The organism is Ruegeria lacuscaerulensis (assembly GCF_013034745.1).
GTDB lineage: Bacteria > Pseudomonadota > Alphaproteobacteria > Rhodobacterales > Rhodobacteraceae > Ruegeria > Ruegeria lacuscaerulensis_B.
Genome location: NZ_WQGP01000004.1, coordinates 112,625 through 167,825 on the forward strand (window position 1 = coordinate 112,625; position 55,201 = coordinate 167,825).

60 protein-coding genes (2 of these 60 cut by a window edge) are annotated in these 55,201 nt (G+C 60.0%); 34 read left to right on the plus strand and 26 right to left on the minus strand.

Annotation, left to right across the window (positions count from 1 at the left end):
• The 4 genes in view from GOV79_RS09055 to GOV79_RS09070 are tightly spaced (at most 25 nt apart) and all read left to right on the plus strand, a layout consistent with a single transcriptional unit that may run on beyond the window.
• Positions 1–917 carry the 3' portion of an NAD(P)/FAD-dependent oxidoreductase gene (locus GOV79_RS09055; protein ID WP_170789539.1) on the plus strand. Its footprint begins 295 nt before the window's first position, so the window shows 917 of its 1,212 coding nt (coding positions 296–1,212); its start codon lies beyond the left edge, outside the window; its stop codon occupies positions 915–917.
• A complete protein-coding gene (rsmD, locus tag GOV79_RS09060) occupies positions 914–1,474 on the plus strand; it encodes a 16S rRNA (guanine(966)-N(2))-methyltransferase RsmD (RefSeq protein WP_170789540.1) in 561 nt (186 codons plus the stop codon). Before GOV79_RS09055 ends, rsmD begins: the two co-directional genes overlap by 4 nt.
• A complete protein-coding gene (locus GOV79_RS09065; protein WP_170789541.1) occupies positions 1,467–2,102 on the plus strand; it encodes an HAD family hydrolase in 636 nt (211 codons plus the stop codon). The genes rsmD and GOV79_RS09065 overlap by 8 nt, the downstream gene beginning before the upstream one ends.
• 25 nt (positions 2,103–2,127) lie before the next feature.
• Positions 2,128–2,313: a hypothetical protein gene (locus GOV79_RS09070; protein WP_170772864.1), complete on the plus strand. Its 186-nt coding sequence runs from the start codon at positions 2,128–2,130 to the stop codon at positions 2,311–2,313.
• Here GOV79_RS09070 and map read toward each other — a convergent pair.
• Positions 2,301–3,113 (minus strand): type I methionyl aminopeptidase, encoded by an 813-nt coding sequence (gene map, locus GOV79_RS09075; protein ID WP_170789542.1) that lies wholly within the window; start codon positions 3,111–3,113, stop codon positions 2,301–2,303. The genes GOV79_RS09070 and map overlap by 13 nt on opposite strands.
• Before the next feature lie 247 nt (positions 3,114–3,360).
• Here map and GOV79_RS09080 point away from each other — a divergent pair, with 247 nt between their 5' ends.
• Positions 3,361–3,723 carry a hypothetical protein gene (locus GOV79_RS09080; protein WP_170789543.1) on the plus strand — a complete coding sequence of 121 codons (363 nt, stop codon included), beginning with the start codon at positions 3,361–3,363 and terminating at the stop codon, positions 3,721–3,723.
• Here the strand turns inward: GOV79_RS09080 and sfsA are convergent.
• On the minus strand, positions 3,720–4,430 hold the full coding sequence (gene sfsA / locus GOV79_RS09085) for a DNA/RNA nuclease SfsA (protein ID WP_170789544.1): 711 nt from the start codon (positions 4,428–4,430) through the stop codon (positions 3,720–3,722). The genes GOV79_RS09080 and sfsA overlap by 4 nt on opposite strands.
• 51 nt (positions 4,431–4,481) lie before the next feature.
• Here sfsA and GOV79_RS09090 point away from each other — a divergent pair, with 51 nt between their 5' ends.
• From GOV79_RS09090 to GOV79_RS09105, 4 genes are read left to right on the plus strand one after another with little or no spacing between them, the layout of a single operon-like run.
• Positions 4,482–5,204, plus strand: coding sequence for a competence/damage-inducible protein A (locus tag GOV79_RS09090; protein WP_170789545.1), 723 nt, complete (start codon positions 4,482–4,484; stop codon positions 5,202–5,204).
• Positions 5,201–5,908 (plus strand): GNAT family N-acetyltransferase, encoded by a 708-nt coding sequence (locus GOV79_RS09095; protein ID WP_170789546.1) that lies wholly within the window; start codon positions 5,201–5,203, stop codon positions 5,906–5,908. Before GOV79_RS09090 ends, GOV79_RS09095 begins: the two co-directional genes overlap by 4 nt.
• A gap of 15 nt (positions 5,909–5,923) precedes the next feature.
• Positions 5,924–6,496 carry a peroxidase-related enzyme gene (locus GOV79_RS09100; RefSeq protein ID WP_170789547.1) on the plus strand — a complete coding sequence of 191 codons (573 nt, stop codon included), beginning with the start codon at positions 5,924–5,926 and terminating at the stop codon, positions 6,494–6,496.
• On the plus strand, positions 6,493–7,395 hold the full coding sequence (locus tag GOV79_RS09105) for an OmpA family protein (RefSeq protein WP_170789548.1): 903 nt from the start codon (positions 6,493–6,495) through the stop codon (positions 7,393–7,395). Before GOV79_RS09100 ends, GOV79_RS09105 begins: the two co-directional genes overlap by 4 nt.
• Before the next feature lie 5 nt (positions 7,396–7,400).
• On the opposite strand, the gene GOV79_RS09110 is transcribed toward GOV79_RS09105, so the two are convergent.
• Positions 7,401–8,363, minus strand: coding sequence for a sodium-dependent bicarbonate transport family permease (locus GOV79_RS09110; protein WP_170789549.1), 963 nt, complete (start codon positions 8,361–8,363; stop codon positions 7,401–7,403).
• Between the two features lie 98 nt (positions 8,364–8,461).
• Here GOV79_RS09110 and GOV79_RS09115 point away from each other — a divergent pair, with 98 nt between their 5' ends.
• Positions 8,462–9,379 carry a hydrogen peroxide-inducible genes activator gene (locus tag GOV79_RS09115; protein WP_170789550.1) on the plus strand — a complete coding sequence of 306 codons (918 nt, stop codon included), beginning with the start codon at positions 8,462–8,464 and terminating at the stop codon, positions 9,377–9,379.
• A gap of 52 nt (positions 9,380–9,431) precedes the next feature.
• On the opposite strand, the gene GOV79_RS09120 is transcribed toward GOV79_RS09115, so the two are convergent.
• The gene (locus GOV79_RS09120; protein ID WP_170772843.1) at positions 9,432–10,337 is read right to left on the minus strand and encodes a LysR family transcriptional regulator; all 906 of its coding nucleotides are present in this window, start codon (positions 10,335–10,337) and stop codon (positions 9,432–9,434) included.
• Between the two features lie 283 nt (positions 10,338–10,620).
• Entirely contained in the window at positions 10,621–12,648 is a 2,028-nt protein-coding gene (locus GOV79_RS09125; protein ID WP_170789551.1) for an NADPH-dependent 2,4-dienoyl-CoA reductase, read from the minus strand.
• Between the two features lie 138 nt (positions 12,649–12,786).
• On the opposite strand from GOV79_RS09125, the gene GOV79_RS09130 reads away from it, so the two are divergent.
• From GOV79_RS09130 to GOV79_RS09140, 3 genes are all read left to right on the plus strand, one after another.
• A complete protein-coding gene (locus GOV79_RS09130; RefSeq protein ID WP_170789552.1) occupies positions 12,787–13,272 on the plus strand; it encodes an RNA pyrophosphohydrolase in 486 nt (161 codons plus the stop codon).
• 80 nt (positions 13,273–13,352) lie between these two features.
• Positions 13,353–14,726 carry a radical SAM protein gene (locus tag GOV79_RS09135; RefSeq protein ID WP_170789553.1) on the plus strand — a complete coding sequence of 458 codons (1,374 nt, stop codon included), beginning with the start codon at positions 13,353–13,355 and terminating at the stop codon, positions 14,724–14,726.
• On the plus strand, positions 14,723–15,562 hold the full coding sequence (locus GOV79_RS09140) for a DUF547 domain-containing protein (RefSeq protein ID WP_170789554.1): 840 nt from the start codon (positions 14,723–14,725) through the stop codon (positions 15,560–15,562). Before GOV79_RS09135 ends, GOV79_RS09140 begins: the two co-directional genes overlap by 4 nt.
• Positions 15,563–15,610: 48 nt before the next feature.
• Here the strand turns inward: GOV79_RS09140 and GOV79_RS09145 are convergent, their stop codons facing one another.
• Positions 15,611–16,600, minus strand: a complete 990-nt coding sequence (locus GOV79_RS09145) for an adenosine kinase (protein ID WP_170789555.1) — start codon at positions 16,598–16,600, stop codon at positions 15,611–15,613.
• Positions 16,597–17,241, minus strand: a complete 645-nt coding sequence (nth, locus tag GOV79_RS09150; RefSeq protein ID WP_170772829.1) for an endonuclease III — start codon at positions 17,239–17,241, stop codon at positions 16,597–16,599. Before nth ends, GOV79_RS09145 begins: the two co-directional genes overlap by 4 nt.
• A gap of 116 nt (positions 17,242–17,357) precedes the next feature.
• Here nth and GOV79_RS09155 point away from each other — a divergent pair, with 116 nt between their 5' ends.
• Positions 17,358–18,200: a bifunctional helix-turn-helix domain-containing protein/methylated-DNA--[protein]-cysteine S-methyltransferase gene (locus GOV79_RS09155; protein ID WP_170789556.1), complete on the plus strand. Its 843-nt coding sequence runs from the start codon at positions 17,358–17,360 to the stop codon at positions 18,198–18,200.
• Between the two features lie 163 nt (positions 18,201–18,363).
• Positions 18,364–19,014, plus strand: coding sequence for a peroxiredoxin (locus tag GOV79_RS09160; protein WP_170355987.1), 651 nt, complete (start codon positions 18,364–18,366; stop codon positions 19,012–19,014).
• 38 nt (positions 19,015–19,052) lie between these two features.
• On the opposite strand, the gene GOV79_RS09165 is transcribed toward GOV79_RS09160, so the two are convergent.
• The 3 genes from GOV79_RS09165 to GOV79_RS09175 all read right to left on the minus strand — a co-directional run bounded on the left by GOV79_RS09165 (position 19,053) and on the right by GOV79_RS09175 (position 21,152).
• Positions 19,053–19,775 (minus strand): glycosyltransferase family 25 protein, encoded by a 723-nt coding sequence (locus GOV79_RS09165; RefSeq protein WP_170789557.1) that lies wholly within the window; start codon positions 19,773–19,775, stop codon positions 19,053–19,055.
• A gap of 69 nt (positions 19,776–19,844) precedes the next feature.
• Entirely contained in the window at positions 19,845–20,534 is a 690-nt protein-coding gene (locus GOV79_RS09170; RefSeq protein ID WP_170789558.1) for an outer membrane protein, read from the minus strand.
• A 132-nt stretch (positions 20,535–20,666) separates the two neighbouring features.
• Positions 20,667–21,152, minus strand: coding sequence for a PACE efflux transporter (locus tag GOV79_RS09175; RefSeq protein ID WP_170789559.1), 486 nt, complete (start codon positions 21,150–21,152; stop codon positions 20,667–20,669).
• A 243-nt stretch (positions 21,153–21,395) separates the two neighbouring features.
• Here GOV79_RS09175 and GOV79_RS09180 point away from each other — a divergent pair, with 243 nt between their 5' ends.
• Together GOV79_RS09180 and GOV79_RS09185 are read left to right on the plus strand one after the other, a co-directional pair.
• Entirely contained in the window at positions 21,396–22,031 is a 636-nt protein-coding gene (locus tag GOV79_RS09180) for a DUF1326 domain-containing protein (protein WP_170789560.1), read from the plus strand.
• A gap of 57 nt (positions 22,032–22,088) precedes the next feature.
• A complete protein-coding gene (locus GOV79_RS09185; RefSeq protein ID WP_170789561.1) occupies positions 22,089–22,610 on the plus strand; it encodes a GNAT family N-acetyltransferase in 522 nt (173 codons plus the stop codon).
• A 63-nt stretch (positions 22,611–22,673) separates the two neighbouring features.
• Here GOV79_RS09185 and pnp read toward each other — a convergent pair whose 3' ends face one another.
• A complete protein-coding gene (pnp, locus tag GOV79_RS09190) occupies positions 22,674–24,821 on the minus strand; it encodes a polyribonucleotide nucleotidyltransferase (RefSeq protein ID WP_170785135.1) in 2,148 nt (715 codons plus the stop codon).
• A gap of 347 nt (positions 24,822–25,168) precedes the next feature.
• Here pnp and GOV79_RS09195 point away from each other — a divergent pair, with 347 nt between their 5' ends.
• Complete coding sequence (locus GOV79_RS09195) at positions 25,169–26,881, plus strand: adenylate/guanylate cyclase domain-containing protein (RefSeq protein ID WP_170789562.1); 1,713 nt, start codon at positions 25,169–25,171, stop codon at positions 26,879–26,881.
• Positions 26,882–26,950: 69 nt separating this feature from the next.
• Here the strand turns inward: GOV79_RS09195 and GOV79_RS09200 are convergent, their stop codons facing one another.
• Positions 26,951–27,721, minus strand: a complete 771-nt coding sequence (locus GOV79_RS09200) for a nuclear transport factor 2 family protein (protein WP_170789563.1) — start codon at positions 27,719–27,721, stop codon at positions 26,951–26,953.
• 180 nt (positions 27,722–27,901) lie between these two features.
• Between GOV79_RS09200 and GOV79_RS09205 the strand changes: the two genes are divergently transcribed.
• Complete coding sequence (locus GOV79_RS09205; RefSeq protein WP_170772810.1) at positions 27,902–28,279, plus strand: winged helix-turn-helix transcriptional regulator; 378 nt, start codon at positions 27,902–27,904, stop codon at positions 28,277–28,279.
• 82 nt (positions 28,280–28,361) lie between these two features.
• On the opposite strand, the gene rpsO is transcribed toward GOV79_RS09205, so the two are convergent.
• The 6 genes from rpsO to rbfA all read right to left on the minus strand — a co-directional run bounded on the left by rpsO (position 28,362) and on the right by rbfA (position 32,491).
• Positions 28,362–28,631: a 30S ribosomal protein S15 gene (gene rpsO / locus GOV79_RS09210; protein ID WP_039528663.1), complete on the minus strand. Its 270-nt coding sequence runs from the start codon at positions 28,629–28,631 to the stop codon at positions 28,362–28,364.
• Positions 28,632–28,777: 146 nt separating this feature from the next.
• Positions 28,778–29,776, minus strand: coding sequence for a calcium-binding protein (locus GOV79_RS09215; RefSeq protein ID WP_170789564.1), 999 nt, complete (start codon positions 29,774–29,776; stop codon positions 28,778–28,780).
• Positions 29,777–29,871: 95 nt separating this feature from the next.
• A complete protein-coding gene (locus GOV79_RS09220; protein WP_170789565.1) occupies positions 29,872–30,375 on the minus strand; it encodes a DUF1643 domain-containing protein in 504 nt (167 codons plus the stop codon).
• Positions 30,376–30,395: 20 nt separating this feature from the next.
• Complete coding sequence (gene truB / locus GOV79_RS09225) at positions 30,396–31,301, minus strand: tRNA pseudouridine(55) synthase TruB (RefSeq protein ID WP_170772804.1); 906 nt, start codon at positions 31,299–31,301, stop codon at positions 30,396–30,398.
• Between the two features lie 54 nt (positions 31,302–31,355).
• On the minus strand, positions 31,356–32,099 hold the full coding sequence (locus GOV79_RS09230) for a phosphodiester glycosidase family protein (RefSeq protein ID WP_170785123.1): 744 nt from the start codon (positions 32,097–32,099) through the stop codon (positions 31,356–31,358).
• Complete coding sequence (gene rbfA, locus GOV79_RS09235) at positions 32,096–32,491, minus strand: 30S ribosome-binding factor RbfA (protein WP_170379347.1); 396 nt, start codon at positions 32,489–32,491, stop codon at positions 32,096–32,098. The genes GOV79_RS09230 and rbfA overlap by 4 nt, the downstream gene beginning before the upstream one ends.
• Positions 32,492–32,581: 90 nt before the next feature.
• Between rbfA and dapB the strand changes: the two genes are divergently transcribed.
• Together dapB and GOV79_RS09245 are read left to right on the plus strand one after the other, a co-directional pair.
• Positions 32,582–33,391, plus strand: a complete 810-nt coding sequence (gene dapB, locus GOV79_RS09240) for a 4-hydroxy-tetrahydrodipicolinate reductase (protein ID WP_170772800.1) — start codon at positions 32,582–32,584, stop codon at positions 33,389–33,391.
• 38 nt (positions 33,392–33,429) lie between these two features.
• Positions 33,430–34,113, plus strand: a complete 684-nt coding sequence (locus tag GOV79_RS09245; protein ID WP_170789566.1) for a DUF2306 domain-containing protein — start codon at positions 33,430–33,432, stop codon at positions 34,111–34,113.
• On the opposite strand, the gene GOV79_RS09250 is transcribed toward GOV79_RS09245, so the two are convergent.
• The 3 genes from GOV79_RS09250 to tmpA are packed head-to-tail and all read right to left on the minus strand — an operon-like array spanning position 34,100 to position 36,488.
• Positions 34,100–34,768, minus strand: a complete 669-nt coding sequence (locus GOV79_RS09250; RefSeq protein WP_170789567.1) for an ureidoglycolate lyase — start codon at positions 34,766–34,768, stop codon at positions 34,100–34,102. The genes GOV79_RS09245 and GOV79_RS09250 overlap by 14 nt on opposite strands.
• On the minus strand, positions 34,765–35,355 hold the full coding sequence (gene tmpB / locus GOV79_RS09255) for a (R)-1-hydroxy-2-trimethylaminoethylphosphonate oxygenase (RefSeq protein WP_170772794.1): 591 nt from the start codon (positions 35,353–35,355) through the stop codon (positions 34,765–34,767). Before tmpB ends, GOV79_RS09250 begins: the two co-directional genes overlap by 4 nt.
• A complete protein-coding gene (gene tmpA / locus GOV79_RS09260) occupies positions 35,352–36,488 on the minus strand; it encodes a 2-trimethylaminoethylphosphonate dioxygenase (RefSeq protein WP_170789568.1) in 1,137 nt (378 codons plus the stop codon). Before tmpA ends, tmpB begins: the two co-directional genes overlap by 4 nt.
• A 99-nt stretch (positions 36,489–36,587) precedes the next feature.
• Here tmpA and GOV79_RS09265 point away from each other — a divergent pair, with 99 nt between their 5' ends.
• Positions 36,588–37,442: a LysR substrate-binding domain-containing protein gene (locus tag GOV79_RS09265; protein ID WP_170789569.1), complete on the plus strand. Its 855-nt coding sequence runs from the start codon at positions 36,588–36,590 to the stop codon at positions 37,440–37,442.
• Between the two features lie 4 nt (positions 37,443–37,446).
• Here the strand turns inward: GOV79_RS09265 and GOV79_RS09270 are convergent, their stop codons facing one another.
• A complete protein-coding gene (locus tag GOV79_RS09270) occupies positions 37,447–37,629 on the minus strand; it encodes a DUF1674 domain-containing protein (protein ID WP_170789570.1) in 183 nt (60 codons plus the stop codon).
• Between the two features lie 89 nt (positions 37,630–37,718).
• On the opposite strand from GOV79_RS09270, the gene GOV79_RS09275 reads away from it, so the two are divergent.
• The 7 genes from GOV79_RS09275 to GOV79_RS09305 all read left to right on the plus strand — a co-directional run bounded on the left by GOV79_RS09275 (position 37,719) and on the right by GOV79_RS09305 (position 46,179).
• Positions 37,719–38,975 (plus strand): RsmB/NOP family class I SAM-dependent RNA methyltransferase, encoded by a 1,257-nt coding sequence (locus GOV79_RS09275; RefSeq protein ID WP_170789571.1) that lies wholly within the window; start codon positions 37,719–37,721, stop codon positions 38,973–38,975.
• Between the two features lie 90 nt (positions 38,976–39,065).
• Positions 39,066–40,805 (plus strand): heparinase II/III family protein, encoded by a 1,740-nt coding sequence (locus tag GOV79_RS09280; RefSeq protein ID WP_170789572.1) that lies wholly within the window; start codon positions 39,066–39,068, stop codon positions 40,803–40,805.
• Between the two features lie 22 nt (positions 40,806–40,827).
• A complete protein-coding gene (purH, locus tag GOV79_RS09285) occupies positions 40,828–42,417 on the plus strand; it encodes a bifunctional phosphoribosylaminoimidazolecarboxamide formyltransferase/IMP cyclohydrolase (RefSeq protein ID WP_170789573.1) in 1,590 nt (529 codons plus the stop codon).
• Positions 42,417–42,887, plus strand: coding sequence for a signal peptidase II (gene lspA, locus GOV79_RS09290; RefSeq protein ID WP_170785103.1), 471 nt, complete (start codon positions 42,417–42,419; stop codon positions 42,885–42,887). Before purH ends, lspA begins: the two co-directional genes overlap by 1 nt.
• A gap of 50 nt (positions 42,888–42,937) precedes the next feature.
• Positions 42,938–43,456, plus strand: a complete 519-nt coding sequence (locus GOV79_RS09295) for a DUF3035 domain-containing protein (RefSeq protein ID WP_170789574.1) — start codon at positions 42,938–42,940, stop codon at positions 43,454–43,456.
• 81 nt (positions 43,457–43,537) lie between these two features.
• On the plus strand, positions 43,538–44,878 hold the full coding sequence (locus tag GOV79_RS09300) for a M16 family metallopeptidase (protein WP_170789575.1): 1,341 nt from the start codon (positions 43,538–43,540) through the stop codon (positions 44,876–44,878).
• Positions 44,875–46,179 (plus strand): M16 family metallopeptidase, encoded by a 1,305-nt coding sequence (locus GOV79_RS09305; protein WP_170772782.1) that lies wholly within the window; start codon positions 44,875–44,877, stop codon positions 46,177–46,179. The genes GOV79_RS09300 and GOV79_RS09305 overlap by 4 nt, the downstream gene beginning before the upstream one ends.
• A gap of 3 nt (positions 46,180–46,182) precedes the next feature.
• Here the strand turns inward: GOV79_RS09305 and GOV79_RS09310 are convergent, their stop codons facing one another.
• From GOV79_RS09310 to deoC, 4 genes are all read right to left on the minus strand, one after another.
• Entirely contained in the window at positions 46,183–46,914 is a 732-nt protein-coding gene (locus GOV79_RS09310) for a cyclic nucleotide-binding domain-containing protein (RefSeq protein ID WP_170789576.1), read from the minus strand.
• 172 nt (positions 46,915–47,086) lie between these two features.
• Positions 47,087–47,302: a hypothetical protein gene (locus GOV79_RS09315; RefSeq protein WP_170789577.1), complete on the minus strand. Its 216-nt coding sequence runs from the start codon at positions 47,300–47,302 to the stop codon at positions 47,087–47,089.
• Positions 47,303–47,343: 41 nt separating this feature from the next.
• Positions 47,344–49,677 carry an aldehyde dehydrogenase family protein gene (locus tag GOV79_RS09320; RefSeq protein ID WP_170789578.1) on the minus strand — a complete coding sequence of 778 codons (2,334 nt, stop codon included), beginning with the start codon at positions 49,675–49,677 and terminating at the stop codon, positions 47,344–47,346.
• Between the two features lie 11 nt (positions 49,678–49,688).
• The gene (deoC, locus tag GOV79_RS09325; protein ID WP_170772776.1) at positions 49,689–50,678 is read right to left on the minus strand and encodes a deoxyribose-phosphate aldolase; all 990 of its coding nucleotides are present in this window, start codon (positions 50,676–50,678) and stop codon (positions 49,689–49,691) included.
• A gap of 200 nt (positions 50,679–50,878) precedes the next feature.
• Here deoC and GOV79_RS09330 point away from each other — a divergent pair, with 200 nt between their 5' ends.
• From GOV79_RS09330 to mutL, 5 genes are all read left to right on the plus strand, one after another.
• Positions 50,879–51,832: a metal ABC transporter solute-binding protein, Zn/Mn family gene (locus GOV79_RS09330; protein WP_170789579.1), complete on the plus strand. Its 954-nt coding sequence runs from the start codon at positions 50,879–50,881 to the stop codon at positions 51,830–51,832.
• 1 nt (position 51,833) lies between these two features.
• The gene (locus GOV79_RS09335) at positions 51,834–52,640 is read left to right on the plus strand and encodes a metal ABC transporter ATP-binding protein (RefSeq protein ID WP_237215813.1); all 807 of its coding nucleotides are present in this window, start codon (positions 51,834–51,836) and stop codon (positions 52,638–52,640) included.
• 3 nt (positions 52,641–52,643) lie between these two features.
• A complete protein-coding gene (locus tag GOV79_RS09340) occupies positions 52,644–53,849 on the plus strand; it encodes a metal ABC transporter permease (RefSeq protein ID WP_170789580.1) in 1,206 nt (401 codons plus the stop codon).
• Complete coding sequence (locus GOV79_RS09345; RefSeq protein ID WP_170785089.1) at positions 53,846–54,775, plus strand: metal ABC transporter permease; 930 nt, start codon at positions 53,846–53,848, stop codon at positions 54,773–54,775. The genes GOV79_RS09340 and GOV79_RS09345 overlap by 4 nt, the downstream gene beginning before the upstream one ends.
• A gap of 254 nt (positions 54,776–55,029) precedes the next feature.
• Positions 55,030–55,201, plus strand: partial view of a DNA mismatch repair endonuclease MutL gene (gene mutL / locus GOV79_RS09350; protein WP_170789581.1) — the 5' portion only. It continues 1,688 nt past the right edge of the window; only the first 172 of its 1,860 coding nucleotides appear in the window; the start codon lies at positions 55,030–55,032; the stop codon falls past the right edge of the window.

The window sequence follows — 55,201 nt, forward strand, 5'->3', positions numbered from 1 at the left end:
ATGACGAACTGGCCCTGACCACCGGGTCTGACCCCCGCCGCTTGCCTGCCTCGATTGGTGGCGATCTGGCAGGCGTGCATGTGGTGCGGGATTTGGCCCATATCGACGAGATGGAGCCGCGCGTGACCGACGGCGCCCGCGCGCTGATCGTGGGCGGTGGCTATATCGGGCTCGAGGCGGCTGCGGTTTGCGCCAAGCGCGGCGTCAATGTGACCTTGGTCGAGATGGCAGACCGAATCCTGCAACGGGTCGCTGCACCTGAGACCAGCGATTACTTCCGCGCGCTGCATTCCGGATACGGTGCCGATATCCGTGAAGGCGTCGGGCTGGACCGTCTGCTGGGCGAGGATGGCAAGGTGGTGGGCGCGGTTCTGACCGATGGCACCGAGATTGCCGTTGATTTCGTTGTGGTTGGTGTGGGTATCGCGCCCGCGACCCAACTGGCAGAGATGGCGGGGCTGGAGTTGGAGAACGGTATCAAGACCGACGCCCATGGCCGCACATCCAATCCGTCGATTTGGGCGGCAGGCGATTGTGCGTCTTTCCCGCATGGCGAAGGGCGCATTCGTTTGGAAAGCGTGCCCAACGCCATTGATCAGGCCGAGATCGTGGCCCAGAACATGCTGGGCGCGGCCAAGGATTACACTGCTACACCGTGGTTCTGGTCCGACCAGTATGACGTCAAGCTGCAGATCGCGGGTCTGAACACGGGCTATGACCGCGTCGTGACCCGGCAAGGTGAGGGCGCAACCGTGTCCTTCTGGTACTACAAAGGCGATCAACTGATTGCGGTGGACGCGATGAACGACCCTCGTGCTTATATGGTCGGCAAACGCCTGATCGACGCAGGAAAAACCGCCGATCCCGCCGTTGTGGCTGACCCGAATGCGGACCTGAAACCGCTGCTCAAAGCGTGAGGATTATCGCCGGAGATTTCCGAGGCCGAGCCCTGGCCTCGGTCGGCAAAGGCGACATGGGCGCGCATCTGCGGCCTACCACGGACCGGGTGCGCGAAAGCCTGTTCAACGTCCTCAGCCATCAGATTGATTTTGACGGGCTGCGTGTGCTGGACGTGTTTGCAGGCACTGGTGCGCTGGGGCTTGAGGCACTGTCGCGTGGTGCTTCCCATGTGACCTTCGTAGATGACGGGCGCGTGGCGCAGGGTCTGATCCGAAAGAATATCGACCTGACCCGCAGTGCAGACCGCACCCAGCTGATCCGACGCGACGCGACCCGGCTGGGTGAAAACACCGACGCGCCTTATGATTTGCTCTTCCTCGACCCGCCCTATGGCAAGTCGATGGGCCAGAAGGCCATCGCGGCTCTGACCCAAGGGTGGTTCGCGGACGACGCGCTGATTGTGTGGGAGGAGAACGCGCCGATGCAACCGCCCGAGGGGTTCATCCTGCAAGACGCCCGCAAATACGGCGACACGCATATCACTCTGATGTGGAAGGACCGCGCCGATGCATGATCTGGTCATCTTCGATTGTGACGGCGTTCTGGTGGACAGCGAAAGGCTGACCAATCAGGTTCTGGTCGACAACCTTGCACGTTACGATTTGCATGTGTCGCTGTCGGAATGCATGTCTCTGTTCGTAGGCGGCACCATGAGCGGCGTCCACCAACAGGCGCGCAACCTTGGGGCAGACCTGCCCGACGACTGGGTGGAGCAAATCTATACCGAGGTTTACGCCGCCTTGCGCGCCGGAACGCCTCTGGTGCCCGGTGTTCGGAACGTGTTGCAGCGGCTGGAGACCGCCAGTGTTCCCTATTGCGTGGCCTCGAATGGCCGCCCAGAGAAAATGCAGATCACGCTGGGCCAGAACGGGCTTTGGGATCGATTCAAGGACGTCATGTTCTCGGCCCAGGTAATGGGGACCGCCAAGCCGGACCCGACCCTGTTTCTGACCGCAGCGCGGCATTTCGGTGCTGTCCGCCCGGTTGTCATCGAAGACAGCGAAAATGGCGTCACTGCTGCGATCCGGGCCGAGATGCGCTGTCTGGCTTATGCCACCCATGATGACGGCGCGGGATTGTCCGCTTTGGGCGCCGAGGTGTTCACGCAGATGTCACAACTACCCGAGCTTTTGGGACTCTGATCGCCAAACATGCTAGGCTTGCCGCATGGATCGCGCATTACTCCCATTGTTCTGGGCACCCAAGCAGGATGCTGCCACAGACTCAGCCACCGGCCCCGAGCGTAAACCGCTGCGCGCGCCGGTTTTCATCCATGACGCCGTCATCCCGTGGCGGGACGAGACCCTGTTGCTGAAGCTTCTACGCGATCAGGCCAAAGATCAGGACGAATAGGTCGGGTGGAACATATCACCCGGCGACAGGGTGAAAATCTCAACCCCGTTTGCCGTCACGCCAACCGTATGTTCGAACTGCGCCGACAGAGACTTGTCGCGGGTCACAGCGGTCCAGTCATCGGCCAGCGTCTTGGTCTCGGGGCGGCCCAGATTGACCATGGGTTCGATGGTGAAGAACATGCCCTCTTCCAGCACAGCGCCGGTGCCGGGGCGACCGTAATGCAGCACGTTGGGCGGCGCGTGGAACACACGTCCCAGACCGTGACCGCAGAAATCGCGTACAACGCTCATACGGTGCGCTTCGACATAGGCCTGAATAGCGTGGCCGATATCACCGAAAGTGTTGCCGGGTTTAACCATCTCGATCCCCTTGAACAGGGCATCATGGGTCACTTGGATCAGACGCTCAGCCTTGCGGGGCAGCTTTCCGGCCACATACATGCGCGAGGTGTCACCGAACCAGCCATCCACGATGACCGTGACGTCGATATTCAGGATATCGCCCTCTTTCAACCGCTTGTCACCGGGAATGCCGTGGCAGACCACGTGATTGACGCTGATACAGCTGGCGTGCTGATAGCCCTTGTAGCCGATGGTTGCCGAGGTCGCGCCCGCGTCTTCGACCATCTGAGTGATCAGCCCGTCAATCGCGCCTGTGGTTTGGCCGGGAAAGACATGCGGAGCGATGTCATCCAATATCCGCGCAGCCAAGGCCCCTGCCGCGTGCATCCCGGCAAAGTCACCCTGTTCGTAAATGCGGATACCGTCCTTGGTCAGACGGCCACGATGTTCTTTCATCGGTGCGAGGCTCCAAATGTTTCGCGCAGCGCTCCTTTTACGCTGCTTGTGCAGAAAGTACCAGAGGGCGTCCGGTTGCGGCGGGATCGATGGTTCAGATGAGGCGCAAAGCCTGGAAATTCAACCTTCAGTATGGGTTATGATCTTAAATCATGGCGTGTCAAAAGTAAATTTGCGCGTGATCTTGTGATCTGCGCAAGTGCAGAAAGCCGGTACAGACATGTGTGGCTCGGAAAGGATGGTGAATATGAAAAAGGGTCTGATCCTTGCAGTTTTGACCCTTGTGGGATGTCGGGAAGAGGTTCAGATGCTGTCCGCGACCGATGTGGCCGCCCTTTTGGCGCAGGATCGGAGGATCACGTTCGAACGGTTTCACATCTCGGGCTCGGCGCGAATTGGCCGCGATGGCCAGTTCGCGGTGCTGGTGCCTCGGCTAGGGCAAGACACCGGCGCGTGGTGGCTGGAAGGCGATGCAATATGCAGTCAATGGGCCGCGTTCCGGCAGGGGGCAAAGCTGTGCGCGACGGTGGGCCGGACAGAAAGCGGTGGTTATCAGGCGTTCAGCCCCGACACGGGGTCTTATCTGGGCGACTTCCAAATTCTTGACTAAGGGCGACCGTCGACGTGCCAGATCTTGTCGGTGTCGACCCAGACCCCTTCGGGCGTGATCGTGGTACCGCAGATCAGCCGCTCGACCCCTTGTGCGGCCTCGAACGCGGCTGCATAGGCGGGGTCGATATCGGCAGCCAGAGCAAAGCGGTCGCAGTCGGTGCGTTGCACCAGATACAGCATGATCGCCCGGTGGCCTCGCGCTGCCGTTGCAGCCAGCTCTCCCAGATGTTTGGTGCCGCGCGCGGTCACGCTGTCGGGAAATTCGGCCAGACCGGGTTGGCGGGACAGGGTGACACTTTTGACCTCGACATAGGCATCGGGCAGGCCGGGTTGGGTCAGAAGAAAGTCGATGCGGCTGTTTTCGCCGTATTTGACCTCGGGCCGGATGGTTTCATAAGCGGCCAGCGCCGGGATTTCACGCCCTAGTAACGCCGCGCGCAGGGCCTTGTTTGGTAGCGATGTGTCTACCCCGGTAAAATGCCCATTTTCGTGGTCGACCAGCCGCCAGCCATATTTCAGCTTTTTCTTGGGGTCGTCATTGGGCTCCAACCAGATTTTCTGGCCCGGCTCGGCCAGACCCATCATCGATCCGGGATTGGCGCAATGGGCGGTTACTTCACGCCCGTCCTCCAGCGTGCAATCGGCCAGAAAGCGTTTGTAGCGGCGGATCAGGCGGGCGGGGACAAGAAGGGTTTCAAATCGCATGGCCTAGGGCCTATACCTGCCCCAACGGTCGATCAAGAGGGGGTATGCGCCATGGCCAATCCAACCGCTGCAATGCTGGTGATCGGAGATGAAATCCTGTCGGGCCGCACGCGCGATGCCAATATGCACTATCTAGCGGGCGAACTGACCAAACAGGGCATCGACCTGAAAGAGGTGCGTATCGTCAGCGATGACGCCCCGGCGATCGAATCCGCCGTCAAGGCGCTGTCTGACGCGCATGACCATGTGTTCACCAGCGGTGGTATCGGGCCGACCCATGACGACATCACCGCCGATTGCATCGCGCGTGCCTTTGACGCGGCCATTGATATCCGTGCCGACGCGCGCGCTTTGCTTGAAGCGCACTACAAGAATTCCGGGTTGGAGCTGAACCCGGCCCGCCTGCGCATGGCGCGCATCCCGGATGGGGCCACGCTGATCGACAACCCAGTCTCGACCGCACCGGGGTTCACGATTGCGAATGTGCATGTCATGGCCGGGGTGCCTTCGGTCTTTCAGGCGATGGTGGCCAGTGTGCTGCCCGGCCTGACCGGCGGCAGCCCGCTTTTGTCGCAGACCCTGCGCGTGCATCGGGGCGAGGGCGATATCGCGGGGCCGCTGGCAGCGTTGGCTGCGGATTTTCCCGATCTGGCCATTGGCAGCTATCCGTTTCAGATCAACGGGGCCTTTGGCGCGAATATCGTGGTGCGCGGCACCGACGGGGCGCAAGTTGATGCAGCGGTTACACGGTTGGCGAAAGAGTTCGAGCTTTGACCGATTGGGCCAACATCGTCGACGGCACATGGCCCGCCGCGCAGTACACGCAGCAGGGCCCGTTCCAACTGCGTCAAGGGCAGGGCGGTGGATCACGCGTGTCGGCGGCCAGCGCGCGAGGACCCGCGACCGAAGCACAGATCGACGCTGCCGAAGCCGCGATGCTGGCGATGGGGCAGAAACGCATCTTTTGCCTGCGACCGGGGGATGAGGCGCTGGATCAGCAGCTCTCGGACCGAGGGTACGACGTGCTGGACCCGGTCAACATCTACACCTGCCCCGTGTCGCATCTGACCGACATCCCTGTTCCGCGGGTGACTGCCTTTGCCATTTGGGACCCGCTGGCCATCATGGTCGAGATCTGGGCCAAAGGCGGCATCGGCCCAAAACGGCTTGCGGTCATGGAACGCGCGCCGGGTCCGAAAACTGGCCTGCTGATGCGCCGCGTGGATAAACCGGCCGGGACGGCGTTTGTCGCTATCCACGACGGTGTCGCCATGGTCCACGCGCTGGAAATCCTGCCGGAACACCGCCGTCACGGGCTGGGTCAATGGGCGATGCGAGCGGCGGCCTTCTGGGCGCAAGAACAGGGGGCGCGGACGCTCAGTGTGATTTGCACCAAGGTCAATGATGGGGCCAATGGTCTCTATCATGCGCTGGGGATGGAGATCGCCGGAGAATACCATTACCGTCAGCTTATCTAAGGAGAAAAACCTGACGTGACCGATCCCTCTCTGCCGACTGCATTGAACCTGCCGATGGTCGATCCCCTACCAGCGGAAACCCAGCGGTATTTCGATATCTGTGTGGAGAAGCTGGGCTTTGTGCCCAATGTGTTGCGGGCCTATGCCTTTGACATCGACAAGCTGAACGCCTTTACCACCATGTACAACGATCTGATGCTGGCCGAGAGCGGCATCACCAAGCTGGAACGTGAGATGATCGCGGTTGTCGTCTCGGCCATCAACAAGTGCTTTTATTGCCTTGTGGCGCATGGGGCAGCCGTGCGGCAGATGTCGGGTGATCCCCAACTGGGTGAGATGTTGGCGATGAACTATCGCGTCGCCCCACTGGATGCGCGGCAGCGGGCGATGCTGGATTTCGCGGCCAAGTTGACCCATGCCAGCGCTGAGATTGAAGAACCGGACCGCCAAAACCTGCGTGATGCGGGTTTCAGCGACCGTGATATCTGGGACATTGTCAATGTGGCCGGCTTTTTCAACATGTCGAACCGGGTCGCCAGCGCCACGGCGATGGTGCCAAACGACGCCTATTTCGCGCAGGCCCGATGATCCTGCGCGCGGGCCTGATATCGCTATGTCTGGCTGGTTCTGCGCTGGCGCAGGATGTGGCCTTGCCGTCGGGTTCGCGACTGGTCAGCGAACGAGTCAGTCCGCTGGACAGCTATGACTTGCCCACCGGCGGATTCGCGACTGGCAAAGTCCCTGCCCTCACAGTCGAGGGCCGCGTCGAGCGCCTGACATGGCGCCTGCAATCAGGGTCCAGCACCACGTTGCAGCTATTGGCCCCACTGCGTCAACAGATCATGGATCAGGGCTTTGACATCATCTTCGAATGCGAGGCGATCACCTGCGGCGGTTTCGACTTCCGTTTTGGAACCGAGGTCGTGCCCACCCCGGATATGTACGTGGCCATTCAGGACTATCGCTTTCTCTCGGCCTCCCGTGGGGATGAGGCGCTGAGCCTGCTGGTCAGCCGCAATCCGCCCGACGGATATGTGCAGATGATCCGTGTCACGCCCGTGGACGCGCCCGAACCGCCGCCTCTGGTCGTTGAGGAAACGGTGAAGCAGACAGACGGGCTACTGGACGCACTGGAACAGAATGGCCACGTTATCCTTGAAGACCTGCATTTCAGAACCGGTGAGATCACGCTGGGCGAAGGCCCGTTTCCTTCGCTGGCGCTGATCGCGTCTTATATGGCCGACAATCCCAACGTCCGATTGGCGCTGGTGGGCAATACCGACGATACGGGTACGCTCGAGGCGAACATTTCGGTCAGTACGGGGCGTGCGCAGGCTGTGCGCGTGCGGTTGATCGAACAGCACGGCGTTGCCGGAAACCGTCTTGAGGCGCGCGGCATTGGCTATCTGGCCCCCATGACCTCAAATGCCACGCCCGAGGGCCGCGACCAGAACCGCCGGGTTGAGGCGGTTCTGCTGGTGAACTGACCTGCCTACATCACCCACCAAAGATAAAGCGGCAGGCCAACGGTGATGTTGAACGGGAAGGACACGCCCAGAGACAGGGTCAGGTAAATCCCGGATTCCGCCTTGGGCAGGGCGATTTTCATGGCCGCAGGCACCGCTATATACGAGGCCGAGGCGGACAGAACCATCAACAGGAACAGGCTGCCTTCGGACAGACCGATCAGCGCGCCCACGGCCCAGGCCATCATCGCGCCGATCAGGGGCATCAGGACCCCAAAGGCGAACAGGCCGACCGACAGCTTGTCGCGATTGCTCAGTAGGCTGCGCCCCGCCGACAGACCCATATCAAGCAGGAACAGGCACAAAATCCCGGTAAATGGCGTCACGATGAAGGGCGCAATCATCTGCATCCCCTGACCGCCGGTGATAGCCCCGATCAGGAACGCTCCGGTCAGCAGAACGATGGAGCCGTTGGCCAGTAGGTCACGCCACAACCCGTCAGCCCTTACGCCATTGCCATTGGACCGGTGTGCCAGCCAAAGGGCGGACAGGATGGCCGGAACCTCCATCGCGGCGGCGACGGCGACCATGAACCCGTCATGACTTAACCCGACAAGGTCCAACAGACTGGTCGCTGTCACAAAGGTCACAATCGAGATCGAGCCGTAATGCCCTGCAACCGCGGCTGCGTTCAGGCTGTCCAACCGTGTCATCACTCGCAACAGCCCGAAAGCAACGAAGGGGATGGCAAAGGACAGCGCCACCCCGCCCAGAAGCGTCAGGAACAGGTCCATGTGGATGCCGTGCTCGGCCAGGTTGCTGCCGCCTTTGAACCCGATGGCAAGAAGCAGGTAGAGCGACATGAACTTGGCCGCGCCCGCCGGGATGGACAGATCACTGCGCACAAACGCGGCCACCAGCCCCAAGGCAAAAAACAAAATGGTGGGCACCAGCAGATTGCTGGACAGAGTTTCTAGTACGCTGGGCATTTACGGCTCCTTTTCCGGCGGTCCGGGGCCTAGTGCCTTGCAGAATTGAATCAGCCCAATATTATCTTTCTAACAACTGGATAGTTTGGAACTATGAAATGCGACCCACCCTGCGCCAGCTGGAATATATCGTCGCGGTCAGTCGCTTGGGCAGGTTCGGGCTGGCTGCTGACGTTCTCAATGTCAGTCAGCCCAGCCTCTCGGCGCAAATTGCGACGGTAGAACAAGAGCTTGGCTTGCGTATCTTTGAACGGGACCGGGGCGGGGTACAGGTTACAGCGCGGGGCGAGGAGTTCATTGCCCGCGCTCAGAAAATCCTGGCCGAGGTACAGGACCTGCGCCATGCGATGACCAGCGATACCCCTGTCGGAGGGCGGCTGCGGTTGGGTGTATTGCCGTCGATTGGGCCCTACCTGTTGCCGCAAGTCATCAAGCATGTGCACCAGGAACGGCCCGGATTGCGCATCGTCGTGCGCGAAGAAAACACCCGAGACCTTGAGCAGGGATTGAAATCCGGCCGGTTCGACATGATCATTTCAACCCCCGAAGATCACCCCAATACGCTGCAACAACGCCTGTTCAACGAAACGCTCTGGATTGGGGTGGCCGTGGACGACGTACTGGCGCGCGATCTGCACGGGGTCACAGCCGAGGATTTGCGCGACCGTCTGATCCTGACTTTGGACCAAAGCCACCGTCTGTCCCGGATCGTCTATGCGCTGGCGGCGGAATGCGGAGGCGTGGTATCCGATGAATACGAGGGCACGACACTGGATTCTATCGTGCTAATGGCAGCCTCGGGGGTGGGGGCTGCGGTTTTGCCCGATCTCTATGCAAGGCGGCAGGGTATTTACCGAGACGAGGTGCGTCTGCGCCCTTTGACGATCCCCAACGCCAACCGCGATATCGCGCTGTTGTCGCGGCGCGGGGAAGCCGCCCTGCCCGGACAAAACATCCTGATCCAATCCCTGCGCACCGTTGCCAAGGGCATGGGGCTGTCGGTCTTCATGGAATAAAAAAAGACCCGCACAATTGTGTGCGGGCCGTTCAGTCTTCACCGGGGAGAAATTACCAATCCATCGGGCCCTTGTCGTTGAAGGACTCGACCAGAAAATCAATGAATGCACGCACCTTGGGCTGTGTGAAACGGCCCGGAGGGTACACTGCATAGACGCCCTGCAACTCATCAGGCAGCGACGGCATTGCATCCAGAACCTTGCCGCTTTTCAGCGCGTCAGCGTACAGATAGCTGGGCAGATGCGCGATCCCAAGGCCCGAGATCGCTGCGTTCAGCAGGGACTGCCCGTCATTCACGCTCAGCCAGCCGGCGGTACGGACCTGACGCTTTTCGCCCGATGGCGCGGTCAGTTTCCACACGTTGCCGGAAGATTGGCTGGAGTAATGCAGCAGCTTGTGCTCGTTCAGATCGTCGATCTTTTGGGGGCGGCCATATTTGTCGATGTAACTGGGGGCCGCGACCATCCGTTTCACGGTTTCGGTCAGTTTGCGGGCGCGCAGGGTGCTGTCTTCCAACTCACCAATACGCACGGCCACGTCGAACCCTTCCGAGATCAGCTCAACATACCGGTTGTTCAGCACCATGTTCACGGTGATATCGGGATAGGCCGACAGGAATTCCGACAGGACCGGAGACAGATGATTCACGCCAAAATCCGTGGCCACACTGATGCGCAACAGGCCCGAAGGCGCGGATTGCATCGACGTCACCAGCGCATCAGCCTCGCCTGCGTCATTCAGCACACGGCGCGCGCGGTCATAGTAGGCCAAACCGATTTCCGTAGGCGACACGCGTCGCGTTGTGCGGTTCAAAAGACGGGCGCCCAGACGCGCCTCGAGGCTCGAGACGTGCTTGGACACGGCCGATTTGGAGATGCCCATTTTCTTGGCCGCATCTGTGAAGCCACCTTGGTCCACCACATTGGCAAAGGCTTCCATTTCGGTCAGTCTGTCCATACTCGTACCCCAAGTCTTGGTTCGTTGACTGACCTTGGCGCTCAATCTGGGCGGAAACTGGGCAGACATGGGATAATATCAGGGATTTAATCTGGATCGTTTGCGGATAGGAAACGTGGAAACGGTGGTTTCTAAATTCGCCACAAACCCGAAAACTATGGGGTTTTACCGGCAGCATTACACATATGTTAATCTGAGGATGGCAAATTTGTGACCGTTGAACGTGTCACCAAAGCCATTTTTTCGTTGCGGCGCAGGCCCGGCGCGAACCGGGCCCGATGCCTCAAAAAGTCGCCGCCAGACGTGTGCCTTGATTAATTGCGCGTTTGGCATCCAACTCTGCCGCCACATCCGCCCCGCCGATCACGTGCGGAGTTATACCGCGTTCGATCAGCGCATCCGCGAGGCTGCGTTCGGAAACCTGACCCGAGCATAGAACAATCGTGTCCGCCGCAATCACGGTTGGGTCGGCGCGCTCTTCGCCAAAGCTTACATGCAGGCCATCATCGTCGATGCGTTCATAGTTCACACCGCCGACGAAATTGACGTCTTTCATCTTCAGCGTCGCGCGGTGAATCCAGCCGGTTGTTTTACCCAGACCTTTGCCATGCGCCTGTTTCTTGCGCTGTAGCAGCGTGACCTGACGCGCAGGCGCTGCCGGTTGCGGTCCTTCGGGCGCCAGGCCCGAGCGATGCTCGGCGGGGTCGGTGACGCCCCATTCTTTCATCCATGCGGGCAGGTCAGTGGTGATGCTATGGCCGTCCTCCAGCAGGAATTCGGACACGTCAAACCCGATGCCTCCTGCGCCGATCACGGCGACGGATTTGCCGACCTCGGCCTTGTGGCGCAGCACGTCGATATAGTCGATCACATTGTCCCGATCCTGCCCCGCAATCTGCGGATCGCGCGGGGTGACGCCCGTGGCGATGACAACTTCGTCAAAGCCGGTCAGGTCGTCGGCCGTGACCTCGCGGTTCAGTTCAACCTTCACGCCGAGATCCGCGATCATGGTGCGGAACCAATCGACCAACCCCCAGAACTCTTCCTTCCCGGGCACCTGTTTGGCCATGTTTAACTGCCCGCCGATCTCACCAGCGCGGTCGAACAAGGTGACATCATGGCCGCGCTGGGCGGCGGTCATGGCGGTGGACAGGCCGGCAGGGCCTGCACCGACGATGGCTATGGTTTTCAGTGTACCGGCTTTGCCGATCACCAGCTCGGTTTCGTGACAGGCGCGCGGGTTCACCAGACAGGATGTCAGTTTGCCGCCGAATGTATGATCCAGACAGGCTTGGTTACAGGCGATGCAGGGCGCGATCTGTGCCGATTTGCCGTCCATCGCCTTGGCGACGAAATCCGCATCCGCCAGCATCGGGCGCGCCAGTGACACCATGTCGGCGCAGCCGGTGGACAGAACCTCTTCGGCGACTTCGGGCGTGTTGATCCGGTTCGAGGTAATCACCGGAATGCTCACCTTGCCCATCAGCTTTTTAGTAACCCACGCAAAAGCTGCGCGCGGCACGGATGTGGCGATGGTCGGAATCCGCGCCTCATGCCAGCCGATGCCGGTGTTGATGATCGTGGCTCCCGCTTGTTCAACCCGTTTCGCCAGTTCGACAACCTCATCATGGGTGGAGCCATTGGGCACAAGGTCGATCATCGACAGGCGGTAGATGATAATGAAATCACGGCCCACGGCCTCGCGCGTGCGGCGCACGATTTCAATCGGCAGGCGCATCCGGTTCTCATACGAGCCGCCCCAGCGATCTTCGCGCTTGTTGGTGTGGGTCACGAGGAACTGGTTAATGAAATAGCCTTCCGATCCCATGATTTCGACCCCGTCATAGCCCGCCTTTTGGGCCAGCTTGGCGGCGTTGACGATGTCGCTGATCTGTTTCTCGATCCCGTCTTCGTCCAGCTCATTGGGCGGGAAGGGCGAGATGGGTGATTTCACCGGGCTGGGCGCCACGCATTTGGGGCCATAGGCATAGCGACCCGCATGCAGGATCTGCATGGCGATCTTGCCGCCTGCCTCATGCACACGCTGGGTCACGATGGAGTGGTTTTCGACGTCCTTCTCGGTGGTCATCATCGACGCGCCGGGCAGGACCGAGCCTTCGAGGTTCGGGCCAATCCCGCCCGTCACCATCAGCCCTACTTCGCCGCGGGCACGGTCAGCATAGAATTCTGCCACGCGGTTCCAGTCGCCGGTCTCTTCCAGACCGGTATGCATCGAGCCCATCAGGACCCGGTTTTTCAGAGTGGTAAAGCCCAGATCCAGCGGGGCCAGCATGTTTGGGTACGCAGTCATGGTAACTCTCCCTCCCGAATTCTTTGTCGTTAGATTGACGTTTGCGTCAACATTGTCACGCGAAACCTTGCGTCACGGTCTTTGCTGTCCTGACAGCACTTGATACAGACAAGGCGTGACAGGAAAAAGAGGCCGCGCATGACCCCCGATGAAATCGCCAATCTGCCCTATCGGCCCTGCGTCGGGCTAATGCTGATGAACGCTCAAGGTCATATCTTTGTCGGCCAGCGCAATGACCGCCACGCCGATGCCTGGCAGATGCCGCAGGGTGGGGTAGACAAAGGCGAAGACCCGCGCGATGCGGCCCTGCGAGAGCTGTGGGAAGAGACGGGTGTGACCGCTGATCTGGTCGAGGTCGTGGCCGAAACTCCCGGCTGGCTGCCCTACGATCTGCCCCATGACATCGTGCCCAAGATTTGGAAAGGCCGCTATCGCGGGCAAGAGCAGAAATGGTTCCTGCTACGTTTCACGGGCCGTGACGATCAGATCAATATCGACACCGATCATCCCGAGTTCACCCGCTGGAAATGGCAGGAGCCCTCACGCTTGGTTGAAGAAATCGTACCCTTCAAGCGCGATGTCTACGCGCAGGTGGTTGCAGCATTCAGCGCATTTCTGCGGTAGGAGCGCGCTTCACTCACCCTGCGACAACTTGCCGTGAGGGAGCATAGTTCGGGCCACACGGCATCTCTAGCTTGGTCCGCATGAGAGATACCGCGCACAGCCCCCCCGCCATCGTCCCTGCAGGTCGCAAGTTCATCGGTTCCGACCGCCGCGCGCCTCTGCGCGAGGGTTTGCAGGGCTGTGGCGAATACCATGCCGGGCAAACGGCGGGGCGGTTCTATCCCATCGCATGCGTTGCGCTGGAGGTCACGCAAAGGTGCAATCTGGATTGCACGCTGTGTTACCTCTCGGACCGGGCCGAGATGACCTATGACCCTCCTCTGTCGGTTCTGTTTGCGCGGTTGAAGACGATTCAAAGCCACTATGGCACCGGGGTGTCGGTACAGTTGACTGGCGGTGATCCGACCCTGCGCAAGATCGAGGATCTTGAGGCGCTGTGCCGGGAAATCCGCCGTTTGGGTATGCGGTCCTGTCTGATGACAAACGGGATTCGCGCCAGCCGCGCCAAGTTGATGCGGTTGGCAGCGGCGGGGCTGAACGACGTGGCCTTTCATGTGGACATGACGCAAGAGCGTAAGGGGTTCACCTCGGAAGAAGAGCTGAACACCGTCCGCCGCGCCTATATCCGCCGGGCGCGGGGATTGGGGCTGCGTATTCTGTTCAACACCACGGTGTTTGCCGGTAATTTCGGCGAACTGCCCATGCTGGCGCGGTATCTGCGGGATCGACCCGAAGTGGCGTTTGTCTCGTTCCAGATGCAGGCCGATACCGGGCGCGGCGTGTTGCGCGAACGGCCCGAGATGATCACGCAGGACAGTGTCGCGCGCGCGGTCGAGGAAGGCTATGGGACGCCGCTGCATTTCGGCACGGCGGCTGTGGGCCATTCCAAATGCAACCGTTACGCCAGCGTCCTGACGGCCGGAGGGCGCGCGGTCTCGCTATTGTCTAACCAAAGCTTGGTGCATCGGGTGATGACAGCGCTGGAAGGGGTGGACGACAATCAGGACGCCCATATCCGTATTCGCCCCAAGGTTGGGCGCATGATCCGACGACATCCGCTGCTGGCCCTGCGCGCATTGGGGCAACTTGGGCTGAGCGTCGCTTGTCTGGGTACTGGCGTGCTACGTGGCCCGGTGCGGCGGCAAGCGGTGTTCATTCACAATTTCATGGCGGCAGATCAGTTGGACGAAGACCGCTGCGCCTCGTGCGTGTTCATGGTGGCTACGGCGAACGGGCCGCTTTCGATGTGTGTCCATAACGCGCAGCGCGACATGCATCTGACCAGCCCTGACCGGATTGACGGGCCGACCGGTCCAAGCTGGTGGAACGCTGCCGTTCCGCGTCTGTCCAATGGCCCGGACCTGCCCGAACTGAGCGATCCGGCGCTTGCTCCGATGAAACGGCTGAAAGGGCAGATGCGCGCCCTGCGCCAGTCCCGAAAGGATGCCTCATGAGACGTCTGCTGATCCTGCTGTTGCTGCCCCTGCTTGCGGCTTGTGCCAGTGTCGAACGACTGGCCCTTCCCGCGCCCGAACCTTTGGCGAACAGCGCCCTGACCCGCGCTGCCCAACCGCCCGGAGAGCGTGTTGATCACCGCGACTGGACCACCTTTCTGAACCGCTATGTCGCGCCTGATGCGCAGGGGGTGAACCGGGTGGCTTACGGGCAGGTCTCGGCCGACGACAAAGCACGTTTGGACGGGTATATCGAAGATTTGCAAGCAGTGGACCCTGCGGCGCTGACCCGTGATCAACAGCTGGCCTATTGGATCAACATGTATAACGCGGTGACGGTGGATGTGATCCTTGAGAACTACCCCGTCGCCTCGATCCGCGACATCAAGGACGGGCCGCTGTCAATCGGGCCGTGGAACCGGCCCATAGTGACGGTCGCCGGGCAGAGCTTAACCCTGAACGAGATCGAACACCGCATCATCCGCCCTGAATTCAACGAGCCGCGCATTCATTATGCCCTGAACTGTGCCGCTGTGGGCTGCCCCAATCTCATGGACCGCGCCTGGCTGGCCGAGACGCTGGAGCGTGATTTTGCCGCCGCCGAACACGCCTATATCAACGACCCGCGTGGCGTGCGGTTTAATGACAATGGCGGGCTGATCCTGTCCAAGATCTTCATCTGGTTCCGAGAGGATTTCGGACCGAACGAACAGGCGGTTCTAACCTATGTCCGAACGGTCGCCGACCCCGATCTGGAAGCGCGGCTGCAAGATGTGTCCCGTGTCAGTGCCTATAGTTATGACTGGGCACTGAACGACGCGGCGGCGGGGTCGTAAAAAAGCTGCGCCAAGGTCATCTGGGTGCCCTCGGCGCTACTCAGCGACTTACAGCAAGCCTTCGGCGCGCAGCAATTCCTGCATATTCGCTTCTGGCCTTGGGCCGATATGGCTGATCACTTCGCGGGCGCAGACATTTCCGATCTTGGCGCAGGTCTCGTAATCGCGCCCTGTGGCCATACCGAACAGGAACCCAGCGGCGAACTGATCGCCCGCGCCGGTGGCGTCCACGGGCACAACCTTTTCCACCGGCACGTCCACCCGCTGACCATCGAACAAAACCGAGACGCCATCACCCGACCGGGTGCATACGACCAGAGGGCAAATCGCGGCGGTTTTGGCCAGAGCATCCTTGAGATCATCGGTTTCGAACAGCGATTTGATCTCGGCCTCGTTGCCGATCACGAAATCCAGCTCGTTCTCGATCAGCAGCAGGAAATCGACCCGGTGACGTTCCACGCAGAACGGGTCGGAAATGGCGATCCCCGCCTTGCCGCCGCCCTTGTGACAGGTGCGCGCGGCCTCAAGAAACGCGGCTTTGCCCTTTTCCTTGTCGAACAGATACCCCTCAAGGAACATGATTTGGCTGTTGCCTGACACATCCTCGGACACGTCCTGTGATGACAGTTCCGAGGAAATGCCCAGATAGGTGTTCATTGACCGTTCGCCGTCGGGCGAGACAAAGATCATCGAGCGTGAGGTCGGCAGCTCGCCACCCGACACCGGCGGGTTGACGAAATCGACGCCGTCCTCGTTCATCGCATCCGCATAGAACCGCCCCAGCGCGTCGTCATGCACCCGGCCAATGAATGCCGCATCCAGTCCCAGTGCCCCGGCACCAGCGATGGTATTCGCGACCGAGCCGCCGGGCGTCTGCACGCGCCCCTCCATCGAGGCATACAGCACTTCGCCGCGCTCCTGCTCGATCAGTTGCATGATGCCCTTTTCGATGCCCATCAGTTCCAGAAAGCTGTCATCGGCCTGGGAGATCACGTCCACAACGGCATTTCCGATACCGGTGAGCTGGTAGGTTTTCATAGGGTCTTGTCCTCAAATTCGCAGAGATCGCGGATGATACAGGTTCCGCATTGGGGTTTGCGCGCCTTGCAGTGATAGCGACCATGCAGGATCAGCCAGTGATGCGCGTGCAGTTGGAAATCGGCGGGAATATTGTCTTCGATGGCGCGCTCGACGGCATCTACGGTCTTGCCGGGACAAATGCCGGTGCGGTTGCCGACGCGGAAGATATGGGTGTCGACCGCCTGCGCCGGTTGCCGCCACCACATGTTCAGAACCACATTGGCCGTCTTGCGCCCGACACCGGGCAGCGATTGTAGCGCGGCACGGGAATTGGGCACTTCGCCGCCATAGTCTTCGACCAGAATGCGGCTGAGTTTGATGACGTTCTTGGCCTTCTGGCGGAACAGGCCAATGGTCTTGATATGCTCGGTCAGGCCCTCTTCGCCCAAATCCAGCATCTTTTGCGGTGTGTCGGCGATTTTGAACAGCTCGCGCGTGGCTTTGTTAACGCCCGCATCGGTGGCCTGCGCCGATAGCGCCACGGCCACGACCAGAGTATAGACGTTCACATGATCCAGCTCGCCCTTGGGTTCGGGGTCGGCGTCCTGAAAACGCGTAAAGATCTCGCGGATCGTGTGGTAATCGAGTTGCTTTGCCATCCGGGCCTTAATGCCGCCCGCAGGCGCATGACACAAGCCCAAAGCCAATGCGCATGTTTCGGGTCGCGGTGGCGTGGCGCGCGGGATATGGTCCGGGGCAGCAGATGAGGTGAGTTATGAACGTCCAGACCCCCGAAAGCGGATACCACTACAACGTCATGCGCCGCGCGATCGAGCTGATTGATCAGGGCGGCGAATCCCTGTCGCTGGACGAACTGGCCCGCCAGATGGACATGAGCCCCGCGCATTTTCAACGCCTGTTCTCACGCTGGACCGGGGTATCGCCGAAACGCTATCAGCAATATCTGACGCTGGGCCACGCCAAGGCCTTGCTGCACGAGCGGTTCACCACGCTGGAGACCGCGCATAACGTGGGGCTGTCCGGAAGCGGCCGTCTGCATGACCTGTTCCTGAAATGGGAATCCATGAGCCCCGGCGAATACGCCCGCAAAGGCGCGGGCCTGACGATTTACTGGGGCTGGTTCGATTGCCCCTTCGGCCCGACGTTGGTGATGGGCACCGACAAAGGGATTTGCGGTATGGCCTTTGGCGCAGAAACCGGCGAAGCGGCGGCAATGGAGGATATGACCTCGCGCTGGCCCAAAGCCAGCTACATCGAGAATGCCGAAAAGCTGCGCCCATGGGTCGAGGCGTCGTTTGGCGCGACCCGGTCTGAAACCCCTCTGCACCTGATCGGTTCCCCGCTGCAGATCAAAGTGTGGGAGGCGCTGATGCACATTCCTTCGGGGCAAGTCACGACCTATTCCGAGATCGCGCAACGGGTGGGGTCCCCGCAGGCGGTGCGGGCCGTGGGTACGGCCGTTGGGCGCAACCCGGTCAGTTGGTTGATCCCATGCCACCGGGCGTTGCGCAAGTCTGGCGGGCTAGGGGGCTATCATTGGGGCCTGCCCGTCAAGCGCGCCATGCTGGCTTATGAGGCCGCGCAGGCCGAGGCCTGAGACAGGCGCGCCGCGTTTTTGTTGGGGCGAATTCCTGAATTTCAGGATAATATCGTGATACGTGAATTTTGAGCGATCCCTCAAAGAACGGTTTAACTTACACACAAAGTGATTAAATTCGCATCAGCCTGCCAGGCTGACCAACAGGAGAAGGAGACGCATTATGGGCTTGCGCATCAACGACACCGTCCCAAATTTCACCGCAGAAACGGATCAGGGCACCATTCAGTTCCACGACTGGATCGGTGACAGCTGGGCTATTCTGTTCTCGCACCCCAAGGACTTCACTCCTGTCTGCACCACCGAGTTTTCTGCCGTGGCGCAACTGAATGACGAATGGGCGGCACGCAACACCAAGGTTTTGGGCGTGTCGGTCGATGGTGTGGAAGACCACAAGAAGTGGAAGAAAGACATCGAGGCCTATGGCAATGCCAATCCCGGTTTCCCGATCATTGCCGACGACGGACTTGCGGTCTCGAAAGCCTTCGACATGTTGCCTGCCGAAGCTTATCTGCCCGATGGCCGCACCCCGGCGGACAGTGCCACCGTGCGTTCTGTGTTCATCATCGGCCCGGACAAGCAGTTGAAGCTGTCGATGACCTATCCGATGACCGTGGGTCGCAATTTTGCGGAAATCCTACGCGCGCTGGACGGTCTGCAAATGAGCAGCAAGGGCGTCGCAACGCCGGCCAACTGGGTGCCCGGTGAAGACGTGATCATCCCGCCTGCGGTGTCGAACGAGGAGGCCAAGGAGAAATTTGGCGAGTTCGAAACGATCTTCCCTTATCTGCGCAAAACCAAAGCGCCGAGCTAAGAAACAACAAAGCGGGGCATCAGGCCCCGCTTTTTCGTTCAGCAAGCCGGCTTTTGCGGATGGCTGTGCAGATAGGCGCGATAAGCTGCGCGCTTGAACTCGCGGGTCAGTTTGTCGCTCAGCGGAGGACGAGTCTGGATTGTGGACCCACCGATTTCGCCAGCCACTTCCTGATTGCCACTGCCCTGAAGCGACAGGATTGGTTGGCCGGTTAGCCAGTGCATTTGCAGGAACGTATCCACAGGGCGGTCGATCTTGTCAGTTGCGGCCAAAAGCCGTTCTGCCGCGCGGCGCCCGACAAGCTGGCACACACATTGCAACCCGATCACCTTTGGCAGGATCAGACGCTGATCATTGGTTTTGGCCAGCACTTGCGCCGCAACTTCGCGTTGTTTTACGGGAATGCGGATATAGTGCTCGGGCGTAGCAAAGGCCGCCAACATCTTTAGCGCTTTGGCCATGCGAATGGGGTCAATGCGCAGGTCATCTTCGGTGATGATGGCCATATCGATCTTTTCGTCCACCAGTTTGCGCCAAAGACGACGATGGCTTTCGAACACCCCGATCTCCGCAGGGCGCAATTTAAACGGGTATTCTGGATGGTGCAAATTGCCGGGAAACAGCGCAACATCGGCGATCTGCGCCGGGTCGCGACCGTTTACCGCTTCGAATAATTCCGCGTTCGGAAGGTCGCTGCAAAGTTTCTCGGCATTGGGTCGCCGCGCGGCACTAGAGGACATATGGATGACGAAAGATCGCATGTCCTCGTGCATAGAGCACGCGGACATGCGGGGGAAGGGAAACCGGAGAGAAACACTTCCCCTATTCGATCAAAATCTTTGGCGCACGCCGAAATTGATGCTGAACGCGTCGATGTCATCTTCGACGGTGCCGGTCAACGCGCCGTTCGGGGCCAGACGGTCCGAGGAAACGTCGAAGGCGCGCGAATAGCGCGTATCCAGTGTCAGGGCCGTGTTTTCGCTGACATCATAGGCAACGCCTGCGATGATCTGAGCGGCAAAGTTGGTGTCACTGTCATCCAACTCCACACCCGGTCCGTATGAGAAATCCAGATCGGTGTAGGCGACACCCAGACCCAAGCCGACATAGGGCGTGAGCGCGCTGGCGGTTTTGAAGTCGACCAGAACATTGGCAAACAAGGAAGTCTGGGTCACATCACCCGAAACGTTGACTTCGCTTGCGGGCCCGTTGCCAGAAAAATTCACTCCGTCTACGTCATTGTCTCGAAAAGAAAGTTCAAGTTCGACCCGAGTGGCGATGCTGTCATTGCTCCACTGTGGGATTTCTTTGCCGATGGCAATACCCAGTCCAAACCCACCGTCAAAATCGGTATCGACGGACTCCGGGCCACCATTGACGGTGCCGGTGAAATCGCTGTCCTGCAAATTGCTGTAGCCAGCAAATCCGTGGACGTAGAGGTCATCTGTGAGGCTTTGCGCAACCGGTGCTGACGCGCTGAGGCCCAGCACCGCCGAGGCGAGAATAATTCGCTTAACCATGTCCATGTCCTTTGTTCCAAATGGTTATGAACCCACATGTGGACAAACTCGCCGCAAATGAAAGACAGGCGAGCTTCACTTCGATTCACAGCTTATTGGGGTGGAGTGATCGAACAAGCAGCGCGGGTTTGTTCAGATGTTATTGCAGACCGCCGCGCCGGGATCGCATTGCGGTGTGCCCTCGACCGCAGAGACAGGTCTTACGGGGCGTAACCGGTCATAAATGATATGAAAAACATAGGTGTAGATCGAATAGGTGATCGTCAGACCAAGATTGAAAGCCAGTGCGGCCTGCAGGGAATGGCCGCCAAAATACATCAGCAACGGGCATGTAATAATAATCGCGGTGACCTCATGCAGCACCGCGTGGACGATCCGCAACCGGTGGGGGCGGGCGCTTGCCAGGCGGCGGGTTCGGTGCCGCTCTATCCAGTCGAACGACGTGTTGAAAATGGGCGACCAGATCAAAATGACGATGGACAGCAGGGAAATCAGCGCAAACCCATGCACCATCGACGCCCCCGCGATATATGCATAAACCGGCGAGACGAACGCGATTCCCACCACCTCGAAACTACATGTTTGGATGACTCGTTCCCTGAACGATCTTAATGTCATGGCCCATTCCTTCGCACACACTTATTGGTTGTGCGACGTCGGCCCTGCATGCTCGGTCGCGGGTCTTTCGACCCTTGCGCAAATTGTCATGCCGAAAGCCTTCTGACTGTGAAGTTCGACACATTCGCGCGTCTTTCCTGTTCGATTTTCCGCAGCGGTTCGGGATTTGGCGCAAATATGCTATGGTGCCGGGATTGGGGCGGGTGATGACAGGTATCGGGCTTTCACATCAGGAGAGTTACGATGGCATTCACAGATTGGTACGTTGAGGGCGAAGCCTTCGGGAATTGCAACTGCGGCTACGCCTGCCCCTGTCAGTTCGAAGAATTACCCACCAATGGCAATTGCAGGGGTTTCGAAGTGCTGGAGGTCTCCAAGGGGCATTTCGGCGACACTGATCTGGCAGGCACCAAAGCGGCCCTGATCTACGCGTGGCCCGGTCCGATTTTCGAAGGTGGCGGAGAGATGCAGGTGATCATTGACCCCAGCGCCTCGGATGCGCAGCGCGATGCGTTGGAAAAGGTCTTTCACGGTGAGGAAACGGATGAAATGGCTACCCATTGGTTCGTCTTCCGTGCCATGTGCAAAACCGTACACGAGACCCTGTATCTGCCAATTGATTTCGACATCGACATAGAAGGGCGTAAAGCCAAGGTCACAGTGGGCGATGTGCTGCAATCTACGGGGCGTCCAATTCAGGCCCCGCATGGCGGCGGCGAGCATCGCGTTCGGATCGACATTCCCGGCGGGATCGAATTCACACTGGCCGAGATCGGCAGCGCCTCGACCACGGCAAACGCGGCGATCAAGCTGGATCTGAACGACAGCTATGGGCAATGGCATGTGATGAAACACGGACCGTCCGGGGTGGCGCATTGAATAATGGCTTGTGCTCACACCCGCAGCAGGGTCAACTGATCCGTGAGCTGTGACCCGATGATTGAAATTGAACACTGTGCCGCGCTGCCGCCTAAGGATCAGCTGAATGGCATCCTGTCGCAATATTACGACCTGATCGTCGAGCGCATGGGCGCCATGGGGTTCGAGATTGATCCATCCGCCCCGGAAAGCGCCTTAGCCGAGTTCTGGGCGCGCCCCGAGGATTACCTGCCACCCAATGGTTGCCTGGTCGTGGCGCGGGATGGGAAGTCCGCGATTGTGGGGTGCGGGATGCTGAAGCGTCTGGATCAAGAGACCGGTGAGTTAAAGCGCGTTTTTGTCACCGAAAGTGCCCGTGGCACCGGAACCGGGCGCGCGTTGATCGTGGCGCGAGAGAATGCCGCAAGACAGATGGGGTTGAAACGGCTGGTGGCCGATACGTTGACCCCGAATGTTGAGATGCGCAGCCTGTATCCGAAGCTTGGGTTTGTGGAACTGGACACACCGATTGAGACAACAACCTACAGGGACCAACCGATGTTGCGGCCGCATCTGCATTACTTTGCCAAGGACTTGTAGGGTCACGAAAAAAAAGACCCCGGCCAGAACCGGGGTCTTTGGTAATTCGAAAAGAGGCGCTGATTATTCGGCGTCTTCTTTCTTTTCTTTCTTCTCGGGAACAATCTCTTCGCCGGTTTCCTGATCGACCACTTTCATCGACAGGCGAACCTTGCCGCGATCATCAAAGCCCAGCAGTTTGACCTTCACTTCCTGACCTTCCTTCAGAACATCCGACGGATGGTTCAGGCGGCGGTTTTCGATCTGGGAAACGTGGACCAGACCGTCGCGCTTGCCAAAGAAGTTCACGAAGGCACCGAAGTCGACGATCTTGACCACTTTACCAGTGTAGATCTGACCCTCTTCCGGCTCTGCGACGATCGAGTGGATCATCTCGTAAGCCTTCTTGATCGACTCTCCGTCCGGCGAGGCGATCTTGATCACGCCGTCATCGTTGATGTCGACCTTGGCACCCGAAACCTCAACGATTTCGCGGATGACCTTACCGCCCGAGCCGATCACTTCGCGGATCTTGTCGGTCGGGATGTTCATGGTTTCGATGCGCGGGGCGTGGACCGAGAATTCGTTGGTCTCGGACAGGGCTTTGCCCATCTCGCCCAGGATGTGCATCCGGCCGTCCTTGGCCTGGGCCAGGGCTTTCTCCATGATCTCGGGCGTGATGCCCGCAACCTTGATGTCCATCTGCAGCGAGGTGATACCGTTTTCGGTACCCGCAACCTTGAAGTCCATGTCGCCCAGGTGGTCTTCGTCACCCAAAATGTCGGACAGGATGGCATAGTTGCCGTCATCTTCCAGGATCAGACCCATGGCCACACCGGCAACCGGTGCTTTCAGCGGAACGCCCGCATCCATCATCGACAGCGAGCCGCCGCAGACCGACGCCATCGAGGACGATCCGTTGGATTCGGTGATCTCGGACACGATACGGATCGTGTAGGGGAAGTCGGTCGCCGCAGGCAGAACCGCCTGCAGGGCGCGCCATGCCAGCTTGCCGTGGCCGATCTCACGACGGCCGGGGCCACCAACACGACCAACTTCACCAACCGAATAGGGGGGGAAGTTGTAGTGCAGCAGGAAGTTCGATTTGAAGTTGCCGTGCAGCGCGTCGATGAACTGCTCATCATCACCGGTGCCCAGCGTGGTTACGGCCAGTGCCTGAGTCTCACCACGGGTGAACAGGGCGGAACCGTGCGTACGCGGCAGCATCGAAGTTTCAGCAACGATCGAACGGATGTCGGTGGTCGAGCGACCGTCAATCCGCTTGCCGCCTTTGACGACGTCGCCTCGCAGGATGCCGGCTTCCAGCTTTTTCATCGCGGAACCGAGGTTGCCGTCTTCTAGCTGTTCTTCGGTCAACGCTTCTTTGATTGCTTCGCGGGCCGCGGCAACGGCGGTGGTGCGCTCTTGCTTGTCGGTGATCGCGAAGGCGGCGCGCATCTGCTCTTCACCGGCTGCGGCCACAGCAGCGTAGAGGTCCGCATAGTCGGGGGCGGCGAATTCAAACGGCTCTTTCGCAGCTTCTTCGGCCAAGCTGATGATCAGGTCGATAACCGGCTGAATTTGTTCATGCGCGAAGGTCACGGCGCCCAGCATTTCGGCCTCTGACAGCTCGTAAGCTTCCGATTCCACCATCATCACGGCATCTTTGGTGCCGGCGACAACCAGATCCAGACGCTGTTCAGGGTTCAGGCGCAGGTCCTGCATGTCGTCTACGGTCGGGTTCAGGACGTATTCGCCATCCACGAAACCAACGCGGGCACCGGCGATCGGACCCATGAACGGCGCGCCGGAAATAGTCAGAGCAGCCGACGCAGCAATCATTGCAACGATGTCGGGATCGTTGACCAGATCGTGGCTCAGCACGGTGCACATGACCAGAACTTCGTTTTTGAAGCCATCGACGAACAGCGGGCGGATCGGACGGTCGATCAGACGCGCGGTCAGCGTCTCTTTTTCGGTCGGGCGCGCCTCGCGCTTGAAAAAGCCACCCGGAACTTTACCGGCAGCATAGTATTTCTCTTGATAGTGGACGGTCAGCGGGAAAAAGTCCTGACCGGGCTTTTGGCTTTTGGCAAAGGTCACGTTGGCCATGACGCTGGTTTCGCCCAGCGTGGCAATCACAGTGCCGTCCGCCTGACGGGCAACCTTGCCGGTTTCCAGTGTCAGCGTCTCTTCGCCCCACTGAATCGATTTCTTTGTTACATCAAACATATGCGTATCCTAGAACGGAGCACTCCCGCCCCTGCGGGTCTCCGGTTTGCATGGCGGCCCCATTGCCGCCGACCCCATTTATCTTCCATTCGAGTGCCAGGGTCAGGGCACAACGTCTCAGATACTCGCGCGCATACATGAGTTTGAAGGGGAAGGGAAGCGAAACCGAAGCACCGACCTTTAGTTGCATGCTTGTCAAACTGGGAGTTGACACCGCGCGCGTGAAATCAGGTTGGAACGAAAGCGAAATGTGCCAAGGCTACGGACAAACTTCGCGGATGTCCTGCGCAAATAACCTGACAGACGGTCTCCCGCGCGGTAAGTTGCCTTTGTTGGGGGGGCTGTCAATGAAAAGACGACTTACGACGGTGCTGGCGGCAGATGTCGTTGGATACTCGGCGCTGATGGATCAGGACCGGCAGGGCACGTTGGCCGCGCTCAGGTCCTTTCGTGAAGACACGCTTAAGTCCTTGCTTGGGGCGCATAAGGGGCGCCTGATCAAAAGCATGGGGGACGGGTGGATTGCCGAATTCCCCTCGACATCTGACGCCGCCGATTGCGCGATTGCGGTCCAATCTGCACCGAAGGCAGACACCATTCGGCTGCGTATCGGTATCCACACGGGCGAGGTGATCTCGGATGGCGACGATATCTTCGGTGATGGGATCAACATCGCCGCGCGGCTTGAGGCATTGGCTGAACCCGACCAGATCCTGATCTCGGACACGTCGCACAACAGCCTGGACCGGGGTGATGCGGCCCAGTTCGACGGGGGCGAGCAGACCGAGTTGAAAAACATCACGCGCCGCATCGGTGTCTGGTGCTGGCCCAAGGGGACGTCGGCCAATCTGTCGACCTCGGCCGACACGCGCCCCGGGATCGCCGTGCTGCCCTTTGACAATATGTCCGGCGACCCCGAGCAGGAGTTTTTTGCCGACGGCATGACCGAGGACATCATCACCGAGCTGTCGCGGTTTCGGTGGCTGATGGTAGTGGCGCGCAATTCATCTTTTATTTTCAAAGGAAAAAGCACTGATATCCGCGAGGTCGGGCGTAGCCTGGGCGTTCGCTATGTGCTGGAAGGGTCGGTCCGTCGGGCGGGCCAACGTGTTCGGATTACCGGGCAGTTGATTGATGCGGAAAACGGCAGCCACCTTTGGGCAGATCGGTTTGATGGTGTGTTGTACGATATTTTCGATCTTCAGGACAAGGTCACGCAAGAGGTGGTGACGGCAATCGAGCCGTCACTGCGTCACGCTGAAACCACCCGCTCGCGCGCCAAGCCAACCGAAAGCCTGGAGGCGTATGAGCTGTATTTACAGGCTCTGTCGCATTTCCATTTGCTGACCGATGAAGACAATCGCGAAGCGATCCGGCTTACCACTCTGGCACTGGAGCGCGACGCTGACTACGCAGCCGCAGCCGGATTGTTGGCATGGCTGCACATCCAGCGCCTTGTGCAGGGTCTGGAACCTGTGGGCAAAGGCCCCAAGGCCGCCGTAGCTGCCGCCGAACGCGTGTTGATGAGCGACCGGGCTGACGGAATCGCAATGGCCTATGCGGCGCACTCGATCTCGATGCTGGCGCGGGATTTACCGCGCGCACGGTCTGCTTTCAAACAGGCGCTGGCCGAGAATCCGAATGCCGCGAGTGTTCATATGCTGGCTTCGATCAACCTGTGCATGCTAAATCGACCGGACGAGGCACTGGATCATGCGACGCAATCCGTTGAACTCAGCCCCAAGGACCCAATGCGACACGCCGCGCATATTGCCCGATGCAGCGCTTTGTTCCAGCTTGCCCGGTACGAAGAAGCCGCCGCCGCAGCGCGTGAGGCTCTGGCCGTTCGGTCCGGTTTTGTCATGAGCCACTTGATGCTGATTGCCGCGTTGGGGCAACTGCCGGATACAGCCGCGGCGAAGTCTGCGGTCAATGACCTTAATGCGCTTCGGCCCGATATCACCGCGTCTACCGAACAAGCCAAACTGCCTGTGTTTTCGATGACAAATGCTTCGGAAAATTGGCGCGCCGGGTGGCGGAATGCTGGTCTTCCTGATTGAAGAAAGCGGAAAACGCCCGCGGGTTTGACGGGCGCTTTCTCATGGCGCTTCAGGGGCGGTCAAGCTTACTCAGAACTTGCCGTTCCCATGTGCCATTTCGGACGGGATAGGTGAGACGACGTCCCAGTGCTCTACGATCTTGCCATCTTCCACGCGCCACAGATCGAAGAAGGCCCAGGGTTCGCCGCCCATGACAGCATCGGTCGCGACAAAGACGAAATTGCCCTCGGCCACGGCGAATTGAGGCTCAAACTTGGTAATTATCATTCCCTGTGCAGCAAATGCTTCGATCGCGGCCATCAATCCCGACAGGCCGTCTTCGATTGACGGGTTGTGTTGCATGTAAACTTCGGGGTCCATGTATTTCGAGACATTCTCTGGTGCTGCCCCGCCCAACACGTCGCGTACAAAACCCAGAACCAAGGCTTTGTTTTCTTGGGTCTTGTCGAGATCGGTGATCTCAACCGCACCATCCGTCATGCCGCGCCCTGACGCGGTGGTTTCGGGGATAGGTTGCAAGTTGTCCCAATGTTCAACCACTTTCCCGTCTTCTACGCGAAAGATGTCAAACGCAGCGAGCGAGGAAGCGCCGAACGCGTCGGCATTGTCATAGGTGTTGTGCAGTACGACCAGATTACCTTCGGTGATCACGCGATGGGTGGTCGCGGTCATACCAGCCTGACCGACCAACGAGATCAGGCCCATCAGTCCTTCGGTCCCGGTCGGTACCTGCGGATTGTGCTGAACATAGTCGGTGCTTACCATCTGACGCGCAGCTTCTGGGTCATGGTTCAGGAAAGCGGCAGAAAAAAGTGCGAGGACAAGATCTTTGGGGGTCATGGTGAATTCCTGATGATTCGTGTTGCGTTGATAGTAGGTATCAAAAACGCACCAAAGGGCAATTACGCACCTTAAAGTCACCGGGTTACTTTTAGGATACTAGCGAAAAAACAGTATGTTGCATTTGTGGTATAAGGTATTGTATTCGTTTCTGGTATTCATAATGAACTTGAGGGTGTCATGCTTCCCATTGGCGTTAGCAATAAAGCCGAAGCGTCGAACTGTTCGATCCGATCCGTTTTGTCCAACGTCACAGGCAAGTGGCGGATGATCATCATTCTGGCGCTGGAAGATGAGCCGAAGCGGTTCGGAGAGCTCAAGCGATGTATCGGTGACGTCACGCAAAGGGTGCTGACCGAAAATCTGCGGGGGCTACAGCGGGATGGATATTTGACGCGTACTGTCGATCCCGGTCCGCCTGTCGCTGTGTCTTATGCACTCACACCTCAGGGCCGCAGCTTGTTGGAACTGCTCAGGCCGCTCGTCTACTGGTCGCACGAACAGATGGATCAGGTTAAGACCGCGCGCATGGAATATGATCGCGCCGCTTCGGACTGACAGCACAATAGCTTCGATAGATCGTCCCGAACAAAAAACGCCCACCAAATTGGCGGGCGTTTCGAATTGAACGAAAAAGCGCTTAGCGGCGGATGCCCAGCTTTTTGATCAGGTCCTGATAGCGTGCTTCTTCCTTGCCCTTCAGGTAGTCCAGCAGTTTACGGCGCTGGGCGACCATTTTCAGCAGACCGCGACGACCGTGGTTGTCTTTTTTGTGGGTCTTGAAGTGCTCGGTCAGGGTGGTGATGCGCGAGGTCAGGATGGCAACCTGGACTTCAGGCGAACCGGTGTCGCCTTCTTTGGTTGCGAATTCTTTCATGACGCGTGCTTTTTCAGCGGCAGTAATCGACATCGGGGTCTCCTTGTAAAAAGGTTAAGGTTAATGGCGCAGGCCGGGATGTCGTCCAGCACAGGCCCATGGAGAAAACCGCACCGATTCCGATGCGGATGCGCGCGTATAAGCGGATTTTCGGTGGATAGCAAAGGGATTCTGCCCGATCAGCCCAGCGCGTTCAATTGCGCCAGCGCGCCCTCGCCAATCAGTTGGATATCCTCGGCGGTCAATCCTTCGGCTGCCAGCAGTTGCACGGTGGTCTGCCCGTTGATCACGACATTTGTCAGGTTGTCATCTTCGGCATCGGGTTCAACCTGAATGTCGGGGTCTTCCTCGCCGGTCCACGAGATCAGCAGCTTGTCTTGACCGGACTGGAAATCCATCACTGTGACCGGGTCGTCGCCTTCTTCCGGGGTAACGATGATTTCATCCGTGCCATTGCCGCCAGTCACAATGTCACCCCCGTCGGCCAGAATGGTGTCATCCCCTTCGCCACCGTTGAGGAAATCGACCTCATCCTCGCCTTCGGCGTCTTGTCCGATTAGAACATCGTCGCCGTCGTCCCCGAACAGCGCATCCTCACCCGCGCCGCCGTTCAGCGTGTCGTTGCCATAGCCGCCATGCAGTGCGTCATCCCCGTCACCCCCGCTCAGCCTGTCGTCGTCCTGACCGCCATAAAGATCGTCGTCCCCGACGCCGCCCTCCAAATTATCCACGCCGAAATAACCGTAGAGCGTGTCATCCCCGTCCTCTCCGGTCAGAAGGTCATCGCCATCCTCGCCATGCAGAACGTCATCGTCCAACCCACCCAAGACCGTGTCGTCCCCGTCCCCGCCATGCAGGGTATCATCGCCCGCGCCGCCAATCACGGTGTCATCCCCGGCATAGCCATTGATCTGGTCGTCGCCATCTTGACCGGTCAGAATGTCTTGCTCTTCAGTACCAGCAAGGATCAGATTGCCTTCGTGTTCGAAAATGACAGTTCCGGTTGACGGTGCGTCTGGCACATCGTCAATCTCAAGCAGATTGCCTTCCGAGATCTCTTCGGCGTCATCTTCAATGACTTCGTCTTCTTCGGGATCGTCCTCGGGTTCAAAAATATCGCTGATCGCATAGGCCGCGCCACCCAGTGCTGCGATGCTGAGAAACCCGATCATGAACATGGAACCCCTCCGCGAACGCATTGCCCCGAGGATGATTTATCCCATGCGTTCAGGTGGTTGGTCAAAGACTGCTTGGGGTTGTGGTTAACCCTTTGTCACCATAGCTCGGGTTGCTGGGTATAGGCGATGTAGAGCGGGTGTTTCGGGTGCCCCGCCTTGGTAAGTCCCAGATGGAACAGAGGATGCCCGGTGCCGCGCAGCAGGGTCTCGACCGCCGGGCCGCGGTTCAGATGTTCTCCATGCGTGCCCCATGCGGCGATGACCTGATCGGCCCATTCGACACCGTCGAGAATGGCCGCGTCATTCGCAGGGCCCACCGGATCGGTGGCGGCGCGCATCTTGCGGGGGTCGGTGTCGCGCCAGGCAAAGATGTTCGTCACTTGAAACGCGCCAAACCCCAGCGCCCGCGCCCGCCGTTCACAGCGTTCGACGGTGGGATCGTTCTGCACCTCGGTCGCGGTCGAAGGGTTGAGCATCACAAACAGCGCCTTGCGCCCGCCCGCATCCCACACGCGGGTCAGGCTATAGCGATACTTCTCGCAATCGGAATAGACGGCGGTCGAGGGCGCGTCGCCCTTGGTGTGCGTTCGGGTGATCATGCCCCCGCCTAGCACGGCGTTCAGGCGACGAACACCCGGCTGGGATGCAATTCGCCGGATTTATAGATGCCCACGGCCACTGCTTTGCCGTCAAGTGAGGCCCAAGCCTCGTCGCCATATTCCACGTCGCTGGCCAGCACCATGCCCGGATTGCCATTGCGCAGACGGGTGGCGCCCTCGGGGGTACATTTCAACTCGGGCAGGTCGGCGAGGCCGGTCTCCAGCGGGTGGAGGTAGTCATCCAGAGCCTCGGTCTTTGCCATTTCGTCGATCTGGTCGACGGACAGTCCATCTTCGACCTCGAACGGACCGGACCAGATGCGGCGTAGTTCTTTGACGTGGCCGTGACATCCCAGCGCGGCACCCAGATCGCGGGCGATAGAGCGCACATAGCCACCTTTTCCGCAGGTCATTTCCAGCACCACATGATCGTCATCCAGGCGGTCGACAAGGATCAGCTCCTCAACCCACAGTGGCCGGGCGGACAGCTCCACATCCTCGCCATCGCGGGCCAGTTTATAGGCGCGCTGTCCGTCGATCTTCACGGCGGAAAACTTGGGCGGCACCTGCATGATGTCCCCCAGAAACGGGGTTAGCGCCTGTTTGATGTCGTCATCCGAAGGGCGCGCATCGCTGGAGGCGATCACTTCCCCCTCGGCATCGTCGGTATTGGTGGCCTGACCCAGACGCACGGTGAAGGTGTAGGCTTTCAAGGCGTCGGTGATGTAGGGAACGGTCTTGGTCGCCTCACCCAGCGCCACGGCCAGAACGCCGGTCGCCTCGGGGTCCAGCGTACCCGCGTGGCCCGCCTTTTTCGCATCCATCGCCCACCGCACCTTGTTGACCACGGCGGTCGAGGTCATGCCCGCAGGCTTGTCCACCACCAGCCAACCGGAAATGTCGCGGCCCTTGCGTTTGCGTCCCATATTACACCTTGATTCATGCTGAGGCGCGCGGGGTAGCGGATCACATGGGCGCTGTCAATTTACAGGTGCGATTTCGACCACACCCACGATGGGCCCCAGTGAAAAGCCGATATCTGAGCGGCCCCCGGCCCGGTCATACATGCGTGAAATATTCCCGTCGAAGAACAGTGCGTTGGGGGTTTTCAGCACGTCCCGAAACAGGCTGCCGAATTCGTGGAAGGTGACGTAATCGTCCGAGATCGCAAACACCGCGCGGGTGCCATCAGCACTAGTGCCCACCCCGTTGCGCACGAACAGAGAGGTCGAGTCGGGCAGAAAACGCGGATGCAGCTCTCCGTCGATCACCAGCATGGGGCCGGATTGGGTGGCAAAGCGGCACTCGGGGGCCTGATCCACATAGTCAAGCGTCTCGAACACATCGGCGCGGCCCTCGCGGATGCAGAACACCCCATTGGGTAGAAGGCCGAAATTGCCGGGGCCGGGGTTGGAGATGACGCGCATCTGCTCTTGGCCGTTCTCGACATAGTGACCCACGGGCGAGCGGTCGTCGTGATACATGCCCGCATTCATCGCAAAGGCCAGGCGTTCACCGCCGGGGGCCAGCGCCTCATTCACCGAGGAAAAATGCCCCAGCAGATCGCCGCTGTCGTCGTTCAGAAATAGACGCAGGTCTTCGTTTGCCGCGTCCACCTCACAAACAGTGTATCGCTTGTCGTCGTGGGTGACTTTTTCACAGCTCACCGCACCGGCCTGCGCGGCCCACAGGAGCGCGCCCAATGTGGCCAGCGTGCGGATCACTCGTCCAGATCGCGGCGCACCGCGTCCTGTTCGAACATGCGGCGGGTATCGTCCAGACGGTCAAACGTGTCATCCAGACGGAACCGCAGATCGGGCGAGAATTTCAGGTTCAGCTTCTTGCCGATCATGCGGCGCAGCTCGCCCTTGTTGCGGGCCAACAGATCGATCACGTCCTCCTGCCCCTTGCCACCCAAGGGCAGGACATAGGCGGTGGCTATCTTGAGATCGGGCGAGGTGCGCACCTCACCCACGGTGATTGACATACGGTTCAAGTCGGGGTCGTGGACATCTCCGCGCGCCAGAACCTCGGACAGGGTGCGACGGATCAGTTCGCCGACACGCAGCTGTCGTTGGGACGGGCCGGGGCCATCGTGGAATTTGTTCTTTGCCATGACTTCGATCTAAGCCCAAATCCCACCTTTGCCAAGCGGGCGCGAACCGGGTAGGAGGCTTTGAGCCGATTGCAATGAGGGAAGCAAGCCATGACCCATATTCCGGGGATCGTCATCACAGGAGCTTCGGGCCGTATGGGGCAGATGCTGATCAAGACCGTGTCTGAGAGCGATCAGGCGCGTCTGGTCGGCGTTGTTGAACGTGCGGACCATGACTGGATCGGTCAGGATGTGGGCACGGCGATGGGCGGCCCCGCGTTGGGCGTCACTGTCACAGATGACCCACTGGAAGCATTCGCGCAGGCGCAGGCGGTGATAGACTTCACCGCGCCCGAGGCGACGCTGGAATTTGCCGCGCTGGCCGCACAAGCGCGCTGTGTACATGTGATTGGCACCACCGGTATGACGGATGAGCAGATTGCCGCGCTGGAACCTGCCGCGCGCCATGCAGTGATCGTGCGGGCGGGCAATATGAGCCTCGGCGTCAATCTGCTTGTGCAGCTGACCAAGAAAGTTGCCGCCGCGCTGGATGAGGATTTCGATATCGAAGTGATCGAAGGTCATCACCACCACAAGGTCGATGCGCCCTCGGGCACTGCCTTGATGCTGGGTGAGGCCGCAGCCGAAGGGCGCGGGGTCAATCTGGCGGACGTGTCCGATCGCGCCCGCGACGGCATCACGGGCGCGCGCAAACGCGGCGATATCGGCTTCCACGCCATTCGCGGCGGAGACATCGTGGGCGAACACGATGTTTTGTTCGCAGCTCCGGGCGAACGTATCGTGCTGCGCCATTTGGCCACCGACCGCGTCATCTTCGCCCGCGGCGCGCTGAAAGCGGCGCTGTGGGGGCAGGGCAAAGCCCCCGGTCAGTATGATATGGTGGATGTTCTGGGGCTCTGAGCTATAGACGTGCTAACCGACGGCCCTATGGTCAGCTTATGCAGACCGTAAGATCTCGAGTACTTTTGGGCCTGTTGCTGATTGGGTTCTATCTGACTCTGCTGCCTTTCGTTGTACACGGCGTAGGTATGATCGGTATCGGATTGTCCGCAGCCGCTGCGCAGCAAAGCCATTTGTTTGCAGATGGGCAGCCTGTCGGCAATTTGGCGATGGTGCTGCATATTTGCGCCGGAACTGTTTTGGTCGCGCTTGTTCCTTTGCAACTGCTGAAAGGGGTGCGGCGCACGTTCACCGGCTTTCATCGTCAGCTGGGCAGAGTGCTGGTCGCATTGGCGTTGTTCACGGGTTTGGCCGGAATGACCTATATCCCCCTGCGTGGCACGATCGGTGGGTCGGTCATGTCGGCGGCCTTTTTCCTTTATGGGCTTTGCCTGTTCACGGCAGCGCTGATGGTGGCGCGTATGGCGTTGAACAAAGACCGTGCCGGTCATTGGGCTTGGGGCCTGCGCCTGTTCTGGCTGGCGCTGGGATCGTGGCTTTATCGGGTGCACTACACGATCTGGTATCTGTTGACCGGTGGGCTGGGGTCCGAGCCCGATTTCTCGGGCCCGTTTGACCTTGTGCAAAACTTTGCGTTCTACGTGCCATATCTGATGGCCGTTCAGCTATGGATCACCCGCAAGCAACGGGCGCATACTGGGGCTTTGCCTACACGTCCTTAATCTTGTCCGCGCGCAACGGGCAAGACAGGTAGACGCCGAACTCTTTCCCGATATCGGCGCTGACGCGCGCATGAACTGCGCCCTGACGGTCAAGAAACCGCTGGCTGTCTTCGACCGGGAAAATTCCCTCGTGCCAGATGCCGGGATGAATATAGAGCCCGCGTGAGCCGTCACACCAGAAGGCCACGACCTTCTCGGGCGTCAGGTTGTCGCCGGGCAGGGCAGCAGGAACGATGAAGGGCTTGTTGTCCAGGGGCCAGAACATCTGACCGCCATCCGGGTGATAGTTCATGTGCCACAGCAGGACCTGATCACGAGGCGCGGTTTGGCGTGCCTTTTGCGCCTGCTGCGGATCGGCGGACCAGCCCAGAACATAGTGGCCTTTGACCGCCTCGTTCTCGCCATAGAGCACGTCGCCTTGCCAGTCGCATTTGAACGTGCCTTCAACCCAGCCGCCTTCGTCACCGGTGCCCTCGTCGATGGGCCGCCAGCCTTGCTGCGGCCAGCGGGTGATCTCGATCTCGAACCCCTCGGGGTCATCGACCAGACAACCGTAGCCTTTGACGGATGCATCGGTGGCTCGGATCAGGGGCACCTCGTGCCAGGGCAAGGACGGCTTGGCGCTGGCTTCAAAGATGTACTCAGGCGCGGTCATGCGGCCTCCATATGCTTATCGACCATGCGCTGCACCATCGGGGCGAAATGGGCGAAATCAGGGGTTTCCATGCCCGCGCGTTTGCCAGCCTCGTCCAGATAGCGGACCTGAATGATCTCTTTCAGGTTCGGGTTGGCCTCGAACGCGGCCACCTCTTCGGGGTTCATCGGGCCGCCCTGCAACTCCAATGTGTGGACCGAGGCGGTGGACAGCCGGTTGAAATACTCGGGCTTGGTGGCGCAGAGATAGCGCTTGGCCGCCACGTGATACCGGCAGCAATCGGTGATGACGGACGGGAAGAACTGCTCCAGCACTTCGGCACCTGCATCCTCGTGGTGGCGGTCTTCGGTGTCGTCGGGGTGATAGGTGCCGAACTCGGACGTAAAGTGGCCGATATCGTGCAGCAGGGCGCCGACGATGATTTCCTCGGGCATGCCGTTCTGTTCAGCAATCGTGGCCCCTTGCAGCATATGTTCGGCCATGGTGACGGGTTCGCCCAGATATTCCTCACCGCCGCGGCGGTCGAAGATGTCGCCGATGAAGGCCACGATATTGTCGCGGTTCAGGGTCGAGAAATCGGGTTTCATTCCGCCGCCTCCGGCTGAGGGGCATCCATTGCCGCCAGCGTGGACAGCAGCCCGTCCTTGTCGGCGTAGCAGCCTTGCAGCCACCGCGACCCGGCCCCGGAATAGCCCAGCCGCGCATGCAGCACGCGGGTGTTGTCGACGATAAAGCTTTCACCCGGTTCCAGCTTGAACGACACGCCCATGGCCGGGTCGTCGATGATGGCTCCCAACTGACGGTAGGCGGCATAGTAGGCCTCCATCTGGTCAAAGGGGATGTCAACAAACGGCGCAGACGACCGATTGTTGAACCGGATGCCAATCAACTCGCCATCGGGCGACAGTTCGATCATCGGGCGGCGGGACCGCAGGCAAACCCCGTCTTCGCCCTTGTATTCAAACCGCGCCGGGTATCCGGTCAGCAGGGCAAAGCCCTCGGGGTTTTGATCACGCAGTTTTTCGGCTGCGCGGAAGCCATCGACCACGATTGACTCGCCACCTTCGGCGCTGTTTTCAAGGCAGTAGAGAATTTGCAGCGTTGGCACCGGGTCGCGATAAGGGTTGTCGGTATGCGCCTGCAAACCGAGCCCGGTAAAGGCAAGGTTGGTGGGGTTCACCTCAGTCCGAACCTCGAAATAAGGGCCATAATTGGTCTCGCGCACATAGCCGAACAGGTCGGCCACTTGCAGTAGCGATTCCGGCTCGGTCGGGCCGTTTGTCAGCTTGGCGAAGCCATATTCGGCGACGGCGGCCAGCCAGTTGCGCTTGGCAGTGGGATTGGAATGAACCTGCGTCCAATCTCCGGCGGGGGCTTCGATGCTCTGCGCCCACGTGGTGATGCCGGGGGCGAGGCGTCCAAACTCGGCACTTTGGGTGCGGTCATAGCTGTGTGCGGCAAGCCAGTCGGCGGGAAAGGTGACCGTCTTGTCTTCGGGCTGAAAGGTGACGCGAAGATCGCCCTCTTCCATCTCAGCGGCGCTGATCGTGGTATCGACGGGAATGTCACCGATGGTAATCAGGCGCTGACCATTGCTCGGCGCGCGGGTGTCGGGGTCCAACGCGTTGTCGCGCAGCCAGATGGAGTGAAATCGGGATTGGGTGCCATCGGCAAATTCGACAGTCACGATCTGGGCCGTGTGAGTGGCAGTGCGCAACATGGGGCTTCTCCTGTTCGGCGCGAGCTATGCTTGAGGTGATACGCGCCTCGTGGCATTACCACAATTAAACCTTATTGCGACTGAGCGCTGGAAAATCTTATGGCTAAGAAGAAGATCGGATTGCCGCCTCTGGACTGGCTACGGGTGTTCGAGGCCGCCGGTCGGCTGGGCGGGTTTTCCGCTGCCGCGCGCGAGTTCGGCTTGACACAAGCGGCCGTCAGTCAGCGGATTGGAAACCTGGAATCCTGGCTGGGCCGGACCCTGTTTGTGCGCGAAGCACGTGGCGTGTCGTTGACGGTCGAAGGCGAAAGCTATTTGCCGCTGGTGCAGGACAGCTTACAGGCGCTGGAACGAAATACCGAGGATCTGTTTGGCAAATCTCCGCGTGAGTTGCGCGTTGCGGGGCTGTCGTCGAACATCCATGCGCTTGTGGTTCCGGCGATATCCCGGTTCCAGCGGATGCACCCGAAAGTGCGGGTAGTGACGGATTCGGTCGCGCGACGGTCATCGCTGGATGAAGAGCGGACTTGGCTGCAAATCCGCTATGGGCGCGGCACGTGGTCGGGGCGCGAGGCTGAACGGATCGCGCCCGAGGTTCTGGTGCCCTTGGCCGCCCCGGGCGTGGAGTGGGGAGCGCCCCTGATCGAGCTGCGTGGGGAGCGGCCCGCCTGGCGCGACTGGGCGCGCAAGACGGGTCATGACGATCTGCCGCCTTCGGTGATCAGCTTTGATTCGATGGAACACGCCCTGTCGGCGGCGCGGCAAGGGATGGGTGTGGCGCTGGGGTCTGAACCTCTGGCGCAGGCCGATTTACAGGCCGGGCGCTTACGGCGTCTGGATCTTCCCGAGTTGAAAACAAAAGACGGCTATTGGCTGACATGGCCCGAGGATCGGGCGAAATCCAAAAAACAGCGCGCGTTAATTGCCGATTTCCTGACCGCGCTGCGGGGCTGAGTGATCAGAAGTCGATTGCGATGCCCTTCTTTTCCCAATCACCGTAGCGGGCGGGGTCAGGGCCATCACGCCCGCCCAGTTCTTTGGGCTGTTCCTTTGCCTCAGCCTCGGCCTTGCGGCGACGGTCCTCGGCCTCGGCCAGGGCGCGTTGGGCGGCGGGCGGCAGGTCTTTGCGCTGGTCGCTCATGAGATCGGGTTCCTTTCCGTTCCATGGCTTGATATACGCCCCCGTCCGCGTTTGGCAATGCGGGCGAGGGTCACATCAAAGGCGGTTCCATGTCCGACAACGCAACAGCAGCGCGACGCAGCGCGATCTATCTGTTGGATCAGATTCTGGGCGAAGGGCGGCTTTTGTCCGAATGCCTGGCGGCTGGCGCATTGGATCGGTTGGACCGCGAAGACCGCGCGCGGGCGCAACGCCTGACGCTGGAAACCCTGCGCGGGTTGGAACGCGCCGACCGTCTGCTGGACAATCACCTGAACCGCACGCCCGCGCTGACCGTCCACAATGCTCTGCGTCTCGGCGCGGTTGAGTTGTGCCACGGAGAGGCCGCGCATGGTGTAGTGAACTCGATGGTCGAGATCGTCGGCCGGTCCCGCAAGCATGGTCGCCTCAAGGGGTTGGTCAATGCGGTGCTGCGCAAAGTGGCCGCCGAAGGGCCGGATGCGTGGCCCAAGATGCGCGTGCCGCGCCTGCCCGAATGGCTGCGCGACCCGCTGACTATGGCCTGGGGCGCGGATGCGATCACGGGTATTGAACAAGCCCATTTCGCAGGTGCGCCGCTGGATATTACCGTCAAATCCGGTGCCAATGGTCCCGGCGAGGCGCTGCCTACGGGCTCGCGCCGGGTGCAGGATGCGGGGCAGGTCTCGGCCCTGCCGGGATTCGATGCGGGCGATTGGTGGGTGCAGGACGCGGCGGCGGCGCTGCCGGTGCAGGTGCTGGCCCCGAAGGCCGGAGAGAATATACTCGACCTCTGTGCCGCACCGGGGGGCAAGACGCTGCAACTGGCGGCCGCCGGAGCACAGGTCACGGCGTTGGACATCTCGGAATCGCGGCTGGAACGGGTGCGCGAGAACCTTGCTCGCACGGGGCTGACGGCGCAGGTCATCGCAGGCGACGCATTGGACCATCAAGGCCAATACGACGCCATCCTGCTGGACGCGCCCTGTTCGGCCACGGGCACTATTCGCCGCCACCCGGACCTGCCCTATGCCAAGGATGGCTCGGAATTCGGTGGGCTGATCGAATTGCAGGCGCAGATGCTGGCCCATGCGTGGGGTCTGCTTAAACCTGGCGGGCGGCTGGTCTATTGCACCTGTTCCTTGCTGCCGGATGAGGGCGAAGTGCAGATCGAAGAGGCGCTGATTATGTTCCCCGACATGCAGGTAAACCGGCAGGCTCTGGCCGTGACCGGCGTTGAAAAGGGCTGGATCACTGAAGAGGGCGGGTTGCGGCTGCGGCCCGATTATTGGTCTGATCGCGGTGGTATGGATGGCTTCTACATCGCCTGTCTGAACAAATCGGAATAATCCAACGCTTTTCGGTGACTTGACGTGCGGCGCGGTCTATCGTTGGGTCTCAGGCGCCAACAGAGCGCAAGGGGCAGAGTAACGAGCGCAATGTCTAACTCCGATTCCATGACAAGCCGGTGGACCCGGTTCCAGAACCGTCTTTATGCGTGGCTGAGCCAGCGTCGCAAGGCGGCAGCGGGATTCGTGAAAGAGCCCGAGCCGCGCACGGTTGGTTCATTCGCACGTGGGCGGCAGTTGGTGGCGGGAAATCTGCTGTTTGCCGGTTTTCTGGTCGAGGCGCAGGATACCGGCCTTTGGGACGTGACTGCCCCGAGCGCCGGTTTTGACCACGAACGCCACGGCTTTACCTGGCTGGACGATCTGGCCGCTGTTGGTGATATGCGCGCACGCGACAAGGCCCAGCGATGGGTCTGGGGCTGGATCGAGGCGCATGGCCGCGGGCAGGGGCCGGGCTGGGTGCCCGATCTGACCGGACGGCGGGTGATGCGCTGGATCAATCACGCGTCCTTTTTGCTGCGCGGAATGGATGAAAAGCAGTCTCAGCTCTTCTTTCGTTCGCTGGCGCAGCAGACATGGTTTCTGTCCAAGCGGTGGAAAGCTGCCACTCCCGGCTTGCCCCGGTTCGAGGCACTGGCTGGTCTGGTGCAGGCCGGTCTGGCGTTGCAGGGGCTCGAACAATTGGCCGACCCGGCCCTGCGTGCTTTGGCCCGCGAATGCGACAGCCAAATCGACGCACAAGGCGGCATTCCCACGCGCAATCCCGAAGAACTGCTGGAAGTTTTCACCTTGTTGGCCTGGACGTCGGCTGCGCTCAGCGATCTGGGGCGGGGGACGCCCGGCGCGCAGGCCAATGCGATCAAGCGCATCGCCCCGGCGCTGCGCAGTTTGCGCCACACGGATGGCGGTTTGGCCCGGTTTCACGGCGGCGGACGCGGAGTTGAAGGGCGGCTGGATCAGGCCCTTGCCCAAAGCGGGGTAAAACCGCAACGCGCCAAGGGGTTGTCGATGGGGTTCGGGCGTCTTTACGCGGCCCGGACCAGTGTGATTATCGACGCCGCAACGCCGCCGAAGGGGGCCAATTCTTACAACGCCCACGCATCGACGCTGGCTTTCGAGCTGACCTCGGGGCGGCGGCCATTGGTCGTGAATTGCGGATCGGGTGAGACATTCGGGGTCGAGTGGCGTCGGGCAGGGCGGGCAACCCCATCGCATTCGACCCTGTGCCTGGACGGTTATTCCAGCGCGCGGCTGGCGGACCCGGTTCCGGGGACTGAGAAAGAGGCGCTGATGGATGCCCCGCGCGAGGTACCCAATGAGTTTGAAGAGGCGTTCGAAGGCGCGCGCTTCATGGCTGGGCATGACGGCTATGCCAAGGTTTTCGGTCTGACCCATGCCCGTACCTTCGAGCTGCGCTTTGATGGCCGTGAACTGACCGGCGAAGATATTCTGCTGGCCACAAGTGACAAGGCCAAGCGGCAGTTTGACCGGGCGATGGATGCCTCGGGGTTGAAAGGTCTGGGCTTTGATATCCGCTTTCACCTGCACCCCGACGTAGATGCGGCGCTGGATTTGGGCGGTGCGGCGGTGTCGATGGCGCTCAAAAGCGGTGAAATCTGGGTGTTTCGCCATGATGGCGTTGGAAAATTGGGTGTCGAGCCAAGCGTTTACCTTGAAAAAGGGCGGCTAAAGCCGCGCGCGACAAAACAGATCGTTCTATCTGGCCGCGCAATGGAGTATGCGACGCGCATCCGGTGGACGTTGAGCAAGGCGCAGGATACAGCCTATGCCGTGCGCGATGTGCACCGGGACGAACCCGATTTCGACTGACGCCAAAAGGACCTTTGGACCCATGACCGACTTTCACCCCGTGCGCCGCGCGCTGCTTTCCGTATCCGACAAGACCGGATTGATCGACTTGGGCAAGGCGCTGGCCGAGCGCGGGGTCGAGCTGTTGTCCACAGGTGGTACCGCAAAGGCGCTGCGCGAGGCGGGGCTGGATGTGAAGGATGTCAGCGAGATTACCGGTTTTCCCGAAATGATGGACGGCCGCGTAAAAACCCTGCACCCCATGGTGCATGGTGGCTTGTTGGCGCTGCGTGACAACGACACTCACGTTGCCGCAATGACCGAACATGGCATCGGCGCGATCGACCTTCTGGTGGTGAACCTCTACCCGTTCGAGGCCACAGTCGCCAAAGGTGCAGGCTATGACGAATGCATCGAGAATATCGACATCGGTGGCCCGGCGATGATCCGGGCGGCGTCCAAGAACCACGCCTTTGTAAGCGTAGTGGTGGATGTCGAAGACTACTCCTCACTGCTGGACCAGTTGGAGGAGAATTACGGAAAGACGTCGTATGGTTTCCGCCAATGGCTTGCCCAAAAGGCGTATGCCCGCACAGCGGCCTACGACACGGCTGTGTCGAATTGGATGGCTGACGCGCTGCAGCTAGAGGCTCCGAAGCGTCGCGCTTTTGCAGGAGAGTTGAAACAGACCCTGCGCTATGGTGAGAACAGCCACCAGCAGGCAGCGTTCTATACCGATGGCACAAATCGTCCGGGTGTCGCCACCGCCGTGCAGCATCAGGGCAAAGAACTGAGCTACAACAACATCAACGACACCGACGCCGCGTTTGAGTTGGTGGCCGAGTTCGATCCGGCGCAGAGTGCTGCCTGTGCCATCATCAAACACGCCAACCCCTGCGGTGTAGCGACAGGTGCCACGCTGATCGAGGCCTATAAGGCGGCGTTCGACTGCGATCGCACCTCGGCATTTGGCGGGATCGTGGCGCTGAACCAACCGTTGGATGCCGAAACCGCGCAGGAAATCACTGGCATCTTCACCGAGGTCGTGATCGCCCCAGGCGCGTCCGATGAGGCGAAAGCCATTTTCGCCGCCAAGAAAAATCTGCGCCTGCTGACCACCGACAGCTTACCTGATGTAATGGCCGGTGGTAAAACCGTCCGTCAGGTTGCCGGAGGTTTGTTGGTACAGGACAAGGACAATGGTTTTATCGGTATGGATGACCTGAAGGTCGTCACCAAAAAGGCTCCGACCGAAGATCAAATGCGCGATTTGCTGTTCGCGTGGAAAGTGGCGAAACACGTCAAGTCCAATGCCATCGTCTACGTCAAAGATGGCGCGACCGTAGGCGTGGGTGCTGGACAGATGAGCCGCGTGGACTCTGCGCTGATCGCAGCCAAGAAAGCCGAACGTATGGCCGATGTGTTGGGCTTGGCTCAACCGTTGACCATCGGCTCGGCCGTAGCATCGGACGCGTTCTTCCCCTTCCCCGACGGTCTGATGGAGGCCGCTGAGGCCGGTGCCACCTGTGTGATCCAGCCCGGTGGTTCAATGCGTGATGATGAAGTGATCGCAGCGGCGGACGAGGCCGATCTGGCCATGGTCTTCACCGGCATGCGGCACTTCCGCCACTGATGCGCTATCGCTTGCTCATTTGGGCTGCGATGGCGGCGTTTGCGATCGACCAGATCAGCAAAGTTCTGGTCGTTCACATCATGCGCGTGGCCGAAGGCGATATCGACGTCCTGCCACCCTTGCTTGTCTTCAAATATGGCGAGAATCGCGGCATCAATTTTGGCTTGTTTCAAGGCAATACCGAGGCGGCACGTTGGGTTCTGATCGGCGTGTCCATTGCGATCTCGGCGGCTGTGCTGGTCTGGCTGATGCGGTCTGCGCCGTCGAAAATCATGCTGCTTTCGGGCGGGCTTTTGATTGGCGGCGCGCTGGGTAATGTGCTGGACCGGGTGCTTTACGGCTATGTTCTGGATTTCCTGAACATGTCCTGTTGCGGTATCAACAACCCGTTTGTCTTCAATCTGGCCGATGTGTTTATTTTCGCCGGTGCCATCGGGTTGATCCTATTCGACGGCAAAAAGCCCTCGTGACGCGCCGGTGGAAATGCGATAAAAGCGCCTCAAACAGGCTGGAGACTACGATGCGGTTGCCGCGTTCCATTTTTGCAGTGACGCTTGCCTTCACGGTGGCGGGATGTTCCGATATCGGTCTGCGCCACCTTCAGGCGCCGGGTCCGGGACCGGATGAATTCTCGGTCCTGCCGGTCAAGCCGCTGACACAGCCCGAAGATTATCAATTCCTGCCCGCGCCGACACCGGGCGCAGGGAATCTAACCGACCCGACCCCCAAGGGGGATGCGATTGCGGCACTGGGCGGCAACCCGGATGCACTGAATCCTAACACGGCGATTCCCGCGGCGGATGGCGCATTGGTGACGGCCTCGAGCCGGTATGGCGTGACCGAGAATGCTCGTCAGGTGGTCGATGCCGAAGACGCTGAGTTCCGCCGCAAGCAAAGCCGTTTTACCCGACTGCGTCTGTTTAACGTGGACCGCTATTCGCAAGTTTACAAACGATGGGCGCTGGATTCGTCGCAGGTAAATGAACAGGCACGGCAGGCTGGGGTCGAAACTCCGTCGGCTCCGCCGCCAGGTGAATAATCCTTAACTTTTCGTCATCACACTTGAACCTGCGCCGCGCCACCGTAGTTTGAAACTCAGACAACAAACGGAGGATGCCCCATGGTTCGGGCCCTTGCCCTGTCGGCTGCCCTGATTGCTGCCACCCCGGTCTTTGCCGAAGATGGCCAGGAGGCGGTCACAACCTTCACGCTGGAAAACGGCATGGATGTCGTCGTGGTCGAGGATCACCGCGCCCCTGTCGTGCAGCATATGGTCTGGTATCGCGCAGGTTCGGCGGATGAACCCGTCGGATCGTCCGGTGTGGCGCATTTTCTGGAACACTTGCTGTTCAAAGGAACCGATACGCTGGCACCGGGTGAGTTCTCGGCCACGGTGGCGGCCAATGGCGGCAATGACAACGCATTCACTTCGTATGACTACACCGCCTATTTCCAACGCGTCGCCGCCGACCGGCTGGAACTGATGATGCGAATGGAGGCGGACCGGATGCGCAATATCCGCCTGTCCGAGGATGATATCGTGACCGAGCGTGATGTGATCCTTGAGGAACGCAATCAGCGCACCGACAATAACCCCCGCGCCCTGTTCGGCGAACAGATGAACGCGTCGCAATACCTCAACCACCGCTACGGGGTTCCGATCATCGGCTGGCGGCACGAGATGGAGACGCTGGACATGGAGGACGCTCTGTCCTTCTACCAGACGCACTACGCGCCCAATAACGCCATTCTGGTTGTGACAGGCGATGTCGAGCCCGATGAGGTCAAGGCGCTGGCCGAAAAATACTATGGCGTGATCCCCGCCAACCCGGACCTGCCCGAGCGCATCCGTTCGCAAGAGCCGCCGCAGACGGCCGCGCGGAGGCTGACCTTCAAGGACGCACGCGTATCGCAGCCCTACGTGCAGCGCAGCTATCTGGCGCCTGAACGCAACGCGGGCGAACAGGAAAAGGCCGCAGCCCTGTTCATGTTGGCCGAATTGCTGGGTGGTGGGAACACGTCATACCTGACCGAAAAACTGCAATTCGAGCAACAGAAAGCCGTTTACACCGGGGCGTTCTATCGCGGCGTGTCGTTGGATGACACGACCTTTGATCTATTTATCGTTCCGGCGCAGGGCGTTTCCCTGCAAGAGGCCGAAGAAGCCATGGATGCAGCCGTGGCCGGGTTCATTGCCGACGGTGTTAACCAAGAGGATCTGGACCGGATCAAGATGCAGCTTCGCGCTTCGCAAACCTATGCGCGCGACAATGTGGACGGGATCGGCAATCGCTATGGCCGGGCCCTGACCAGCGGATTGACGGTCGAGGACGTGCAGGCCTGGCCGGATGTCCTGCAGGCCGTAACCGGAGAAGAAATCATCGCTGCCGCCCGCGAGGTTCTGCAACTGGAAACCTCGGTAACGGGCTGGCTGATGCGCGACGATGAGGTGACGCAATGAAACGGATTTTCGCGACCCTGATTGCATTTGTGATCGCATTGCCCGCTTGGGCCGAGATCGAAATTCAGGAGGTGACATCGCCTGGTGGTATCACCGCGTGGCTGGTTGAGGATCACTCGATCCCGTTCACCGCATTGGAATTGCGGTTCCGTGGTGGAACTTCACTGGACGACCCTGACAAGCGGGGGGCCGTTTATCTGATGAGCGGCCTGATCGAGGAAGGCGCGGGCGACATGGATTCCCGAACCTATGCGCGTGAGCTTGAATCGCTGGCGGCATCGTTTGGCTATAACGCCAGTGACGATACCGTCTCGGTCTCGGCGCAGTTCCTGACTGAAAACCGGGACGAAGTGATCGACCTGCTGCGTGTGACCCTGCACGAGCCGCGTTTCGATCAGGACGCGGTGGATCGTGTGCGGGCGCAGGTTCTGTCCGGCTTGCGGTCGGATCAGACCAGCCCGAACGATATCGCCGGACGCAATTTTGCGCGAATGGCTTATGGGGATCACCCCTATGGAACCGAGGGCAAGGGAACGATCGAAAGCGTGACCGCCCTGACCCGAGACGACGTGGTTGATGCCTATGAGAACGTCTTTGCCAAAGATCGGCTCTATGTAGGGGCTGTGGGCGATATCACGCCCGAAGAACTCGGCAGGTTGCTGGATCACCTGCTGGCCGATCTGCCCGAAACAGGCAAACCGATCCCCGGACCGGCGCAAGTCAACATCCCCGGCGGGGTCAGTGTTGTCGAGTTTGACACGCCGCAATCTGTGGCTCTGTTTGGTCATGCGGGTATCGATCGTGACGATCCCGATTTCTTTGCAGCCTTCATCCTCAATCACATGCTGGGCGGCGGTGGGTTCGAAAGCCGTCTGATGCAGGAAGTGCGCGAAAAACGCGGGTTGACCTATGGGGTGTCGACCTTCTTGGTGCCCAAGGATCTGGCCTCGGTCTATCTGGGTTCGGTCTCATCTTCGAATGACCGGATCGCGGACGCGGTGTCCGTCATCCGGGATGAATGGGCACGTGCGGCCAATGAAGGCTTCACCCAGAAAGAGCTGGACGATGCCAAGACCTATCTGACGGGCGCCTATCCTTTGCGGTTCGATGGCAATAGCCAGATCGCCGGGATCATGGTCGGGATGCAGATGGAGGATTTGCCCATCGACTATATCGCCACCCGCAACGATCAGGTGAACGCGGTCACGCTTGAGGATGTGAATCGTGTTGCCTCGGAACTGCTGGACCCGGAGGGGCTGCATTTCACCATCGTTGGTAAGCCCGAAGGGCTGGATGGCTAACGCCTAGGCTGCGACCGAGCTGTTCTGCGCCCGAAGGGTGTGTTTGTTGCTGCTCAGCAGTTTTTGCCGCGCATGTCTGAAATGCGCGGCCTTCAACGCATCGTCGATATGGCGATTCCGGCGCAGCAAGCGCGTGAGTTGGATATTGTCGAATACTAGGCAGGTGGTGGGCTCGGTGGCCTTTACCGTGGCCGTTGCGGGCAATCCCAGGCTAAATGTCAACTCGCCCAGTATTTCGTCAGCCCCGCAGCGGTTGATCACCTGATCGTCCTTCAGGATGGTTGTTTGTCCGCTGAGGACGAAACCCAGAAAATCGGTGGTCTTGCCCTCTTCGATCAGCTTGCTGCCCGCCGGGAACTCCTGAATAGTTGCGGTGTTCAGCAGCCGCCGGGCTTGATGCGGCTTCAACGTCTCCAGATGATGCGCGATGAACTGTCGTTCGGCGTCGGAAAAACGCACCAGATGACGTGACAGGTACCCGCGCAGCAAGCCTAGAACTGAGATCGAGATATAGGCCATCTGGATGATCGAGCCTGCCAGATTGAACTCGCGCATCATGCTGATCAGCACGCAACTGGCAGCGACAATCACCAGCACCGGATAGGTCACACCAGTGCCGCGCACGATGCCCATCTGAAGCAGAAAATAGTTCAGGATATAAAGCCCCGCGCCGAAGACACCGACCATTGTGGTCAGTTGTATGTAGTCAGGAATTTCAAACGGGATATTCAGCATAAAAAAAGGCCCATTTTGGCATTGAATGGGACTTAGGTTGGGGCAGAGATGTGATCCCGTATGTAACGCGCTTCACAACGTGTCTATGCATGAGCGGCGTTTCGCCTGCTTTGAGCTGTTGCTGTTTGGCTTTTGTGATGGGACTGGCTTCCATTTCGAACGCAATGGAGAGTTATTGCTGAGCGAGTCGCTCAGCTTCTTTCAGCGCAGTATCAAAATCGCCAAATAATCCACCCAAGTTTGACATGACTTTGATCTCATAAGTCACCTCTTCTTCTGCGTCATATTTGCGTGCGAACTCCTGAAGGCGGTAACCGCCTTGTTCATCTCCTGAGATTTCAAAGATTCGAGAGCCACAATGAGAGAATACTCTGGTATTTCTTGTCATGGGCCTGTTTCCATTGATCCCTACGAGTTTTGGCTGCCGCTCTATTCCCCGTAGGGCACCCAGATGTTTTTGACCTCGGTCGAGGCTTGCAGGAAGCGGCGCGTCTGATCCGCGTTCCAGTCTGTAGCGGCCCCATTGTTGACCCATGTCCGCTTGAGATTCCCCGCCGAGGCTTTCTGAATCTCGGCCGACAGATCGGTCGATGAGAATGACCAGACCGCATCCACATTCAGATGCGCGGCCAAGGGTTTGGCCAGCTCCGCGTGGCTGCCGGTCAGGATATTGACCGCGCCCGCAGGCACGTCCGAAGTTTCGAGGATCTGGTAGAAATCCGTTGCTGCCAGCGGATAGGGCTCGGAGGCCGCCAGCACCACCCGGTTGCCCATCGCAATCGCCGGGGCCATGGCCGAGATCAGGCCCAGCAAAGGCGCCTCATCCGCGCACAGCGCGCCAATCACACCAACGGGTTCCTTCATCGCAAGGGCAACACCCCGGATCGGAACGCCATGCACCTGACCGTCATATTTATCGGCCCATGCAGCGGCGGTGAACAGGCGCTGGATCGAGGTCTCAATCTCAGCCGCGCCGGTCTTGCCGCCGGTCATGGCGTCGATCCGCGCGGCGAATTCATCTGCGCGGGCCGAGAGGTTTTCGCCGATATAATACAGGATCTGCGCCCGCAGATGGCCGGTGGTCTTGGCCCAGCCTTTCGCGCCCGCCGCGGCTTCTACCGCGTTGCGCACGTCTTTGCGGTTGGCCAGACCCACATGACCCAGAAGGCCTGATTTGCCCCAGACGGGTTTTGAATATCCGCTGTCCGGTCGCGCCTGCTTGCCGCCAACATACATTTTGGCGGTGCGGTCAATGGGATCAACCGGCGCGCCTTCACCCGTCGCGGCCTCGACCTTGGTCAGAGGCTTGGTCTTGCCTTTGGGTTTGGTATAGGCGGTCAGGCCTTCCCAGCCGCCCTCACGGCCAAAGCCGCTTTCGCGTACTCCGCCGAACCCGGCAGCGGCGTCAAACAGGTTGGTGGCATTCACCCAGACCACGCCCGCAACCAGCTTGGGCGCGATATCCAGCGCGAGGTTCACATTCTCGGTCCAGACCGTCGCGGCCAGCCCGTAGCGGGTGTTATTGGCCAGTTCGACCGCCTCAGTAGGCGTGCGGAATGTCGAGGAGACCAGAACCGGGCCAAATATTTCCTCCTGCATCAAAGGGTCCGAGGTTTCGAGGCCGGAAATCAGTGTAGGCGGGTAAAAACAGCCATTTTCGGGCAGCGCGCAGGCCGCCTGATAAACCTCACCTGCGGTGTTGCTGTCGACCATGCCTTTGATCGTCTGCAACTGGATCGGGTCCACAACTGCGCCCACGTCGATGCATTTGTCCAGCGGATTGCCGATGCGTAAGCCGTCCATCCGCGCGCGTAGCTTGGCGTGGAAGCGATCGGCGATGCCTTCCTGCACCAGCAGGCGCGAACCCGCGCAACAGACCTGACCCTGATTGAACCAGATCGCATCGACCAGCCCCTCGATAGCTGAATCGATATCGGCGTCGTCGAACACGATATAGGCTGACTTGCCGCCCAGCTCCAACGTCAGTTCCTTGCCGGATCCAGCGGTTGCCTCGCGGATGCGCCGCCCCACGGCGGTCGAGCCGGTAAAGGCAATCTTGTCCACGTCAGCGTTTACGATCATCTCACCCACCGCGCCATCACCGGTGACGATATTGACCACACCCTTGGGCAACCCAGCCTGCGTGCAGATATCGGCAAACAGCAGGGCTGTCAGCGAGGTATACTCGGCAGGTTTCAGGACCACCGTATTTCCCATCGCCAGCGCTGGCGCGATCTTCCACGCCAGCATCAGCAGCGGGAAGTTCCACGGGATGATCTGTCCGCACACGCCCAAAGCTTGTGCATCAGGCAACTCGCTCTCCATCAACTGCGCCATGCCTGCGTGGTAATAGAAATGCCGCTGGGCTAAGGGGATGTCGATGTCCCGCGATTCGCGGATCGGTTTGCCGTTGTCGAGGCTTTCCAGCACCGCAAACAAACGCGAATGTTTCTGCAATAGCCGCGCAATGGCATAGAGATACCGCGCACGCCCCGCGCCGCCCAGTTTCTCCCACTTGGGCTGTGCTTTCCGGGCGGCAGCCACCGCGGCATCCACATCGGTCAGTTTGGCTTGGGTCAGCTTGGCCAGCACCTCTCCGGTCGCCGGGTTACGGCTGTCAAACCCTTTGCCGGGTTTGGTAAAGGCCCCGTCGATATAGTGGCCGAATTTGTCACCCTGATCGACCAGCCAAGCCAGCGCCTCGGCTGCGCTTTCGGGGGCGGGGCCGTAATCCATGGTTTCGAAAATCTCTTTGACTGTCATTGTTCTTGTCCTCAGCCCATGGAGTGACGGTAGCCAGCCGAGTACGCCCCGGTGACATAATGTTCCAACTGCCGCTCGATATCGCCAAGCAGCGAGGACGCACCAAAGCGGAACAGGTCCGGCTCCAGCCAGCGGTCGCCCAGCTCATCCTTGATCAGCGACAGGTAAACCAGCGCGTCCTTGGCTTTCGAGATGCCTCCTGCAGGTTTGTAGCCCACGCGGTACCCGGTGCGGTCATAGTAGTCGCGGATCGCGCGGATCATCACCAGAGAGACGGGCAGGGTGGCGTTAACGCTTTCCTTGCCGGTCGAGGTCTTGATGAAATCCGCCCCCGCCATCATGCACACGACCGAGGCGCGAGCGACATTGCGCAGGCTGCCCAATTCTCCGGTCGCCAGAATGGCTTTGACATGGGCGTCGCCACAGGCGGCACGGAAAGCCTTCATCTCGTCATACAGAGCCTGCCAGTCGCCTGACAGCACGTGACGGCGCGAGATCACGATGTCGATTTCCTCGGCCCCGGCCTTTACGCTTTCTTCGATCTCGGCCACGCGCAGATGGAAGGGGGACAGACCCGCAGGGAACCCGGTCGAGACAGCAGCCACCGGAATGCCAGTGCCTTTTAGCGCCGCAACAGCTGGTTCGATCATGTCGTGATAGACACAAACCGCACCCGTGGTGATCGGCGGCATGTCCATCGCTTGCAATAGCGCGGGGGCTACAGGCTGACGCGCCTTGGCGCACAAGCGGCGCACGCGGCCCACCGTGTCATCGCCCGACAAAGTGGTTAGGTCGATCATCGTGATTGCCTTCAGCAGCCAAGCGGCCTGATAATCTTTCTTTACCGAACGACGACCGGGCAGGGTGGCGGCACGGCGTTCAATGGCTGAGGTGTTGGCCTGCACGGCGCGCACCCAGTCCAAATCCAGATCCATACCCGGATTGCGGGGTTCGGTCACTTGCGGCAGATGCGCGGTGCGCACGGGGCTCTGCGTTTCCATCATCGCGTCCTTTGGGAGATTTGCGCCAAAATCGCATGGGTTGCGTCTAAAGAAAAGGGCAAGCGAGTGCGTTTCAGTCATTTTTTTGACCAAATGGACAAATATTGCCGCCTTTTTTGCGAATAATTCGCAATAGCATTGACTAAATTGCGAATGGTTCGCATATTAACGGTCATGGGGATATCAGATCGGGGTCTGACATGATTCGTCGTAGCTTTCTTGCAGCGCTGGCTTTTGCCGTTGCTCTGCCTATCTCGGCGCTGGCCGAAGCGCCGCTTAAAGTGGTGGCGACAACCGGTATGATTGCAGATGCCGTGCGTCAGGTCGGTGGGGACCAGGTCGAGGTCAAGGGCCTGATGGGCCCCGGTGTAGACCCGCACGCTTATCGCCAGACCCGCAGCGATATCGTCGCGATGACCCGCGCAGATCTTATCCTATGGCACGGCCTGTATCTTGAAGCGCAAATGGAGGATTTCTTCCACGACCTGTCTCGCAAGCGCAACGTGGTGGCCGTTGCCGAAGGGATCGACACGTCCAAGCTGCGCGCCCATGATGATTACGCCGACAAATTCGACCCGCATGTGTGGATGAGCCCGGCCCTGTGGCGCGACGTGGTGGTTCAGGTGCAAAATGCGCTGACCGACACCCGCCCAGAAGCGGCCGAGATTTTCGCGGCCAATGCCCAGGCCCATCTGGCCGAGATTGCTCAGTTGGAAGCCTATGGGAAACAGATGCTGGCCGCCGTCCCAAAGGACAATCGCATTCTGGTGACGGCCCACGACGCATTTGGCTATTTCGGTGCGGAATACGGCTATGCGGTGCTGGGCATTCAGGGCATCTCGACCCAGTCCGAGGCTGGTCTGAACCGGATCGGCGAACTGGTCGATACGCTGGTTGATCAGAAATTGACGGCGGTGTTCGTGGAAAGCTCGGTTTCGGACCGATCCATTCGCGCGCTGATCGAAGGTGCCGCGGCTAAGGGGCATCAGGTGGCCGTGGGTGGTGAGTTGTATTCGGACGCGATGGGCGAACCCGGCACGTATGAGGGCACCTATATCGGAATGCTGGATCACAATATCACTGTCATTGCCAGCGCGCTGGGTGCGGATGCACCGGCACTGGGCATGAATGGCAAATTGTCGGCGGGGTTCTGAGATGACACTTGAACTGGCCGCAAATCACGGAGTTTCGGTTCAGGAAAACGGGCTGGGCAGTAGCCCTCTGGCCATTCGCGGGCTGACCGTGTCCTACGGCCAGAAGCCGGCGGTGTTCTCGGTGGATATGACCGTGCAGCCTGGCGCTATGACTGCGATTATTGGGCCGAACGGCGCTGGTAAGTCGACTCTGTTGAAGGCTGCGTTGGGAATTGTGCCCGCGCTGTCGGGCCAGGTGACGGTTTACGGCGACGCGCTTGAGAAACAGCGCGCTCGCATCGCCTATGTCCCGCAGCGCGCCAGCGTGGATTGGGATTTCCCGACCCGCGTGATTGACGTGGTCCTGATGGGTCTGTCGCGTCAGTTGGGTCTGTTGGGCCGTGTTCGTGCTCGGCATATGGCTTGTGCGATGGATTGCCTGAACCGTGTCGGCATGCGTGATTTCGCGGACCGTCAGATCGGTCAGCTTTCGGGCGGTCAGCAACAGCGGGTGTTTCTGGCGCGCGCTCTGGCGCAGGATGCTGATCTGTACCTATTGGACGAACCCTTTGCCGGGGTCGATGCGGCCACCGAAAAGGCCATCATTGCAGTGCTGAAAGCGCTGAAAGAGGCTGGGAAGACCGTGGTCGTCGTGCATCACGATCTGGCCACCGTCACCGACTATTTCGACCATGTCTTCCTGATCAATACCAGCAAGGTGGCGGAAGGTCCTGTGAATCAGGCTTTCACAGCCGAGACTTTGCAGGCCGCCTATGGGGGCCGTCTGGCCACCGCTCAGATCGACCAGATTTCGCGCGCGCTGGGATAATCCATGCTTTGGGACGCTCTGACCCTTCAGCTGGGCTATAACGCCTCGCTTGTTGCCATTGGGGCTGCGCTGCTGGGCGTGTCGGCGGGGGTGACGGGCACGTTCCTGTTTCTTCGCAAACGCGCGCTGGTCAGCGATGCGATCAGCCATGCAACGCTGCCCGGTGTGTGTCTGGCCTTCATGGTGCTGGTTGCCTTTGGCGGCGACGGACGCAACCTGCTGGGACTGCTGGCTGGTTCGGCCCTGTCGGCTTGGGTGGGCCTGCTGTGCATGAACTGGCTGACCCGCCACACGCGGTTGGCCGAGGATGCCGCGATCGGCGCGGTTCTGTCGGTGTTCTTTGGCTTCGGTATCGTACTGCTGACTGTGATCCAGACTATGGGCGTGGGTCGTCAGGCGGGGTTGGAAGGGTTCCTGTTGGGCTCGACCGCCGGGATGCTGTGGGCGGATGCACTGATCATCGCTGTCGGAGGCGCTGCGACGCTGGTACTGGTGATGATCCTGCGCCGACCCATGACGATGGTGGCCTTTGACCCTAAATATGCTGCCGCCCGAGGGCTGCCGGTGCATCGCATCGACCTTGCGATGATGGGGCTGGTGATGGCCGTCACTGTGGTCGGCTTGAAAATCGTCGGACTGATCCTGATCGTGGCATTGTTGATCATCCCTGCCGTCACGGCACGGTTTTGGACTGAACGGTCCGACCGGGTGGTCCTGTTGGCCGGGGTCGCCGGAGGGGTCTCGGGCTATGTGGGCGCGGCGCTGTCGGCCTCGGCCCCGAACCTGCCGACGGGTCCGATCATCGTGCTGGTCAGCTTTGCCCTGTTTGCCCTGTCGCTGTTGCTTGCTCCGGTGCGTGGCGTTCTGGCCGCCGTGCTGCGTCATCTGCGCTTTCAGCGCCGGGTTCATATTCGTCAAGGCCTGCTGGCGTTGGCGCAGGGGCAGAAGATCTACGAACCCCTGACCCTGCGCCTGTTGAAACGCGCAGGTCTGGCCCGCGCCGACGGCGTCGCGACCGAGGTCGGAAAAGCGCGCGCCGCCAAGGCCCTACGAGATGAGAAACGCTGGGAAATCGTCCGCGCCGATCAGGCGCATGAGGCGACAGCCGCGCTCTATGACGGGTTGCGCGATATTGAGACCGTCTTGACCCGCGACCAGATCGCTGAGATCGATCGCCAGATCGGCGGCCCGCAGGGGGTGGTGGCATGAGCGGTGAAGAGTTTGTACCCCTGTCCTTAACGCCCTTGCTGATTGGCACTTTTGCGGCGATTGCCTGCGCGTTACCGGGCAACTTTCTGGTGCTGCGCAAACAGGCGCTGATTGGCGATGCGATCAGCCATGTGGTGCTGCCGGGGATTGTGGTAGCGTTTATCCTGACCGGAGCGATCTCGACCTGGCCCATGATGCTGGGTGCGGCGGGGGCTGCGGTGGTCGCCGTGGTGATGATCGAGGCGATCCGGCGGCTGGGCCAGATCGAACCCGGTGCCGCGATGGGTGTGGTCTTTACCACCATGTTCGCCGCCGGGGTGCTGTTGCTGGAGCAGACCGATACTTCGACCGTGCATCTGGACGTGGAACATGCGCTTTACGGCAATCTGGAAAGCCTGATCTGGCTGGACGCAGTGGGTTGGTCGTCGCTTTTGGATATTGACGCACTGGCGGGCCTGCCGCCTGAACTGTTGCGCATCGCACTGACGCTGGCTGCGGTGTCTGTGTTTACATGGCTGTTCTGGCGGCCGCTCAAGATCTCTACCTTCGACGAGGGCTTTGCCCGCACCATCGGTATCCGGACCGGCCCGCTTGGGTTTGCGCTGGTGATCACCGCTGCCATCGCTGCCGTAGCAGCGTTTGATGCGGTGGGGTCGATCATCGTGATCGCCATGTTTATCTGCCCACCCGCAGCCGCGCGGATGATGACCAATCGGCTGGAAACGCAAATCGCCTGGTCCGTCGCCTTTGCAGTGACCTCGGCCGTGCTGGGCTATGTGCTGGCCGGATATGGCCCCCTGTGGTTGGGTATGGCGGATGCCGTCAGTGCGGCTGGCATGATCGCAACGGTAGCTGGACTGATCCTGGCCGTGGCGGCAATCTGGGGGCCATGCCGGACGCGCGCCGGGGCACCGGGATCGGCGTAAACGCGCGCTTATGTCGGCTGAACTTTGCCCAACACCACTGACTGGCCAGAGTTCGCAAGCCTCAATAGCCGTTTCGTGCTACGAACGGCGCATCAAGCGAACGACCACCACTCACATTGGACCGTTCGGACAATCGTTGCCTCTGTGTTGCTTTATTGGGTGACACGACGATTGTCCGAACGCCCCCTCAATCAGAAAATTGACCTCTGCAAACCAGTGGTAGAATCGTGCGTGCCTGTGCTAGGTCTGGGGGTATGGCGCAGGCAAACCCCAATATCAGCGATTCCCGTCCCGTAATTCGGCAATTGGACGACGCAGCGATCAACCGTATCGCGGCGGGTGAAGTTGTTGAGCGCCCCGCTTCGGCTGTGAAAGAGCTGGTCGAGAATGCGATTGATGCGGGATCGACCCGAATTGCCATTGATA

Coding starts and splice junctions, on each gene's coding strand:
- GOV79_RS09065 (WP_170789541.1), top strand. CDS start 1,467: ATGCATGATCTGGTCATCTTCGATTGTGACGGCGTTCTGGTGGACAGC.
- GOV79_RS09070 (WP_170772864.1), top strand. CDS start 2,128: ATGGATCGCGCATTACTCCCATTGTTCTGGGCACCCAAGCAGGATGCT.
- map (WP_170789542.1), bottom strand. CDS start 3,113: ATGAAAGAACATCGTGGCCGTCTGACCAAGGACGGTATCCGCATTTAC.
- GOV79_RS09080 (WP_170789543.1), top strand. CDS start 3,361: ATGAAAAAGGGTCTGATCCTTGCAGTTTTGACCCTTGTGGGATGTCGG.
- sfsA (WP_170789544.1), bottom strand. CDS start 4,430: ATGCGATTTGAAACCCTTCTTGTCCCCGCCCGCCTGATCCGCCGCTAC.
- GOV79_RS09090 (WP_170789545.1), top strand. CDS start 4,482: ATGGCCAATCCAACCGCTGCAATGCTGGTGATCGGAGATGAAATCCTG.
- GOV79_RS09105 (WP_170789548.1), top strand. CDS start 6,493: ATGATCCTGCGCGCGGGCCTGATATCGCTATGTCTGGCTGGTTCTGCG.
- GOV79_RS09110 (WP_170789549.1), bottom strand. CDS start 8,363: ATGCCCAGCGTACTAGAAACTCTGTCCAGCAATCTGCTGGTGCCCACC.
- GOV79_RS09115 (WP_170789550.1), top strand. CDS start 8,462: ATGCGACCCACCCTGCGCCAGCTGGAATATATCGTCGCGGTCAGTCGC.
- GOV79_RS09120 (WP_170772843.1), bottom strand. CDS start 10,337: ATGGACAGACTGACCGAAATGGAAGCCTTTGCCAATGTGGTGGACCAA.
- GOV79_RS09125 (WP_170789551.1), bottom strand. CDS start 12,648: ATGACTGCGTACCCAAACATGCTGGCCCCGCTGGATCTGGGCTTTACC.
- GOV79_RS09130 (WP_170789552.1), top strand. CDS start 12,787: ATGACCCCCGATGAAATCGCCAATCTGCCCTATCGGCCCTGCGTCGGG.
- GOV79_RS09135 (WP_170789553.1), top strand. CDS start 13,353: ATGAGAGATACCGCGCACAGCCCCCCCGCCATCGTCCCTGCAGGTCGC.
- GOV79_RS09140 (WP_170789554.1), top strand. CDS start 14,723: ATGAGACGTCTGCTGATCCTGCTGTTGCTGCCCCTGCTTGCGGCTTGT.
- GOV79_RS09145 (WP_170789555.1), bottom strand. CDS start 16,600: ATGAAAACCTACCAGCTCACCGGTATCGGAAATGCCGTTGTGGACGTG.
- nth (WP_170772829.1), bottom strand. CDS start 17,241: ATGGCAAAGCAACTCGATTACCACACGATCCGCGAGATCTTTACGCGT.
- GOV79_RS09155 (WP_170789556.1), top strand. CDS start 17,358: ATGAACGTCCAGACCCCCGAAAGCGGATACCACTACAACGTCATGCGC.
- GOV79_RS09160 (WP_170355987.1), top strand. CDS start 18,364: ATGGGCTTGCGCATCAACGACACCGTCCCAAATTTCACCGCAGAAACG.
- GOV79_RS09165 (WP_170789557.1), bottom strand. CDS start 19,775: ATGCGATCTTTCGTCATCCATATGTCCTCTAGTGCCGCGCGGCGACCC.
- GOV79_RS09170 (WP_170789558.1), bottom strand. CDS start 20,534: ATGGTTAAGCGAATTATTCTCGCCTCGGCGGTGCTGGGCCTCAGCGCG.
- GOV79_RS09175 (WP_170789559.1), bottom strand. CDS start 21,152: ATGACATTAAGATCGTTCAGGGAACGAGTCATCCAAACATGTAGTTTC.
- GOV79_RS09180 (WP_170789560.1), top strand. CDS start 21,396: ATGGCATTCACAGATTGGTACGTTGAGGGCGAAGCCTTCGGGAATTGC.
- GOV79_RS09185 (WP_170789561.1), top strand. CDS start 22,089: ATGATTGAAATTGAACACTGTGCCGCGCTGCCGCCTAAGGATCAGCTG.
- pnp (WP_170785135.1), bottom strand. CDS start 24,821: ATGTTTGATGTAACAAAGAAATCGATTCAGTGGGGCGAAGAGACGCTG.
- GOV79_RS09195 (WP_170789562.1), top strand. CDS start 25,169: ATGAAAAGACGACTTACGACGGTGCTGGCGGCAGATGTCGTTGGATAC.
- GOV79_RS09200 (WP_170789563.1), bottom strand. CDS start 27,721: ATGACCCCCAAAGATCTTGTCCTCGCACTTTTTTCTGCCGCTTTCCTG.
- GOV79_RS09205 (WP_170772810.1), top strand. CDS start 27,902: ATGCTTCCCATTGGCGTTAGCAATAAAGCCGAAGCGTCGAACTGTTCG.
- rpsO (WP_039528663.1), bottom strand. CDS start 28,631: ATGTCGATTACTGCCGCTGAAAAAGCACGCGTCATGAAAGAATTCGCA.
- GOV79_RS09215 (WP_170789564.1), bottom strand. CDS start 29,776: ATGTTCATGATCGGGTTTCTCAGCATCGCAGCACTGGGTGGCGCGGCC.
- GOV79_RS09220 (WP_170789565.1), bottom strand. CDS start 30,375: ATGATCACCCGAACGCACACCAAGGGCGACGCGCCCTCGACCGCCGTC.
- truB (WP_170772804.1), bottom strand. CDS start 31,301: ATGGGACGCAAACGCAAGGGCCGCGACATTTCCGGTTGGCTGGTGGTG.
- rbfA (WP_170379347.1), bottom strand. CDS start 32,491: ATGGCAAAGAACAAATTCCACGATGGCCCCGGCCCGTCCCAACGACAG.
- dapB (WP_170772800.1), top strand. CDS start 32,582: ATGACCCATATTCCGGGGATCGTCATCACAGGAGCTTCGGGCCGTATG.
- GOV79_RS09245 (WP_170789566.1), top strand. CDS start 33,430: ATGCAGACCGTAAGATCTCGAGTACTTTTGGGCCTGTTGCTGATTGGG.
- GOV79_RS09250 (WP_170789567.1), bottom strand. CDS start 34,768: ATGACCGCGCCTGAGTACATCTTTGAAGCCAGCGCCAAGCCGTCCTTG.
- tmpB (WP_170772794.1), bottom strand. CDS start 35,355: ATGAAACCCGATTTCTCGACCCTGAACCGCGACAATATCGTGGCCTTC.
- tmpA (WP_170789568.1), bottom strand. CDS start 36,488: ATGTTGCGCACTGCCACTCACACGGCCCAGATCGTGACTGTCGAATTT.
- GOV79_RS09265 (WP_170789569.1), top strand. CDS start 36,588: ATGGCTAAGAAGAAGATCGGATTGCCGCCTCTGGACTGGCTACGGGTG.
- GOV79_RS09270 (WP_170789570.1), bottom strand. CDS start 37,629: ATGAGCGACCAGCGCAAAGACCTGCCGCCCGCCGCCCAACGCGCCCTG.
- GOV79_RS09275 (WP_170789571.1), top strand. CDS start 37,719: ATGTCCGACAACGCAACAGCAGCGCGACGCAGCGCGATCTATCTGTTG.
- GOV79_RS09280 (WP_170789572.1), top strand. CDS start 39,066: ATGTCTAACTCCGATTCCATGACAAGCCGGTGGACCCGGTTCCAGAAC.
- purH (WP_170789573.1), top strand. CDS start 40,828: ATGACCGACTTTCACCCCGTGCGCCGCGCGCTGCTTTCCGTATCCGAC.
- lspA (WP_170785103.1), top strand. CDS start 42,417: ATGCGCTATCGCTTGCTCATTTGGGCTGCGATGGCGGCGTTTGCGATC.
- GOV79_RS09295 (WP_170789574.1), top strand. CDS start 42,938: ATGCGGTTGCCGCGTTCCATTTTTGCAGTGACGCTTGCCTTCACGGTG.
- GOV79_RS09300 (WP_170789575.1), top strand. CDS start 43,538: ATGGTTCGGGCCCTTGCCCTGTCGGCTGCCCTGATTGCTGCCACCCCG.
- GOV79_RS09305 (WP_170772782.1), top strand. CDS start 44,875: ATGAAACGGATTTTCGCGACCCTGATTGCATTTGTGATCGCATTGCCC.
- GOV79_RS09310 (WP_170789576.1), bottom strand. CDS start 46,914: ATGCTGAATATCCCGTTTGAAATTCCTGACTACATACAACTGACCACA.
- GOV79_RS09315 (WP_170789577.1), bottom strand. CDS start 47,302: ATGACAAGAAATACCAGAGTATTCTCTCATTGTGGCTCTCGAATCTTT.
- GOV79_RS09320 (WP_170789578.1), bottom strand. CDS start 49,677: ATGACAGTCAAAGAGATTTTCGAAACCATGGATTACGGCCCCGCCCCC.
- deoC (WP_170772776.1), bottom strand. CDS start 50,678: ATGGAAACGCAGAGCCCCGTGCGCACCGCGCATCTGCCGCAAGTGACC.
- GOV79_RS09330 (WP_170789579.1), top strand. CDS start 50,879: ATGATTCGTCGTAGCTTTCTTGCAGCGCTGGCTTTTGCCGTTGCTCTG.
- GOV79_RS09335 (WP_237215813.1), top strand. CDS start 51,834: ATGACACTTGAACTGGCCGCAAATCACGGAGTTTCGGTTCAGGAAAAC.
- GOV79_RS09340 (WP_170789580.1), top strand. CDS start 52,644: ATGCTTTGGGACGCTCTGACCCTTCAGCTGGGCTATAACGCCTCGCTT.
- GOV79_RS09345 (WP_170785089.1), top strand. CDS start 53,846: ATGAGCGGTGAAGAGTTTGTACCCCTGTCCTTAACGCCCTTGCTGATT.